Origin of the sequence: Atopobacter phocae ATCC BAA-285 (genome assembly GCF_000526675.1) — a bacterium.
GTDB classification, from domain to species: domain Bacteria; phylum Bacillota; class Bacilli; order Lactobacillales; family Aerococcaceae; genus Atopobacter; species Atopobacter phocae.
The window spans coordinates 57672-98608 of sequence record NZ_JAGN01000001.1 but is presented as its reverse complement, the minus strand read 5'-3'; the positions used below and the strand labels follow the sequence as shown (position 1 = coordinate 98608).

Below are 40937 nucleotides of genomic sequence, written 5' to 3'. Positions count from 1 at the left end.
CCGATTGAAGGATTAAACAACAAAATCAAGGTACTTAAGCGAACTGCTTATGGCTACCGTAATTATTCACACTTTAAAAATAGAATTTTATTAATGATGCGTTTATATGCGCCAAATCACTCGTCCAAAATCGCTACTTCTTAACACTGATTTTGAATACAATCGATCCAATCATTTGCTTATTTTATCTTTTGATCTAAAAAAGAGGCGAAGTAACCGAACAGTTACCTCACCTCGTCATCAACCCTATTTGACAAAGAGCCTTTAAAATATGTAATGAATCGAGTTGGCCACATTGATGCGAATACTACTATTCGTATTTATACACATGTGACTGAAAAAACTCGGAGAAAAGAAAAAGAGCGGATAAACGATTTATTTTAATCGTACCCGCTCTCTTTTATATATATTTCTTTGCTACCATTCCAAAAATTCGGAATAATCTTGCTACCATTTCAGGTAGGTTTTATAAAATTGCTACCATTTGATAGGTTGCACTCTCTACAAACCTTGATATTATCCTAAACGTTGTTTACTGTCAGCCACACGTTGCATAGCTTGACCGATATAGTTAATACACAACATCATAACTAATATAAGTAATGAAGCTGGTAGCCAAACCCATTGTTTATTTTCAATAATATCAGCAGATGAAGCCATACCAACAAGTGTACCTAAACTTGGTGTACTTGGTGGAAGACCAAATCCTAAATAACTCAAACCTGTTTCAATACCTAAGTTACCTGCAAAACTTAAAGTTAAATTAACAATAATAATTGATGAGATATTAGGTAAAACTTCACGGAACATAATCATAAAGTGACTTGAACCTAATGTTTGTGATGCACTTACATAATCTAATGAAGCTTCTGATAAAACACGTGAACGAATCAAACGAGCTTTTCCCGTCCAGTAAAAAGCACTCATAATCATAATGAAGCTTGATACTGTATAGTGTGGAACAATTGTTACTAACACGATAATAATCATCAGTGTTGGTAAAATCATAATAAAATCAACAATACGCATCATTATGACATCAACTATACCACCAAAGTAACCAGAAATTAATCCATAAACAATTCCAATAAATGAAGTTAAAATAGTAATACCAAAACCAATCAAAATGGAGTTACGTGCTCCAATAATTAATTGACCGAAGATATCACGACCACCCTCATCTGTACCAAGAATGTAACCATCTTGTCCCCATGGAATGTAACGATTTAAAACATCAACACGCATTAATGATTTTTCATCAATAATTAGTGATCCGATAAATACTGTTAGCAAAATCGTAATTAAAATTACTAATGCGGCTAATGCAACTTTGTCTTTTAGAAATTCTCTAATAACTACTTGAAAACCAAGTGTTGCTGACTTAGGCTGATCCGCATCATTTTTAGGAGTTATATCCGGATTAGGTACTAAGTTTTCATTTGGCATTTCTTTTTTATTATCTATCATTCTAATCCTCCTCCCTATTGAATACGTATACGTGGGTCAACAATACTCATGATAATATCTGATAAAAGCGTACCAAAGAGTGTTGCTAAACCAAATAATAAAATCAGTGCTGTTGCAACCGAATAGTCACGTGATGTAATTGAACTCATAAACAAATTACCCATACCACTATATGAGAAAATTTGTTCAATAAAGATAGAACCAGAAATTAATCCTGTAATTTCATAACCTAAGAATGCTGCGATTGGTAATAATGAATTACGGAAAATATGTCGATTATATACTACACGCTCTGGTACACCTTTTGAACGAGCCGTACGGACATAATCTTGACTTTTCGCATCAATAATACCAGTTCTTAAATATTGAACAGTTCCTGTAGTAGATAAAATAGCCATTGTAATGGCAGGTAAAATCATATGCTTAATTCTACTTAAGAAGTACGTAATTGTACCTGGTGCTATACCTGATTGAACAGAACCACGTGTTGGGAACCACTCTAAAGTATAACCAAACGCCCATAATAATAATAAGGCAAATACAAAGACAGGAATTGAGAAAGTAATAAATGTATAAGCAACTACTACTTTATCCATCCATGAGTTTTGGAAACGACCAGCAATTAAACCTAATGGTAAGGCAATTAAATACGTTAATATTAATGTTAATAATGATAACCATAAAGTATTTATCATGCGGTTACCAATTAATTTAGTTACTGGTAAATGATAAGTATAACTTGTACCAAAATCTCCTTTTACAGCATTTCCTACCCAACGGAAGTATTGAACAGGTAACGGATCGTTTAAACCTGCTTTTTCACGTAAGGCAGCAATTGTTTCAGGAGGTGTTTCTGGTGTAATTAATCCCGTAAATGGATCTCCAGGCATATTTTTTGCAAGTATGAAGACAATAACACTTAAAATAATAATTTGCGGGATCATCAACATGACACGACGTAAAATTGTTTTCCACATATTATGCTTGACCTCCCTCTTTTACAGCGACAAAGTGTGTATCTGAAACTGGTTGTAAGTCAAAGACACGTCCTTTTTCTCCATAATATAATTCTTGTTTGTCTTGATAGAGTTTTTCCGTTCTAATCCGTTCTGCTTTATGCTTATCACGGTTAATTGGATCTATCACAGGGATAGCCGACAATAGTCGTTTCGTGTAAATGTGTTGTGGATTATTATAAATATCATTACGTGTCCCCGTTTCAACAAAACGGCCACGATACATAATTGATAAATGATCACACATATGTTTAACCACACCTAAGTCATGTGATATAAACAAATAGCTTAAATTAAATTCATTTTGAATTCGTTTCATATAGTTTAATACTTGCGCTTGAACTGATAAGTCAAGAGCTGAAACAGGTTCATCTGCAATAATTAATTTTGGACTACTTGCTATCGAACGAGCAACACCAATACGCTGACGTTGTCCTCCAGAGAATTCATGTGGATATTTATAAAGTGCTTCTTCATTTAATCCAATGATTTCAAGTAATTCAATTACTTTACGTTTTTCTTCTTGTGGGCTTAATTTATCAAAGTTTCTGATTGGTTCAGCCACGATATCTAAAATACGTTTTTTAGGGTTAAAACTTGATAATGAATCTTGGAAAATCATTTGAACATTACGTTTAAATTCTGAGTTACTTCCCATATGTTTATTAGTAACATCTTGGCCTTCATAAATTAATTGACCAGACGTAATTTTTTCAAGTCCGATCATCGCTTTACCAATAGTTGATTTACCAGAACCTGATTCACCAACTAAACCGTATGTTTTTCCTTGTTCAATTTCCATGCTAACACCATCAACGGCTCGTACATTATCAGTAATACGATTCCAAAATCCACTTCGAATCGGGTAATGTACTTTTAAATCTTTTAATTGAATAAATCCCATTACTCTTCCTCCCCTTCAAAGTGAAAATGTTTATAACAGCTACAACGTACAAAATGTCCTGGTGTCACTTCGTGTAATTCTGGATGTTCTTCATGTTCTTCTTCTGAAATCCATGGTATACGATGTGCAAAACGACAACCTGTACGAGGCAAGTTAACTAAACTTGGAACCGTTCCTTGAATCACGTGTAATTCATCAATTTCCGCTTCACTAGACATTTCAGTGTCACCTTGAGGAATTGATTTTAATAACGAACGTGTATAAGGGTGTAATGGATTGGTAAATAATTCTTCGGATGTAGCTACTTCAACAAATTGTCCTGCATACATTACGGCTACTCGATCGGCAGTTTCTGCAACAACTCCCAAATCGTGTGTAATCATAATAATACCAGAACCTGTTTCTTCTTGAATTTCTTTTAGTAAATCTAAAATTTGAGCTTGAATCGTTACATCTAACGCTGTAGTTGGTTCATCCGCGATGATAATTGGGGGTTTACATGCTAACGCAATTGCGATACACACACGTTGACGCATTCCTCCAGATAATTCATGTGGATATTGTTTAGCTACACGTTTTGGATTTGGTAGTCCAACTTGTTCTAATAATTCAACCACACGCTCATTACGTTGACTTTCGTTTAAATCCGTATGATATAGTAACGATTCTTCAATTTGCTTATGAATAGTCATTAATGGGTTTAGCGACGCCAACGGATCTTGGAAGATCATTCCAATATCGTTTCCACGAATTCGATTATATAGTGATTCGCTAAGTGTAATAATATTGGTGTCTTTATAAATTACCTCACCAGTTGATCGTGTATTATTTTTATTATGTAATCCCATGATTGTTGTTGCCAATGTTGACTTGCCTGATCCAGACTCCCCAACGATTGCTAATATCTCATTTTTATGTAAATCAAATGATACCCCATCAACTGCATCATAGTATTTGTCACGCACTCTGAATCCAGTGTGTAAATCATTGACTTCTAATAGAGGTTTATTGATCCCCATTAAACTTCCTCCTCATTTAACATTAGGTTATTTCCTAAAGGTACAGGCATAATTATACCGTATTTAATCGATACTTTCAATTATGTTTCTAATTAATATAATTAATTTCTAATGATTATCTCATGTTTCTAGACGAATGTAAAGTGAAATATCGATACAAAAAGAAAGAGCACTTAAGGCTCTTTCTAACTTATTTCGTTTCTTCTATAAATTTAACTGCATCTTCGATTGAGACAATTTTCACTGCTTCTTCATCAGAAATTTGAATATCAAAAGTATCTTCTAAAGTCATAATCATTTCCACTAAATCTAAAGAGTCTGCACCTAAATCTTTTTGAAAAGTCGTTTCAGGTTTTATTGCATCAACTGGTTGATCGAAGTGGTCAGCAATCAATTCTTGTATTTGTTTAAAAATTGAATCGTTCATTCTAATCGCTCCTTCTTGATTCATACAGTAATATTTTACTTAATTTTAGGACAAATGTCTATCTTTCTAATTATACTTAAATGCTATACATTTATTCTGATTGCTCAGACGCTTCTTGCATACGTTGAATTCCTGATTCGATTTCTTCGATAAATGGTGTGTTAAGAAATTCAATCAGCTGTTCAAAGGTAGCAACTAATGTATTAGATTTCGCATTGCCGTGAGCTTTAATTACTGGGGCTTTTACGCCTAACAAAATAGCACCACCAACATTTTCGTAATTTAATTGCTTAGCAAATTTTTTTAATGGCGTCCTAAGTAACAAACCACCGATTTTCGCTATTAGACCACCATTCATTATAACAGATTTCATTTGTTGCATCATCACCATAGCTGTTCCTTCAATTGATTTTAATACAGCATTCCCTGTAAATCCATCACTAACTGCTACGTCAGCCACACCTTCTAAGATGTGACGAGATTCAATATTTCCAACAAAATTAATTTCAGCCGTATTTTTCAATAATTGGTATGCTGATTTGGTTAATTCATTTCCTTTTGTTTCTTCGGAACCGTTGTTAATCAATCCGACAGTTGGTTGCTCAATATGAAGAAAATATTTAGCGTATAAACTACCTAAAAAAGCAAACTGTTGCATATTTTTTAATTTTGTGTCTGCATTTGCGCCAACATCTAATAAAACAAAAGACGAGCGCGTATCACCAAACGCTGGAAGAACTGCCGCTAGAGCTGGGCGATCAATACCTTTGATACGACCTACAATTAATAATCCAGCCGTTAGTAAAGCTCCTGTATTTCCTGCAGAAACTAGTGCATCACTTTGTCCTTCTTTTACACTTTGGGCAGCTAGTACTAATGATGAGGTTTTCTGACGTCTAACCGCTCTAACGGGTTCTGCATCACCACTAATTTTGTCCGGCGCATGAAAAATTTTAATATTATCACGTTCCTTTATTAATTCACTTAATTGATCTTGTGGACCAAATAATTGAAAAGTCACCTGAGGATATTTGGGGGCTATATGATTAACTGCTTCTACGACTGATTGAGGTGCAAAGTCACCACCCATTGCATCAATTGCTATTCTCATCGCGTTTCATTCCTTTCTGTAATTGCGTTACAACTTCTTGAGTTGCATGATTCATAATATCCTTATCGATTACCAAATCACCTAATTTAAATGTCGGAATACCACTTTGTCTAACACCAAATATTTGTCCAGGACCGCGCATTTCTAAATCTTTCTCACTTAAATAAAAACCATCTTGACTAGCTGTCATAATTTTCATTCGTTCACGTTGAGTCTCTGTTTTACCAGGTGCAACTAGTACACAATACGACTGAAATTCTCCTCGACCAACTCGTCCTCTTAACTGATGTAACTGTGATAAACCAAATCGATCAGCGTCTAAAATAAGCATCACTGTTGCATTTGGAACATCAACTCCAACCTCAATAACCGTTGTTGACACTAACACATCTGTTTCATGCGCTTTAAATTGTTGCATAATTTGCTCTTTATCTTCACTTTTTAATCTACCATGTAATAAGTCTAAGCGAACAGTATCTTTAGGAAATACCGTTTGTAAATGCTTAAATACCTCTGTTGCATTTTCTAAATCTAAAGATTCTGATTCCTCAATTAGTGGCGATATAATATAGCCTTGTCTTCCTTTTTTTACTTCTTTCATTAAAAAGTTATAAAAATCCGGTACTTGCTCTGGTTTTATCCAATATGTTTTTATCGGCTGACGATTTTTAGGACGTTCTGTTAATGAACTAATTTCTAAGTCACCATACATTGTAATAGCAAGCGTTCTAGGTATCGGTGTCGCCGTCATTGATAATACATTGACACTTTGTCCTTTTTCAATCAATGTGGCTTTTTGATTTACACCAAAACGATGTTCTTCATCTATAATAGCTAATTTCAAATCATTAAAAATGACATCAGATTGAAACACCGCATGAGTTCCTATTAGTATATCAATTTGTCCTTCTTTTAGAGCAGTTAATAGTTGTTTGCGATGTTTAGTTTTTGTTGAACCAGTTAATAACTCTACTGTGATGCCGGAATTTTGAAATATCTTGTTAAATGATTGAACATGTTGCTCAGCTAAAATTTCAGTTGGTACCATTAATACACTTTGCCGTTTAGCAGTTGCTGTAGCAATCATTGCTAAAAAAGCAACGATTGTTTTTCCACTTCCAACATCGCCTTGTAATAACCGATTCATCGGAAAAGGCATAAGCAAATCTTTGCTTATTTGATTCACTACTTCCTTTTGACCGTCTGTTAAATCAAAAGGAATGGATTGGATGATTTTTTTTAATTCAGTCACATTATATGCTACGATTGCTTCTTTTTCATTCGTTTGTCTTCGCTTAAAACGTAATCTTTGTAGTTTTAATTGATAAGTTAAAAACTCTTCACAAACCAATTGTTCACGGGCTTTTTGGTTCATTTCATTTGAAGAAGGAAAATGCATTTGATACAATGCTTCGCTTCTAGGCATCGCGTAATAAGGTCCTAACCATTCTGGTGGATAGAAATCTTCAATTAGTTCTTTATATGATTGAAATGCTTGATCAATTAAATTACGAATAATTGTTCCTTTAATTGCTTGATTAGCAGGATAAATTGGTTCAAATTCTTCTACTTCACCTGATTGAGTACCACCCAAAAGTTTCATACCGAGTAATTGCGCTCGACCAGCATCCCATTTCCCATAAATAGCTAAATGATCAAGTTGATTAATTCGTTCTTTTAAATAAGGTTGGTTGAAAAAAACAACCGTCACAATGTCATGATCCACAGACATTTTAAACTGTAATCGATTCTTCTTTCGCCCAAAATAACTAACTACTACATCCGTTACTCGTTCACCTTTTAATGCGACACGATCTCCATCGACTATTTCTGATAAATCTCTTTCGCGTATATCGTTATATCGAAAAGGAAAATGGTGAATGAGTTGATCAATTATTTCAATGCCTAAATCAGCTAATCCTTCTATTCTTTTCTGACCTACCGAACGCAGAACCGCAACTGAATCTTTTAATGATTTCCCCACATATTCACCTCTCTAAACAAAAAAAGGGATGGCCACCCAACCCTTTTCATCTTGCTATGTTGAAACTCACTAAACGAATAACATTTTTATTCAACAGAAATAAGATAATGATATACGGGTTGGTCTCCCTGATGTATTTCAAATTCATAATCATCATATTGTTCTTCTAATACTTGAACAACCTCATTAGCTATTTCTTCAGACCCATCTTCACCAATGATTAATGTAACGATTTCATGATCTTCTGTTAACATTGATTCAATTGTTTGATGTAGAACATTTTTTAATTCTGGTTCACTAACTTTAATTTTACCTTCAATAATACCCATAAAATCATTTTCGTTGATGTCAACGCCATCAATTTGAGTGGAACGAATTGATGTTGTGATTTGAGCGCTAAGAACATGCTCTTTCGCTTCATTCATCGCTTCCATATTTTCTGTTAATGATTGATCTGGACTAAATGATAGCATAACAGCTAATCCTTCAGTTAAGCTCTTCGTTTCAATAACTCCTACATGATCACCCATTAATTCTTGAGCTTGTTTTGCTGCCATAAAAATATTTTTATTATTAGGTAAAATGATTACTTGTTCAGCATTTGCTCGCTCAATTTCTTTAACAATTACCTCAGTCGATGGGTTCATCGTTTGACCACCGCTAATAATATTTGTAACACCCATTGATTTAAATAATTCATTTAAACCTTCACCAGATGAAATAGCAATAATTGCATAAGGTTTTTTCTCAGCAAATTTTTCAATCACTTCATCGGTACGATCACGTTTTATAAAGTCGTCGTTTTGTAAACGCATGTTATCAACTTTTACTTTCATTAACGATCCAAAACGTTGGCCGTAATTCATTACTTTACCTGGATATTCTGTATGAACATGAACTTTAACTACTTCATCGTCGTTCACCACTAACAATGAGTCACCTAACTCATTTAAGTAATTACGAAATTCTTCATGATCAAATTCATCTGTAACTGTCTCACCCTCACCTAAGTGAACCATAATTTCAGTACAGTATCCAAATTTAATTTCACCCGTTGAAGCGTGTTCCATGTCATGATGAGCCACACTAGCTAAGTCTACTTTCATAGAAATCGGTTGACTTTTCGGTTTTTTACCTGTTAATGCTTCATAGAAGCCTTCATAAATATAAACTAAACCTTGTCCACCACTGTCAACAACTCCCACTTCTTTTAAAACCGGTAATAAATCTGGTGTTTTTTCTAATGCTTTTTGTGCACCATTCAAAACACTTTCTAAAACAGCGACACAGTCATTAGTCTGTTCTGCTTTTCTCATACCACGTTTTGCTGACTCACGTGCAACGGTTAAAATTGTTCCTTCTACAGGTTTCATAACTGCCTTATAAGCAGTATCTACTCCACCTTGAAATGCGCGAGCTAATTCTGAAGCATTCAATACTTCTGCATGTTCTAGAGATTGAGAAAAACCTCTAAAAATTTGCGATAAGATAACACCTGAATTGCCTCGTGCTCCCATTAATAAACCTTTTGCAAGGTCTTTGACTACTTCACTAATTGTTTCACTATTCGAGCTGAATACTCGTTCTGTTCCAGATGAAAACGACAAGCTCATGTTTGTTCCTGTATCACCATCTGGCACAGGAAACACATTTAATGAATTAACATATTCAGCTTGTTCATTTAGGCGTTCTGCCCCAAGTTGAATCATGTCCTTTAATTCAGTGACTGAAATAGTTGCTTTCTCTACCATAGTTTCCTCCTGAAGTTCCTTGTTAACTTTCAATATTTCGAACACCTTCAACATAGATGTTCACTTTATTTGCTCGAATACCTAAAATTCGTTCTAAATCATATTTCACACGTTGTTGTGTATTTCGGCAAATCTCAGATATTTTTGTTCCATATAAAACAATGATGGAAACATCTACGATAATATTATCTCCATCTTGTTTAATTGAAACACCTCGACTAAAGTTGTCGCGTTTTAATACTTCAATGATACTATCTTTAAATTGATTACGGCTTGCCATACCAACTACTCCATAATTGTCTGTAGCGGCCAATCCCACAACGATAGCAATTACGTCACTATCTAAATCAATTATTCCATATTTTGTTTCTATTTGAACAGCCATGATAGACCTCCTAGCGATGTTTCAATCGTATTATTTTAGACTATTCGTCATTATTTTTATTATAGCATACCATCAAATTATATCATACATCCCACAAATTTTTCATCAATCCTTTTATTTTTATTCATTTTGAGAGATTTTTTCAATAAAATAATTACTTTTAAGTTGCTATTCGGTTAGTACCATGGTAAATTATAAAGGTATATGAGTAAACGTTCGACCTCAAGTATAAGGGAGGCTTAACTATGGCAAAAGTATGCTATATTACAGGACGTAAAACACGCACTGGTAACAAACGTTCGCACGCTTTAAACTCTTCACGTCGTACATTCAAAGCGAACTTACAAAAAGTTCGTATTTTAGTGGATGGTAAACCTAAACGTGTTTGGGTTTCAACTCGCGCATTAAAGAGCGGTAAAGTAACTCGTGTGTAGTTAAAGAGTAAATCTCTTGAAAAGAAGCTGACTTCAGCTTCTTTTTTTTGCCTGTAATCAAAAAAAGAATGCACAAAGTGCATTCTTTTTTTATATTAGAATAATGAAACTAAACCAACAATTAATGCAGATAATAAACTTACTGAGAAACCACCAATCATTCCTTTAGTAGCTAGTCGTGCTAACGTTCCTCTTTTTTCAGGACATAAAATCGAAATACCTGAGATTGAAATGCCAATACTACTTACGTTAGCAAAACCTGCTAATGAGATAGTCAACATTAGTCCTGTACGTGGGTTTAAACCACTTAAAATTTGGCCGAGTTTTCCAAAAGCAACAAATTCATTTAAAATTAATTTTGAACCTAATAATTCACCAGCAACAAAAACGTCTTTGCCCGTTAATCCCATTAGGTAACCAATTGGAGCAAATACATAAGACAAAATTCCTTCTAATGATAAGCCAACTAATCCTAACATACCATTAACTAAAGCAACAATTGAAATCATTGCAATTAACGCTGCACCAATTGCCATTGCCATTGCCATTCCATCCATTGCACCGGCCGATAGAGCATCAAACACATTATGTTTGTTTTCTTTTGCGTCAATTTTAATTGAATCAATTTCTTTCACTTGATCAACTTGTGGTAATAAAATTTTTGAGATAATAACTGAACTAATAGGAACCATCGTTGAAGCAATTAGAAGCGATTCAATTGGAATACCTAAAGCTGTATATCCTGCGATAATACTTACTGACATACTCCCCATACCTGATACTAAGACTAGCATAATTTCACTATCTGTCATCTCTTTTAAATATTTACTAACTAAAATAGGTGAGTCTGTTTGACCTAAAAACATGTTGGCCACTGCTACAAAGCTTTCTACTTCTGATGTACCAAATGCTTTTCCAATAACCCAACCGATCTTTTCAATAACAAATCCTAAAATACCTAGATAAAATAACACGCCTACTAATGCAGATATAAATACTACGTTACCTAAAGTTTGAAAAGCAAAAATGAATCCGGTTGGTGCTTCTGGCATCCCTAAAGAGCCAAAAACAAATTGAATTCCTTCATTACCATAAGATAATACAGTTGTAACAACATCACTGACATTTGAAACAACTAATCGTCCAGCTGGTACTTTAATAATTAAAATAGCAATAACAAATTGTACAATGAGCGCTTTCAAAATTTGTTTTACATTTACACTCGATCGATTACTTGAAATCAAATACATGACCAACAATACGACTACTATCCCTAGAACATTTAATACTGCATTCATTTTTTAATCTCCTATCATTTTGATTTATTTTAAACAAAAAACTTGTTTATAATTTAACAAAACATTTGTCGACAACCAAATTATAAATAAAAACGCTTTTATAGTCAAGTTTTTATTTCGTTTTCTAACACTTTCGAGCTTTTTATGTTTATTTAGATTAATTTTAGTTGTTTATTTGTTTTTTTATAATCATTTCAGTGATAAAAAAAGACTAGACTTCTCAATGTTTCCTAAAAGAAAGTTTAACTAACTTAAGGTCTCATCGAAAGTCTAGTCTCTTTTTTATTAATCACGTGCGACGATTACCGCTATTAATCCTTCATCGAATTGAACTATCGCGGTTTCACTTATAAATTCATTGCTTATTAACGCTAGTGGGTGCTTAATACAACTATTTAAAAGAGGATATTTTACACCGGATAAGGTTAAATTTTTCACTGATGTATATGTTACAAAAGATAAATATTTAAAACCAAGTTCATCATCTATTGTATGGGTGCCCGGTTTGATAAAATGCATTCGATTATTATTTGAAACAAAATGGAGTCGCTCTATAATATCCAGAAGCATCGGATGATATCCAAACCATAAACAAGACATAAGATGATCTAAACGCCCACCCGTAAAACCGTAAATATATATATCACCTTGCAACTGTTCATCAATTACATACTTCAACGCTGTTTCAGTATCAGTTAAATCTTTTTCAGCAGGTAATTTTATAATAGTTGACTGTTGACTCAATTTTTCATATTCGCTATCAGATATGGAGTCAAAATCACCAATACAAATTGTTGGTTGAATATTCAAATCAAGCCATCTTAAACTGCCACGGTCAACACCAATAACAGTGTCATTCGGTGAAATACTAATCAATTTTGAATCAACAAGATCTCCTCCGATATATATATGAATCATTATTCACCTTTTAAACTCTCTATTGCCGTTTCATAATTTTCTTGATTGAAAATATATGATCCAACAACTAATACATCTACACCTGCATCAAGCATTCTTTGACTCGTTGTTTCGTTAATACCGCCATCAACTTCAATTAAATAATGATATTGATTAGCTTCTCTTTGTTCTTTTAACCAACGTACTTTATTTTCCATTTCCTTAATGTAACTTTGTCCACCAAAACCAGGATTTACAGTCATCACAAGAACTAAATCGACACGATGTAAAATAGGTGCTAACCATTCAACAGGTGTACCTGGATTAATCGCCACTCCAGCTTTTGCACCTACATTTTGAATCGCACTAATCGTTCCATCAATATGAGGACAGACTTCCAAATGAACCGTTATAACATCTGCTCCAGCTCTTTTAAATGATTCAATATAAGGTTCTGGATGGGCAATCATTAAATGACAATCAATCGGGATACGAGTTGCGGGACGTATACCTTCTAAAACAGGTAAACCGAATGATATATTTTGTACAAACTGTCCATCCATCACGTCAAAATGAAGCCAATCTGCTCCAGCTTGCTGAATCGCATTAAGTTCCTCGTTAAGTTTTAAAAAATCTGCACTAAGTAACGAAGGTGCAATAATCGCCATGTCATTTACTTCCTCTCATAATGTGGTTTTTGATTTTTTAATTCTTCTAAAAAATTCAAATAATGATTATATCGTTCTTTTAAAAATTCATTTTCTTCTACAAACTCTTTAACGCCACAATGTGGTTCGTGGGTATGTGAACATGGTTTAAATCGACATTGTGTTCTAACATCTTCCCATTCGATAAATGCATTCGCTAAATCCATTACATCCATAAATGGCAGCTGTATCGCGCTAAAACCAGGCGTGTCGGCAATCAATACTTTTTCATAAGGATAAAGCTTCACTGCTCGAGTAGTATGCTTACCACGATTTAAACTTTTAGATATCTCTTGCGTTTCTAATTCTAATTCAGGAATTAATCGATTTAAAAGTGTTGATTTTCCCGCACCTGTTTGCCCCATTAAAATAAAAATCTTCTGGGTATATCGTTTAAATAAATCGGACAATTCATTTGGTTGATTGGATATGACTTCATATCCAATGGACTGATAATGTTTCTTATACTCTTTCATCCGACTCTGTTCATCTTCTGATAATAAATCTTCTTTTGTAAAAATAATAACTCCTTGAATATTTTGCATTTCTAGATACACAAGAAAACGATCTAATAGAATACTGCTAAAGTCAGGATGTTTAACTGATACGACAATTAAAGCAATATCAACATTAGCTACAAGTGGACGAATCAGTTCGTTTTTACGTGGAGCTATTTTTGTTAGTGTAGCTTCACCCGTTTCTCCAACTTCAACATCAACCCAGTCCCCAACTAATGGCTTATTATTATCTTTTCTAAATAATCCACGAGGTTTCGTTCTAATGATCTCGTCATTATCTACTTGAACATCATAAAATCCACTCAACGATTGAATAATTCTTCCGCGCATAATTCACCTCTCTTATATTACTGATTTCTTCCGCCGTAAACGACATTACTATTAAATTCTACTTCTTTACCATCACGAAGAATTCTGTATTGTCCTGAATTTCCAGGCTTCAATTGAATCCCAATAGTTAACTCTGTATTTTCAGTGATTTCAAGTTCTTGAACTGGTGTATCCATTGTATGTACATCATCTTTTACAAAGACTTGAATCAGATTTGATTGTTTTCCATTATTCGTGATACTTGGAGGTAAATAAGATACTTTACGTAAAACTGTAAAGCTTTGTAATTTAGTTTCTTCCGGACCAGTTGAAATCGTAACCGTTAATACATTACCTTTTTTCATCGTACTTCCACCTTCAGGTAATTGACGAATGACACGGCCTTTATCAACAGTAGATGAACTTTCACGGTTAACTACTAATTGTAATTGATTAGATTTAGCATAGTTTTCTGCATTTGCTTCCGTTTGATTGGTTAAATCTGTGACAGCAAATGATTCAGAGCCAATTGCTACCGTTAAGGAAATTGTCGTCTTACTCGGATCAACCTCATCGCCTGGAGTGATACTTTGTCTTAAAATTTTACCGTCCGACATTTCATCAGATTCTTCTTCATAACGTTCAACATTAAATCCGAGTTTTTTTAGTTCTTTTCTTGCTTCTGCATAATCGATACCTGTGTAATCTTTCATTTTCACTAATTTAGAACCGCGACTCACCAATAAGTTAATCGTGGCCCCTTCTTTAACGATTGCATTCGCTTCCGGATCTGTTTTAATGACATTCCCCGCATCAATAGACTCATCTGATCGTTCAGTAATTTTACCGACATGTAGCCCCACATCTTCTAAACGATCTGTTGCCTCAATTTCTGTAAGATTAGTTACGTCCGGTACAGATACTTCTTTTGGTCGACTCATCATATAAGCTCGTCCTAAGAAAAAGGTGAAACTAATTAGCGAAATAAGAAATATAAACAAAATTAATCGTTTAAATATCGATTTCTTTTTTGGTACGGGAGCTACTGTCTTTTGTTTTTTATTTTCTTGATGCTTTTCTTTTAAAATTTGTTCCTTTAAATCTTGTTGTCGTTTAGTTTCTGCTAATAATTCAGGGACTGGTTTTATGACCATGGTTTTTTCTTTAGAATGATCGTTCGGTTGAAATGGTAATTCATTTCGACGATTAGGAGAAAACACCGTTGTTAAGTCCTCATACATTTCCTCACAACTTTTATAACGTTGCATTGGATCTTTTGTCGTCGCTTTTAACACGACATTTTCTAATGATTGTGGAATCTCCGGATATCTTCTTCTTAACGACGGAATCGCTTCTTGAAAATGTTTTAAAGCGATTGAAACCGGACTATCCCCGTCAAATGGAACTTCTCCCATTAGCATTTCATATAGCACAATTCCTAAGGCATAAATGTCTGAACGAATAGTTGCCATACTTCCACGCGCTTGTTCCGGTGATAAATAGTGAACCGATCCAAGCAAGGTATTCGTTTGAGTCACTGAAGTTTCTGATAAAGCCACTGCAATACCAAAGTCTGTAATTTGAACATGATCATTATGATCAATCAAAATATTTTGAGATTTTATATCTCGATGAATAATTCGATGTTGATGGGCCACACTCATCGCTTCCAATAGTTGCTTCATAATGAAAACCGAACGTTGTGGGTCAATTCGTCCATAGTCACGAATAAATTCTTTTAAATCTTCTCCATCATTATATTCCATGACAATATATTGCTGACCTTCTTCTTCATCGATATCATATACGGCAACAATATTCGGATGACTTAATTGTGCTGCTGATAATGCTTCTCGTTTAAAACGTCGAATAGAGTCTTTGTTATTTAAAAAATCAAAGCGAAGGACTTTAACAGCAACTTCTCGATTTAAAATTAAATCTTCACCAAGATAAACATTACTCATTCCTCCACTGCCGATAAAATCGATAATTTTATATCGTCCACCTAGTTTATCGCCAATTGATATCATTTAAGTTCACCTCCATTCATGTTGATCCACAATTAATACCGTTATATTATCTCTACCTCCTGCTTCGTTGGCACTGTGCACTAATGCTTCAGTCCATTCATCAGATGAAGTATTTGCAAGAATGTGTTCGATTATTTGATCGTTTAACATATTGGTTAGACCATCACTACATAACAACAACCATTTAGCGTCATGTAAATCAATGGTCCATTCATCTACTTCTACATCTTTATCTAAGCCCATGGAGCGAGTAATATAATTTTTTTGTGGATGAACTTCGGCTTCTTCTTTTGTGATTTCACCGGTTCTCATTAGTTCATTAACATATGAATGGTCTTCAGTTAATTGATTCATGTGCTCATCTCGATACAAATATGCACGTGAATCACCTACATTTAAAATCAAGGCTTGTTGTCCAATAATAATCGCAACAACCATTGTCGTTCCCATTCGTTCATTTTCTAATTCTGTTTGTGCACGTTCATAAATAGTGTGATTCACATCTTTTACAATATTAATAATAAAAGATTTTGCTTCTTCAATTGTGTTAAATTGAGTTGGTTCAAATGCTTCTTTAAGGGATTTAACGACCAATTGACTTGCAACTTCTCCGGATTTTTCTCCTCCTACACCGTCACATACAACAGTCAAAAGTTGATTTTTTTGATTATATATATAACCTCCATTATCCTCATTGTTTGGTCGCCTTTTACCTACATCTGATTTGAAGTAAACACTCATACTACACCTCTACTGTTTTATTCTTTTATCATTTTAGCAATAAAGAAACCATCTGTTCCATAATGATGAGGAAGAATTTCTAAAAACCCTTCTTCTGTTAAAGATTTCGTCATATTTGTTTCTTTTATTGGAGCAATTTTAAATTGCGGATGGCGCTTGAGAAATGATGCTACTTGTTCTTGGTTTTCTTCGCGAGTTAAAGTACATGTTGAGTAGATTAACTCACCACCTGGTTGAAGTAAATCAACCATTTCATCTAAAATAGCTTGCTGAATCTTTGTTAATTCTTCAATCTGTTGATTAGATATATGATACCTAATATCTACTTTCCGTCGCATCAATCCTAAGCCACTACAAGGCGCATCAACAAGAATTGCATCAAATAATGAATCACCTTCACTCGCTTGTTGTAGCGCTGAAGATAAATATCGTGCATCACTATTTAATACGGTAACATTTGTTTGTTTTAAGTGATGAATATTTTCTTTAATGATTTCAATCTTGTTTTCATTTACTTCATTACTCCATACTTCACCCTGAGGTAAACGTTGACTAAGATGCGTTGTTTTCCCACCTGGCGCAGCACATGCATCTAAAACTTTTTCTGATCCATTAAAATTAAAGTGTTCAACCACTTGTTGACTCGATTCATCCTGAACAATTAACTTGCCTGCCTTAAAAGCATCACTTTGAAAAATTTTACCATCTAAGCTGATAATTCCTAAAGGTGAGACTTTACTTGCTTCAACCTGAAATCCAGCATTCAATAATTCATTTATTAAAGTCATACGATCTAAAGTTTGATCAGTTAATCTTAGTGATAATTTGGGATCCTTTTGAATACTTTCTAGTAACTGATGTGTTTCGTCTTTTCCCCACTGTTCAATAAATCGATTAATTACGGGCATAGGCATACTGTATTGTCTGACCCAATCTTTGTTACGATTCCGATAACTCATTCGTTGGATATCACTTGTTAACATCTGACGTAAAATTGCATTAATCAGCTTGGCTATACCAGGTGATCCCATTTTTTTAGCTGATTCAACGGCTTCATTGACAATCGCATGGTCAGGAATTTTGTCTAAAAATACACGTTGATATACTGCTAATTCTAACACTAACCATACCCAATTTTTTAATTGTTTACCGGTCGTCCAAGTTTTTAAAAGATCTCGTAATTCATAATGATGTTTCATTACTCCATAAACAAGTTGTTGCAATAAGCGTTCATCTGCATCTATTAATGCATATTTTTTTCTTAATTGCATCAATTCTTCGTTTGCTTTTTCATCGCCATATAAGCTGTTCAATAATAATTGAAGTGCTAAGTAACGAATATTGTATGTCTCGTTAGACACGATAATACACCTCTTTCTAACTGAACTATCTTTATATTACCATGCTTCAGGCATGAAAACATAATGGAATTTTTAAATGAATTGATCATTTACTTTTAAGGTTGTTCCATTTAAATACGTTTCAATTGGTAATTTACTTTTTCCTGACGGTTGAACTGTTTTTAAAAGAAGGATGCCATCACCTGTTTGAACATGCAACTCTTCTTTAGTTAAATAGACAATTTGCCCAGGCACTGATTCGTCAGTAATTCCTTGTTTATTAGGTGTATTTAATACTTCACTATCCCAGATTTTAAAACGTTGTCCTTCTAACGTTGTATATGTTCCAGGGAATGGATTGAAAGCACGAATATGACTCCAAATTTCTTCAGCAGATTGATTCCAATTAATTCTTTCCTGTTCTTTTGAAATATTTGGACTATATGTTGCCTGTTCTTCATTTTGTTCTTGAGGCTGTATTTTACCAGCAATTAAATCGTCAATAAATGGAATAAGTGTATCTTCAGCTAATCGACTCAAACGAGTAAATAAATGTCCGACATTATCACTGCGTTTAATAGGTAATATGTGTTGTCTCAAAATAGCCCCTGCATCCATTTTTCGAGCCATTCGCATATAGGTTAAACCTGTTTCGCTATCGTTGTTCCACAGTGCATAATGAACTGGTGCACCGCCACGATATTTCGGTAATAATGATGCATGTACATTGACTGCACCATGACGTGGTAAGTTTAATACAGTTGTTGTCAGAAATTGTCCGAATGCAGCAGTTACTATCAAATCTGCATCAAATTCTTTTAAATACGCCACACTTTCTTTTGAACCGATTTTTTCTGGCTGAAAAACAGGAAGATTTAATTCTAATGCCATTTCTTTAACTGGTGATGGCTTTAGTTCTTTCTTTCTTCCGACTTGACGATCAGGCTGTGTAACTACTAATACCACTTCATGATGACTTTCATGAATTTTTTTTAATAATGGACTTGAAAAAGCTGGTGTTCCCATAAATATAATTTTTGACATAGTATCATCTCCTTAAACAAATTGTTGGGGATTACGTTCAATATCGATAAACAATTTTTTTCTTGCATGTTTTTGTGATGAAAACGCAATTTCATCTAATATTTGATCTAGTCCACCTAATTCTTTATATTTCACTAAAATTTGATAATAATACACACGATTAATTCGTGCAACCGACTGAGGGGATGGTCCCAATACAATTGTTTGATTACCTTTGGCTTGTTCTATCATTTTTTTGATTCGGTATCCTTCTTTTAAAGCCATCGATTCATCCGGACAAGATATTGTTAATTTAGTCATATAATAGTATGGCGGATAATCTCCTTGATGACGTAAATGCATTTCACGTTTAAAAAATCCTTCATAATCTTGATTCTTAACGGTCTGAATAGTGTAATGGTCTGGATTATATGTTTGTATAATCACTTGTCCCGCTTTTTCACCTCGACCTGCTCGTCCACTAACTTGAGTTAATAGCTGATATGTTTGTTCGTATGCTCTAAAATCAGGTAAATTAAGTGACGTATCCGCATTAATGACACCTACTAAAGTAACGTTAGGATAATCTAATCCTTTAGCAATCATTTGTGTTCCTAACAAAATATCTGCTTCTCCAGCTTCAAACTGTTTTAATAAAGTTTCATGCTGTCCTTTTCGTCTCGTTGTATCTACATCCATTCGAATAGTTCGAGCTGATGGAAAGTATTGTTCAATTTCTTTTTCAATTTGTTGAGTACCTGCACCTACTGTTCTCATTTTTTTACTTTGACAACTAGGACAAGTTCTCTTGATTGGTGTTGTATGTCCACAATAGTGACACTTCATTGATTGGTCAGATGCATGTAATGTCAGAGAAATATCACAATTTGGACACATATCCACATAACCACATGTTCGGCATTGTACATAAGAAGAATACCCACGACGATTTAATAATAAAACAATTTGTTCTTGTTTATTCAATCGTGTTTCGATTGCTGTCTTTAATGCACGACTAAAATGACCAGAACTTGCCATTACTTCATTTCTCATATCAACCAGTTCAATTTTTGGTAATTGATAAGATGTAGGTCTTTTAGTCAGTTCTAAATAGTGATAAACCCCTTTTAAAGCACGCGCACGACTTTCTAAGCTAGGAGTAGCACTACCTAGAATCACAGGGCATTGATGGTACCTACTACGCCACAAAGCGATATCACGCGCATGATAGTGTGGATTGACAGATTGTTGGTAACTTGCTTCATGTTCCTCATCTAAAATGATAATCCCTATATCTTTTAATGGAGCAAAAATTGAAGAACGAGCTCCTACAACTACTTTGGCTTCACCACGGCTAATTTTACGCCATTCATCAAACCGTTCACCATTGCTTAAACCACTATGTAACACGGCCACTTCATTACCAAATCTTCTTTTAAAACGCTGTGTCATTTGTGGCGTTAAAGCTATTTCAGGTACTAACATAAGAGCTGTTTTATTTTGTTTTAGAACAATTTGAATCCATTGTAAATAGAGTTCCGTTTTACCACTACCTGTTACTCCATGTAATAAAAATGGTATTGATTGATTTGTATCTAGTGCTTTTTTTACGGGTAAAAAAGCTTTTTGTTGTTGCTCAGTCAATTGAAAAGGCTGTTCAATCTCACCATTATAGTGTTTGTAAGGATCCCGATATACTTCTTTTTCAAATAATGTAACCCATTCTTTTTCTGCAGCTTTTTTGATAACTGCCGTTGATAAATCATATGTTTTAATCAGATCAACTTGTGCCATCTCTTTTACGTGCTTAGACTGTACTATGTCTATTAATGCTTGAATTAGTCGTTTTTGAGCACGATATCTAGGAGCGAGTTCTTCTAGAATTTTTATATACGTATTAAAAGATTGTGTTGGTCGTATAAATAGTTGTTTTTTAATATGTTTTTGATCTTCTACTTTCGTAAATAATTTAACCCAACCCTCTTTATTTAAATCCAATAGTTGTTTTAAAGTACCATCTTTTTCTGCTTGTTTAAATGTTTTAGGTAAATTAAGTGCTTCGTCTAACGGATTTTGAGTCCAATCAAATATTTTCGTGTAGGTTGATTTTAATGCGTTAGGTAACATGGCCTCATAAACGTATGTTTTAAAAGTGAAGTAATGATTAGCCATCCATTCACCTAATTTTAGGAGTTCTTCACTCAACACGGGTTCATCATCTAATACCGAAGTAATTTCTCTAATTTTCCCAGAATATGCTGTTTCAATATTGATTGAAATCACAATCCCTTGGACTAAACGCGTACCAAAAGGAACAAATACGCGACTCCCCTTTTTTACTTGATTGGATAAATGAGTAGGAATGGCATAATAAAAAGGTCGATTAACTTGTGCATTTGGAATATCTACAATGATTTCAGCAATATTCATTTTCATCATCATTCTCCTCCTCTGCATTTAATCAGTAAAAAAAAAGAGTGAAACAGTGTTCACCTCTTTTGTTAATTATTATGTTTAAATTTCTTCCGGTTTTGTATCCGGACGAATATCGAGTTGACCCGCTGCTATTTCTTCAAGGGCTTTCCCAACATCTTTTACTGATTGATAATCATCTAACATTGGCATATTGTGACGCTGTAAATCATGTGCTCGTTTACTTGCAATTGTTACTAGTGAATATTTTGAGTCAATTTGATCAATTAAAGAATCAATGGATGGATATAACATAACATTTATCTCCTTTTTTATTCGTTGTCATTTATTTCTTTTAGTACACGTTTAATCTTTAAATGTTCACTTAAAATAATTGATTCAATTCGATGAACTGCATTATCAACTGTATCATTAACGACAACATAATCATAATGTTTCATTAATTCTAATTCTTCTTTTGCTTTATTCAAGCGTTCATCAATTAATTCAGGTTTTTCAGTTCCTCTTGATTCAATCCGCAATCTCAATTCATCTTGGTTAGGTGGTGATAAAAAGATAAAAATACCATCAGGCATTTTTTCTTTAACTTGTAACGCACCTTGTACTTCAATTTCTAAAAATACATCCTGGCCTTCATCTAACATTTGGTTGACATAATCTAACGGTGTGCCATAAAAATTACCTACATATTCTGCATACTCAAGTAATTTTCCTTGGTCAATCATTTGAATAAATTCTTCCCGTGATTTAAAGAAATAATCTATACCATCACGCTCTCCAGGACGCATTGGTCGAGTAGTTGCAGAGATTGAATAGCTAAACTGTTGGTTTTTTTTGAATATTGCTCCTCTAACTGTTCCTTTACCAACGCCTGATGGCCCGGATAAAACAATTAATAATCCACGTTTTGACATAAAAATAGCTACTCCTTCTCCCTGTTTTCATACTATTGTATCATAAATTCTAATTAAAAAATATAAAAAAAGCTAGGTAAACCTAGCTTTTTTTATATTATACACTCTTAAGTTGATAATTCAAAGAAATTCACTGACCCATATCTTTAACTTTCATAATGCGAATAATACTTGCTCGTTCATTTTCCTCGAGTTTCATTTCAATATAATGAATTGTTTCTTCTAACTGAGGAATCATACGATATTCAAGTGCATTAACGCGACGGCGTGTTTTTTCAATTTCATCTGCCATTAACTGACATGTTTTCTCAATTTCAGATAATTTAAGAAGTTCTTCCATAATTTCTTTCAAGTACACAACGGAATCATCCAACTCACTATTAGAGTTTAAATAACCGTATTGGAATTCATCTTGCACATTATCATCAATTTTAAAACGCATATCCGGAACGTTTACACTCATAATATTTTTTTGATTCAACGTTAGTTCAACACTTCTCGGTGGAATAGCAACTAATTCTTCAATAAATGCTTCATTCAAACTTGCTTTAGCTAAAACGAAGGATTGCATCCCTTTTAATAGCTTTTGTTCAACCGTTTGACGTAATTCATTATTTTGTCGAATTAAATCTATGAACTGACGCATTAATTCATCTTGCTTGTCTTTTAAAAGCTTATGGCCTCTAGTGGATACCTTTAAACGCGCTTTCAACTTTTGGAGTTCCATCCGGGTTGGTTTCACATTTAAACGTGCCAATTAAGCCTCACTCCGTTTCTGTTTGACCAAGATACTCGTCAATCATTTCGTCTTTAATACGTTTCAATTCTGTACGCGGAAGAATTCGTAATAATTCCCATCCTAAATCAAGTGATTCAAAAATTGTACGGTTCGTATAGAATCCTTGATTAATATATTCTTTTTCAAAACGATCAGTAAATTCTACATATTTTTTATCTGTTTCTGTTAACGCAGATTCACCTAAAACGACTGCAAGTTCTTTTGCTTGTTTACCAGTTGCATACGCTGCAAATAATTGGTTCATTGTTGCTGCGTGATCTTTACGTGTTTTTCCTTCACCTGAACCTTTATCTTTCAAACGTGATAAACTTGGCAATACATTAATTGGAGGTTTAATTCCTTGATTGTTTAAGTTTTGATCAAGGATAATTTGTCCTTCAGTAATATATCCCGTTAAGTCAGGAATTGGGTGAGTAATATCATCTTCAGGCATTGATAAGATTGGAATTTGTGTAACTGATCCCTCACGACCTACTAAACGTCCTGCACGTTCATAAATAGTTGATAAGTTTGTGTATAAGTATCCTGGATAACCACGACGTCCTGGAACCTCACGACGAGCTGCTGAAATTTCACGTAAAGCTTCACAATAGTTTGTCATGTCTGTCATAATAACCAATACGTGCATGCCTTTTTCAAACGCTAAATACTCAGCTGTAGTTAAAGCAATTTTAGGAGTTGCAATACGTTCAATAGCCGGATCGTTCGCTAAGTTAATGAACATTACTGAACGATCAATCGCACCTGTTTTTTTGAAATCTTGCATAAAGTATTCTGCTTCATCAAATGTAATACCCATAGCAGCAAAAACTACGGCAAATTTTTCATCAGAATTTAAAACAGTCGCTTGACGAGCAATTTGAGATGCTAACTCTTTATGAGGTAAACCACTTCCTGAAAACACTGGTAATTTTTGTCCACGAACTAAAGTATTTAAATGGTCAATCGCTGAAATACCTGTTTGAATAAACTCATCTGGATAGTCACGAGAAACTGGGTTAATCGCTTGTCCATTAACATCTAAGTTATCTTCTGGAATAATTGCTGGACCATCATCAATAATATTACCCATACCATCAAAAATACGTCCAACCATGTCTTCAGAAACATCAAGTGATAACGGTTTTCCACGGAAACGAACTTTTGTATCGCGTAAGTTAATTCCACTTGGTCCCTCGAAAATTTGCACCATTGCTTTGTCATTTTCAACTTCTAAAACTTGACCATGACGCATTGTGCCATCTTGTAATTCAATTTCAACCAATTCATCAAACTTAACGCCTTCAACTTGTTCAACCATCATCAAAGGGCCGACAACTTCAGTAACTGTACGATACTCTTTAAGCATGATGTGTCATTCCCCCTTTTTGAATTGTTTGTTTAATATCTGCTGTTACTTGTTCAAATAATTTATCGATTTCTTCCATCTTGTCTTCACTTATAAATTTTGAACGAGCAATACGGTCACGAACAACTGTTGTACCTTCCATAATTTCATCATAGTAAGTACCCACTTTCATCGCTTCACGCGCTTCCGTTTCAAAATGTAAGATAAGATTAAGCATTTTCGCTTGTTTTTCACGACTTGAGAATGTATCTACATCGTCAAAAGCATTTTGTTGCAAGAAGTCTTCACGTAACATACGTGCAATAACCATTGTTAAGCGGTCACGTTCTGATAAACTTTCAAGACCAACTAAACGTACAATCTCTTCTAAACTTGATTCTTCTTGTAATATAGCCATTGCGTGACGTACTGATTCAGCTAATCCATCTTCAACTTCATTGTTAATCCATTCGCCTACTTCGTCATTATATAGAGAATAACTTGTCAACCAGTTCATTGATGGGAAGTGACGTTTTTGACTAAGTGTTGAATCTAGAGCCCAGAATACTTTTACAACACGTAATGTATTTTGAGTAACAGGTTCTGAAATATCCCCACCTGGAGGAGAAACGGCTCCAATAGCTGTAACACTTCCTTCACGACCATCTTGACCATTAGTAATTACTCGACCTGCACGTTCATAGTATTGAGCAATACGGCTACCCAAGTAAGCAGGATATCCTTCATCCCCAGGCATTTCTTCTAGACGACCAGACATTTCACGAAGCGCTTCTGCCCAACGACTAGTAGAATCCGCCATAATCGCAACACTATAACCCATATCACGGAAATATTCAGCAATTGTAATACCTGTATAGATTGATGCTTCACGAGCAGCAACAGGCATATTAGAAGTATTAGCAATTAATACTGTACGTTCCATAATTGATTCACCAGTATTAGGATCAATTAACTCAGGGAATTCGTTCAGTACGTCTGTCATTTCATTACCACGTTCGCCACAACCAACGTATACAACGATATCCACATCTGCCCATTTAGCAATTTGATGCTGAACAACTGTTTTACCAGCACCAAAAGGACCAGGAACAGCTGCAGCTCCACCTTTTGTAACCGGGAAGAATGTATCAATAACACGTTGCCCTGTTAACATTGGCACATTAGCATTTAACTTACGTTGGAAAGGACGACCTTGACGAACTGGCCATTTTTGTAATAATGTTCCTTTAAATTCACGGTCAAGCTCTTTATCGTAAACAACATAAACAACATCATCTACAATATAGTCACCCGCTTCAATTGATGTAATTTCACCCTTAATACCATTAGGTACCATAATTCGATGTTCTACTACTTTTGTTTCTGGAACTACCCCAACGATATCTCCAGCTTCAACATAGTCACCAACTGATTTACGTGGTTCAAATGTCCATTTTTTATCACGTGGAAGTGGATCAACGTGTACCCCACGTTGTAAGAAATCTGATTCTGTTTCATTTTTAAACGTATCTAATGGACGTTGAATTCCATCAAACATTTGTGACATGATTCCAGGACCTAATTCGACTGATAAAGCCTCACCTGTTGTATAAACAGGTTCGTTTGGTCCTACACCACTTGTTTCTTCATAAACCTGAATAGAAGCTACATCACCACGCATTTCGATGATTTCTCCAATCAAGCCTAGATCCCCTACGCGACAAATATCTTGGATATTAGCATCCGCCATACCTTCGGCAGTCACAAGTGGTCCTGAAACTTTAATTATTCTACCTTTTTTCAAAAAACTTCCTCCTAACCGGCTAGCTATAAGATATTTTGACCAACAGCTTTTTCAACATTTGCTTGTATACGATCTAAACCAATATTTAGACTACCTGAATGATTCGGTATTAAAATGATGGCTGGACTTACAACTGCATCATAACGATCAATTGTTTCAGGAATTTCTTTAGCTAGTTGTTCTGTCAAATAAATAATTCCAACGTTTTCAAGAGCTAGTGAATCAATTAAGCGTCTTGCTTCGCTCGATGCATTCGTTGGATACACATCGAAGCCTAAAATTTTAAATGGCAACACGGAATCCTTATCGCCAATTACTGCAATTTTATGCGACATAAATCGGATGCATCCTTTCTCTAATTTGATCAACACTAAACCCATTATTTTTACCTACTAAAATTAAGCGTAAGTTTTTTACTTCCATTTCTAAAGCAAAAAGATAAGCTAAGACAGGCATTGGACCAAATCCTTCAAAAACTGCCGTTTCTAAAAAGCTATGTAGTACGCGATCATTTAGTAGCTCTAATTTAACGGGATCATACTCACTTGTATCCCCAGAAAAAATAGACGCTAAGTGGTCTTTATATTCTTTATGTTCAAATAATTTAATCGCATCAGCAACATCCCCAGTATCTGATTCATTCACTAAATCTGTTTTAGTAATCGTTCCTGAACTAGATAATACCGTCATCATAAAACTACGAGACTGTTCTTGGCGACGACTGCGCAATAGTGTATTCATATTTTCCAAATCAATTAATGTATCGATTAAGAATGTAAAGCGTTCATCATTCAATTCTTCTGATAATTTGCGAAGATGTTTGAAGTAATAAGTATCCATAAATACATCAGCAGTTTGAACACGATGATACGTTTCATAATCTTCAATCGCTCCAACAACCCCTTCAACCATTACAGCTGGCAAATGTTCAGATTGACCAGTCTGTACTAAGTTTTGAAGAGATTTTTTCTTAAAGCTTCCGATTGGAATAATTAAATGCGATAAATTTTGTTTTGTAAAGCGAGCCTTCAATAACACTTTTAAGTTATGGTATGTATAACGTAAAGCAAAAATATTAATTACCCGTTGATCTGATACTTCATCAAATAAACGTTGATAACCAGCCGCTAATTCATTGGTTAATACGGCTTCAAAATTTTTACTTTCTTCTAGTTCATCAACATCGAAGGCGTAACGAGTTTTTTTCAATTGAACTAATGCTTCACGCAAACCATCTGCTTGAAGTAATGATTCAAAATCTGCTCGATCTAAAAGTTCGTTTTCTAAAACACGAACAGTTGTATTTACACTGTTATAAGCTTGATCAGTCACTCATGAGCCTCCTTACTTTTGAAATACCTCACGTGCAAGTGTTGTACCGAAATCCTTTTGCATATCTTTAATAAGATCACGGTATAGATAATTGTAGTTAACAATTTCATCTCGAATAATGAAACCTGCTTCATTAGGAAGCGTCTCTTCACTCAATTGAAGGTTAGGCAATTGTGCAACCAATTGTTCTTTTTCTTCATGATTTAATCGTTCACTTGTTAAACGTCCTAATACTAGTTGGTAGTTTTTTTCTGGTAAAGATTCAACAACATCTTTTAAAAATTGCTTAACTGTTTCAAAAGACCAGTTTGTCATTGCTTCATAAGCACCATCAAATACCCCATCTAAAAGTGATTGTTTATGTCTAAGTAAATCTTTTGAACGATCATTGTCTAGACGTTGTTTCATTCGTTCAATATAAACTTGTTGGTTTTGACGAATTGTTTGTTGTTCGTCCATTGCATTTTTAGCAATTTTTTCTTTTTCATGTGTTAAGTGTTGCATGATTTCTTTTTGTTTTAGTTCAAAATGACTTTTCGCTTCAGCAGTAGCTGAGGATAAGACAGATTCTTTTAGCGTACTTAACTCTTTCATAATAGTTCTATCCTCCTTTTTAGTTTGAACTTCTTAATGGTCCAATTATTTTTGAAGAAGAAGGATAAAGCTTGTAACGAATCCTAAGATTGCGTAAGTTTCTACCATGGCTGAAAGAATAACACCTTTCATTGTGTGTTCTGGTTTTTTAGCTAAAACTTGAATACCTGTAGCAGCAACGCGACCTTGAGCTGGTCCTGAAGTGAAACCTGAGAATGCTACTGGTAATCCTGCCATTAAAATATACATACCATCTGCTAAAGACATATCAGCTGACATTGAGAAGAAGATCATAAAGAATCCAATAACGAATCCGTATAAACCTTGAGTAGCTGGAAGTAATTGTAGAATTAAAGCTTGACCAAATTTTTCTGGTTGTTCTTTCATAAGAGCAGCAGCTGCCTCACCAGTCATACCTACACCTTTTGAAGATCCAATACCTGAGAAAATAACTGCAATAGCTACTCCCATAACTGCCATGAAAGGTCCACCGTTTTCAATAAAAAATCCTGTTAATGTTTGCATAAATTTTTCCTCCAAATTTTAAATTATTTATTTTTATTTATTTTGTTTTAGTCGAATATCTTTTTCGTACATTTTTAATGGTTTAAATGCACGACCGCCACCTTCGTAAAATTTACTAAAGAACTCTACAAATTGTAGACGGATATCATGTACATAAGCTGATAGATAAGTTAAGAAAATATTTAAACTATGCAGCATAATAAATAATAAAATACCAAATGTAAGTCTGAATGGTAATGGTAACAGCATAATAATTGAGTTAAAAGCTGTTGCTATACTTGCACCTGATACAGATAACGCCATTAAACGCGTGTAACTAACCAAGTCACTTACATATCCACTAATGCCGTAAAGGTTATATAATCCTGAAGCAAAACCAATTGCTCGATTTTTATTTCCCATTACACTAGCTAGAACAATTAATATGGCAGAAATTAGAGCTGTATATTTACCCACACTTGAAATTAAATCTGAGTTTAATAGTGCAGCACCAACTCCCCAAACTCCAAGACCAGATAATAACCCAATCCAACCTAAAGCATCACTCACTAAACCTGTGTAATCTTTTGCTTTAACTTTTAGATGAGTGGCAATCAATAATCCAAAGAATATTTGAATGACACCTAATCCAACAGAAATCATCAAGATTGTATTAACATCAGTATCTGTAGCAAGTAAACGGCCTGGCATTACAAATCCAAAGAACGAACCAAATATTACGCCCCATATCATAGTAGGATAACTTAAAATATGGAATAATTTTATATTTTTACGTAAGCTTGGTTTTAAATGGAACACCTTTAAAGCAAATAGTGTTGCTAGGAATAATAATAAACCGTACCCAAAATCGGCAGCCATCATTCCAAAGAACACACAATAGAATGGTGCTAATAATGGAGTTGGATCTAATTCATTATACTTAGGAAGTGCATACATTTCTGTAAATACTTCGAAAGGTTCAAAGAATGAATTATTTTTAAGTACTATTGGCACATCGTTTACTTCTTCTTCCTGTACATTTCTACTTACAATAACGTATTCATTTGAATTGAAATGACGTTCAAGTTGTTCCTTAACACGATTGAATTCATCTGCTTCTAACCATCCTTCAGTAGCAAATAAATGTTTCGTATCTTTCATCAAGGATTTTACACCTTCACGTTGAAGGATATTATAATAATAAGATTCAGCTAAAATTAATGAATGCTTAATCCCTTCAGAATTTTTCAACTCATTTTCAATTGTTTCACGCTCTTTATTAATCGTTTCACGTTCTTTTAGAACTTCTTCTAACCGATGTTTAGGTGAAACTTTAAATGGGTATTGGAATGATGAAAAATGTGCTTCACGCATCACTTTTTGAACTTCACCTTCTTGTTCTGTTTCAAATAGTAGAACTAATCCAATGTCATCTTTGTCTTGGAACACTTCATAGGCGTAAACAAATGGCGATTCATCAAACATTTGAATAAAACGATTATCTGCACTTTGAGGTATTGTTCCTAAAAAATAACTCATATGAGACATTTGTTTTAAATCATTAGGATGGAAATTTAAATTTTGCCAGCGTCGAGCAGTTTCTTCGTATTGATTTAACTCAGAATTTCTTCCTTCGATTTCTTGTAATCTTTGTCGTTTTTGAGCTATCAATTGTAGATTTTTTTCGACTAGCTGTTCATCAACATTTTGTTCTAACTCATCTAAAGTCATTTCAAGTGGCTTTTTGCGCATATTTTTTATCATGCTTAGCTGAGGTAGATATTGATTGATAAATTGAAGTTGATCTTGTACTCGTTCGAATTGCGTTTCTAAATCGCGATAACGTTTATTGTCGTAATTAACCGAAAAAATCGATGAATCACTTTCTAGATCCTCTTGATTAAGGTTATAAACTTCAAAATTTTCAAGCGACTGAATTAATCGCAACATTTCATCTTTATGATGATTATTGGCAACGAGCGTCAACTTTTTCATTTTAGCTATTGCCATAGCGTTTCATAACCTCCTTTATGGTTAATTCAATCAAATGGTCTCGTTCAGAATCAAATTCTGCAGTAAATCGTTCTTTATCTAGCTGCAAAGAATCATCTAAGACTTTTTTATATTGATTGAGCTTTTCTTCAGCTTCTTTATTACTTTCGTCTTTAAAAAGCTGAATGGAGTTTTTAGTTTCTTCAACTAATCGATTGATCTCTTCTTCTGTTTCTGTTTTTAACTGAGCAATTTTAGATTGATAATTAGATTCAATTTTTTTTGCTTCTTGTTCAATTAACATTACAGAATCCAATATAGAATTTGTCACACGTACACCTCCATCGTTTCAAATTAAAAATCACAATTACAATAATTGTGACTAACATACTCATTATATAGCCAAAAGCGTTTTCTTTCAAACGAAAGTGCGTTCACATTACTCAAATCATTCAGTTTTACAAAAGAATATATATAGGAAGAAACACATCTTTTTTTTGATAATTTTTTTGAATTTTGGGAATATTTTATTAATAATTTCACATTGTAATCATCTTTTTTTTAAATTTTTAGATTAAAATGTTTTTTTCGCTTGCAAAAGAGAACGAACGTTCGTATAATGTGTATACAAACACTTGTTCGGAGGAGATAGAAATGGAACAATTACAATTATCCCATGTACATTATAATGAGTCACTTGAAGAACTAATTTTGCCGATTGAACAAGTGATTAAAGATTTAAAACAAGCTTTTCAATTTCAACTACCTACACACCTTATTTGTGATTTCAAAGATCAGGATGGCTTCGTTTATCAAGCTAAAATACGCGCTAGAATCCTACATTTAGATATGAGTAAAGAAACAGTCATCGTTGAGGATTTAGATACGAGAGTTCAATATTTCTTTAATATTGAAGAAATACTATCGACAGATTTATACATAAAACCTACTTTTGTATAAATCGTTTGATGTTTTATTAAAAGACGAAAAACTAGCACATTTGATTTCTTTTTATCGAAAATCAAATGTGCTAGTTTTTTATAATATAGGTGAAAACAATCTAGCAAAAGATTGTTTAAACTTTTTATAATACGACTGTTGTTCAAAATAATATTGATCAGCAATTTCTGAATAACGACAATCATTTATAAACATATCTGATAATTGTTTAACAAACGATTTATTATAAATAAATGCATTAATTTCAAAATTCAATTTAAAACTTCTTACATCAAAATTCGCCGTACCAATCGTACCCACTTCACCATCGACAATTAACATTTTCGAATGGATAAAGCCATTCTCATAAGTATATATTGTTGCACCTTCAGCTTCTAAACGTTTCGCGTAATATTCAGTAGCTCGATAAACAATCGGATGATCGGGTTTACAAGGAATCATAATGCGTACATCCACACCTGAATTTATCGCAATTTTTAATGCCTCAAAAATACTTTCATCTGGAATGAAATATGGTGTTTGAATATAAATATATTTTCTTGCAATACCAATCATTTTTAAAAAGCCCATTTTGATTTGTTGCTCAGAATCTGGCCCACTAGTCACTATTTGCATTGTAATATTTCCTCTATCATCTTGTAATGGGAAATATCTTTTGTCATAATCTCTTTGCCACTCTTTTGTAACCACAGCATTCCAATCAACAAAAAAACGACTTTGCAAACTAATAACTGCATTACCTGTAATACGCATATGGGTATCTCGCCAATATCCTAACTTACCTTTTCCTAAATACTCATCTCCAATATTGAAACCACCTAAATAACCAATTTTACCATCAATAATTGCAATTTTCCGGTGATTTCGATGGTTAACACGAAAATTAATATATCGAATTGGAGAACCAAAAAACGGCTTAGTTGCTCCACCTGCTTCTTCTAATTTACGGAATGATTTTCTTTTTGTTTTGTTTGATCCCCAAGCGTCATAAAGTACTAATACTTCTACACCCTCTTGCGCTTTCTCTACTAGTAAATCTAATATTTTTTGACCTAAATGATCATCTCTAAAAATATAGTAAAGTAAATGAATATGGTCTGTCGCTTCTTCAATATCTTTTATTAAGGATTCAAATTTTTCTTTTCCATCTGTATAGATAGAAATATCATTATTTAAAGTAACAACCGATTCATCATTATATAAAAAGAGTGTCGCTAAATCTTGTAAATATGAATTGTTATGAAAATAAGATTTCATCAAGTCGTCAGACATCAATTGACGTTGAGCATCTATTAATTCTTGCAATCCCATTTTTTTTTGAGAACGTAATTTTTGAAGTCGCGACTGTCTTAACTTTCTTCCAAAGAAAAAGTACAGTATTAGCCCAACACCTGGTATAAAAGTTAAAACTAATAACCACGCCCAGGTTGCTGCTATATCCCTTTCTTCACTAAAGACAGTCACAACCGAAATTAAAATATTAATTACCATAAGAATGGAAAAAATATTTTGAAGGGTTATCCACATAATCTCACCTAATCACCTTTATTTGATTTCATTCATTTTAATCATTTAGTAAATGTGATTTTTCACGACGAGTTAAATGAATTGTATATTTTGGAATAAATACATTAGTTGCCGTTTTTAACATGACAACAAAAATTAAAGAAGCAATTAACCATGTTGCTAATCCCAATACCGCTAATTCATTCCAGTTTAATGGGACTAATCCATATAATTCACGAATAATAGGTGTACTACTTTCTACATATAAACTAATGCCTAGTAGAACTGTAAACGCTAATGTTCCTATAAACGATCCCGTTACAATATTTAACATAGTCGATGTTAGCTTACGATTAAACGCTGTACGAATCGTAAATTTAGAGAAAAATCCAGCGAATCCTACTGTTGCAAATGGAAAGACACTTGTTAAAAGCGCTAATACGACATGATCCATCGCCACACCTTTAATTAATGCAGTAGTAAATCCAATAATTGCACCTGTCAATATGCTGATTGCTAACCCTCTCCGGAATGCATACCATAAAAGAGGAATAATCATCCAAAAAACACCAAATATTGGTGACAATGGCGGGATAAAACTTAAAACTAAACATAAAATAAATGTAATAACCCATTCCATTACTAACTCTGTTGCTTTCGACATTTTGTCACTCCTTTATTTTTTGTCACGATTTTGTCTTCGATAATTACTTGCTTCCATAATTACAGGAAGAACTACTGGACGACGACGAGTTTGTTCAAATAAATAACGCGATAAAGTTTCTCTAATTTTTTGTTTAAGCTCGCCCCAGTCAAAATCTGGCCCGGCTAAATAAGTTTCAACAACTTCTTTTACTAAGTTTTGACTTTCTTTCAGCATATCGCCACTAGCTTTCATGAAAACAAAACCTCGTGACATTACACGCGGTCCAGTTAAAATAACTTTGTCTCTTCGAGAAATTGTCAAGACCGCTACAAATATGCCATCCTCGGATAAAATACGACGATCTTTTAAGACAATATTGCCAATATCACCTACACCTGAACCATCAACTAATACATTACCTGCTGTCACTTCTCCGGATATTCTCATTTTGCCATCAACAAAAGATATAATATCCCCATTTGTGGCAACATAAGTATTACGTACAGGGATACCAACTTCCTTAGATAAGTTGGTTTGAGCTAATAATTTATTGAAATCACCTAGTACTGGAATAATGTAAGTAGGCTTCAACAAGTTCATTAATAATTTCAAATCATTTGGAGTAGCATGTCCACTCTGTTTAATGTGACTAGGTAGAGCGGCAACTTCTGCTTCAGCCTGATAAATTAAATCTTTTGTTTGTGCTAGTACTGTTTCCATTGCTATATTTGGAGTAGTTGCAAAATATACATAATCACCTTGTTTTAAAGTAACATCTTTATGTCGACCTTTAGCCATTTGTTGAAGTGCATGCGTAGGTTCTCCCATTGCACCCGTTTCTAAAATTAACACTTCATTATCTGGTAATTTTTCTATTTCTTTTTTATCTACAATTAAATCTTTATCAGGAAGAGTTAATCGATCCATTTTTAATGCTGTATCAATAATACGTTCTAATTTGCGACCAGTTAAGTATACTTTACGTCGTGTTTCGTGCGCTGCTTCTAATATTTGTTGTAGTCGATGAATATTGCTTGCTATGCTAGCAACAATTACACGTCCCGGTGCATTTAAAAAGATATTTACAATTTCATCTCTTATCAAATATTCAGTTGAATTTTCAACAGGTGATTCAGCTTCTCTTGAATCAGCAAGTAGCGCCAAGACACCTTGTTCACCTACATCTGTTAAACGTCCAAAATCTGTTTGGTACATTGGTTTTGCAGATTGATCAAATTTAAAGTCTCCAGTATATACAATTGAACCAGCCTGAGTAGTAAGAACAATTGCAACTGCATCCGGAATGGAATGAGTCATTCGAATAAAACTAATTTGGACACCATTGTCAAAAGCAATTTCTGTTTCTGAATCAACCACATGGTAATTGTTAAATTTAACATCGACACTTGCTTCTTCTGCGTAAATTTTAGCAAGTTCAATTGTTAAATCTGTTCCAAATACAGGTACTTGAATTTTTTCTAATAAGTAAGGTAAAGCTCCAACCGCATCTGCATGACCATGCGTTAAGAAGATTCCCTCAATTCGATCTTTATTTTCTTCTAAATAAGTGAAATCTGGAATAACAACGTCGATTCCTAATAAATCATTGTCTGGATACATTAGACCGCAATCAAGCACAAAAATAGCGTCATCTACTTCTACGATAAAACAACTTTTTCCAGCTTCACGTACCCCACCTAAGGGAATAATTTTTATATCTGGCATTTTTTTCGCTCCTTTTTTATTTTTAACCAATGATAAACTAACCATTCAAAACGTATTTCTTGTATTTAACATTTTAAATTTTTCATTTTAACTTACACACTTTAATAATAATTAAAATATATCAAATGGCCTCTTTCTAGATTTGTAGAATCTCTTACCAATTATAACATATGCACACAAAAAAAGAACGAACAAGTATACCTTGCCGTTCTTTTTTATGAATTAACCTATTATTTACTCTGTTATTAAAACTTTATGTGATAAATTAATACGTCCACGGTCATCGATTTCAACCACTTTAACTTTTAATTTATCACCTAATTTTAAAACGTCTTCTACTTTTTCAATACGATCTTTTGAAATTTGAGAAATATGAACAAGACCTTCTTTTCCAGAAGCAATTTCAACAAAAGCACCAAATCGTTCAATGCGTTTAATCGTTCCTTCGTAAACGTCGCCAACTTCAATGACACGGGTCAAGTCTTCAATAATGTCACGTGCACGTTTAATCATATCTTGATCATTTGAAGCAATAGAAACATTACCATCTTGATCAATATCGATTTTTACGCCTGTTTCTTCAATAATTTTGTTAATTGTTTCTCCACCTCTACCGATTACTACTTTTATCATGTCTGGGTGAATACTAATCAATTCAATTTTTGGAGCGTAAGGACTAAGTTCTGGACGTGGTTCACTAATTGTAGCGACTAAGTTTTCTAAGATTTCTAAACGTGCTTTTTTAGCTTGAGTTAAAGCTTCTTCTAAAATTTGTGGTGTGATTCCTTGAATTTTAATATCCATTTGGAGTGCAGTAATTCCTGCATTAGTTCCCGCAACTTTAAAGTCCATGTCTCCCAAATGATCTTCTAATCCTTGGATATCAGTTAAAATGGTATAATCTTTTCCACTCATCACTAATCCCATGGCAATACCTGCGACAGGCGCTTTAATAGGTACTCCTGCATCCATTAAAGCTAATGTACTAGCACAAATACTTGCTTGACTTGATGAACCGTTTGACTCTAGTACTTCAGAAACAAGTCGAATCGTATAAGGGAATTCTTCTGGCGTTGGAATCACTTCTTTAAGTGCTCGCTCGCCTAAAGCTCCGTGACCAATTTCACGACGACCTGGCCCAAATGAACGGCCTGTTGAGCCAACTGAGAATTGTGGGAAATTATAATGATGAATGAATCGTTTACCTTCTTCGTGCCCTAACCCATCAATTACTTGGTATTCTCCTAAAGGCGCTAATGTAGCTGCTGTTAATGCTTGAGTTTGGCCACGTGTAAATAGTCCTGAACCATGCGCACGTGGTAAAAGCGCTACTTCTGACTCTAGTGGACGAATTTCATCAATTTGTCGGCCATCTGGTCTAATTTTATCAATTGTAATTAATCGACGAACTAATTCTTTTTCTAATTCTTCAATTAATTGTCCCACTTCTTTTAGATAAGTCGCTTTTTCTTCTGAAGAAAATTCATCGTTTTCATTTAATTTTTCTTCGTATTCTTTTAAAGCTAGTTCTTTTACAGCGGACATATTCTCTTCACGTTCTAATTTTTCATGCGTTTGTATAGCAGTCAACATGGCTTGCTCGTACTGATTAAAAATTTCTGCTTTTAACGTTTCATCAAAAGTAACTAATTCAACATCCATTTTTTCTTGACCAATTTCTGCAATGATTTTTTCTTGGAAATCACACAATTTTTGAATTTCCGCATGTCCAAATAATAAAGCAGCTAACATATCTTCTTCACTAGCTTCACTCGCTGAGCTTTCAACCATATTAATCGCTTGTTTTGAACCTGCAACTGTTAATTCAATGTCACTCGCTTCAGATTGTTCGACAGTTGGATTTAATACCCATTCACCATTAACACGGCCGACATTAACTCCTGCGATTGGCCCATGGAAAGGAATATCAGAAATACCTAATGCTAAACTTGAACCAAGCATTGCAGCCATCTCTGGTGTACAATCAGGATCTACAGACATTACCGTATTTGTAATTTGAACTTCATTGACAAATCCTTCATCAAACATTGGACGAATTGGTCGGTCGATTAAACGAGAAGTCAAAGTCGCATGCTCACTTGGACGTCCTTCTCTTTTAATAAAACCGCCTGGAATTTTACCTGCAGCATACATTTTTTCATTATAGTTTACTGTTAACGGAAAAAATCCTGCGTTTGACGGTTCTTTCCCACCAACTACCGCTGTTAAAACAACTGTATCACCATAACGCACTAATACTGCTCCTGATGCTTGTTTTGCTAGTTGACCCATTTCTACTTGTAGTAAACGGCCACCCCATTCATATGTATAAACGTGTTTCTCACTCATTCTATTTTAACCCCTTTCGGTCACTCGGCTACTAAACAAAAGCCAATTTTTATTCATCGATCACGACTCCTAATTCAATCATTTATAATTAAAAATTCGCTTTTATTTAGTAAGCCAACTTGTGACTCTTCGATTGATACTAAAAAAATAAAGCGAGGCCATTCACTGGTCTCGCTTTTTACTACTTGATTAACGACGTAATCCAAGACGTTTCACGAGCTCGCGATAACGTTGCACATCGTTGTTACGTAAATAAGCTAATAAATTACGACGATGTCCGATTTTTTTCATTAAACCACGGTAAGAATGGAAATCTTTCTTGTGTGTTTTAATGTGATCGTTCAATGCGTTGATATCAGCAGTAAGAACAGCAACTTGAACTTCTGGAGAACCTGTATCTCCTTCATGAATTGCGTATTCCTTGATGATTTCATTTTTACGTTCTTGTGTAATTGCCATAGTTGGCCACCTCTCTTTCATTTTATCGCCAAATACACAGTCTGTCGTTGGTGAATCGAACAGCCACGTATTGGTTCTTGTATGTGTAACATACTCCTATATTATACAGGAGACATTTTTAAACTTCAAGATAGGAATGCATGTTTCTTTAAACATTCCTCTATAAAAAGCTTACAATCGATAAGTCGCTCGAAGCTCTAGAATAATATCTCTTAAATCTGCAGCTTTCTCGAAGTCAAGAGCCTTAGCAGCTTGCCGCATATCTAATTCTAAAAATTCAAAAGCTTCTCGACGCTGAGATGGACTCATGCGATCATATTGTTCTTTCAATGAAATTGGTTCGTCCGTTTCAATATCGGTTGCAACTTTTGAAATTGAAATTAAGTCTCTTATCTCTTTTTGTATTGTTTTTGGCGTAATTCCATGGTCTTCATTATAAGCGATTTGAATTCCGCGACGTCGATTTGTCTCATCAATTGCTCGCTGCATTGAATCAGTTATTCGATCAGCATACATAATCACACGACCACCACTATTCCGCGCGGCACGTCCAATCGTCTGAACAAGTGATCGTTCACTTCTTAAAAACCCTTCTTTATCAGCATCTAAAATAGCAACCAGTGACACCTCTGGCACATCTATTCCCTCACGTAACAAGTTGATACCGACTAATACGTCAAATTCTCCTAAACGCAAATTACGAATAATTTCTGTCCGTTCCAGTGTTTTAATATCACTATGTAAATATTTGACTTTTATTCCAGCCTCAGTTAAATAGTCTGTTAAATCTTCAGACATTTTTTTCGTTAAAGTAGTAATAAATACACGTTCATTCTTTTCAACACGTTTATTTATCTCGCTAATTAAATCATCTATTTGTCCTTCAATTGGACGAACTTCAACGATCGGATCGAGTAACCCTGTTGGTCGAATAATTTGTTCAACATATCCGTCTGTTCGCTCTAGTTCATAAGGCCCTGGTGTTGCAGAAATATAGAGAATTTGTGGAACACGTTCTTCAAATTCTTTTAAAGTTAGTGGGCGATTATCTAAAGCACTCGGTAACCGAAATCCATAGTTGACAAGTTGTTCTTTCCGCGCTTTGTCGCCATTATACATTCCACGTACTTGTGACATTGTAATATGTGATTCATCGATAACAAATAAAGCATCATCTGGAAAGAAATCTAATAATGTATAAGGTGCTTCTCCTGGTTTACGTCCATCCATGTGTCGTGAATAATTTTCGATTCCATTTGCATAACCCATCTCTAATAGCATCTCAATGTCATAATTTGTTCGTTGTTCTAAACGTTGAGCCTCTAACAATTTATTTTCACTTCGTAACTCTGCTAATCGATCAACTAATTCAGCTTGAATTGATTTTACAGCTCGTTGAATTTGGTCATCATTAGCCACAAAGTGAGTAGCTGGAAATAGCGCAACAAATTCAACATCTTTAAGAATCTCACCTGTTAACACATCAATTTCTCGAATGCGTTCAATTTCATCGCCAAAAAATTCAATACGAACAGCCGAAGCATCCCTTGACGCTTGAAACACTTCTATCATATCTCCTCTTACTCGAAAAGTTCCCCGTTTAAAATCAATATCATTTCGTTCAAATTGCATATCGATTAATCGCATCAATACATCATCTCGTCCAATTTCTTGTCCTTCTCTTAAAGATAATACGTGATCTTGATAGTCTTTAGGATTAACGAGGCCGTATATACATGAAACTGAAGACACAACAATAACATCTCGACGTTCCAACAAAGCACTAGTTGCACTATGTCTTAATTTATCAATTTCATCATTGACTGAGGCATCTTTCTCAATATATGTATCAGAACTCGGTACATATGCCTCCGGTTGATAGTAATCATAGTAAGACACAAAATATTCTACCGCATTGTTCGGAAAGAATTCTTTTAATTCTCCATATAATTGACCTGCTAATGTTTTATTATGTGCTAAAACTAAAGTTGGTTTATCCACTTGTTTAATTACGTTAGCTACAGTAAATGTTTTTCCAGTTCCAGTAGCTCCTAATAATGTTTGCTCTCGAATTCCTTTTTCTATATTATGCGTCAACTGTTTAATCGCATTAGGTTGATCGCCTTGTGGTTGGTACTGACTGACTAATTGAAATGGCATGTACGTACCTCCTTAAATAATGTTCTCTTTTATTTTACTAAAACATCATGTGATTTCATACTACTTTACTTA

38 protein-coding genes are annotated in these 40937 nt (G+C 34.2%); 3 read left to right on the top strand and 35 right to left on the bottom strand.

Annotation, left to right across the window (positions count from 1 at the left end; genetic code table 11):
- Positions 1–144 (top strand): transposase (locus L866_RS09185; protein ID WP_211236671.1); only part of this gene is annotated, 144 nt, incomplete at its 5' end.
- A 372-nt stretch (positions 145–516) separates the two neighbouring features.
- Here the strand turns inward: L866_RS09185 and L866_RS0100465 are convergent.
- The 9 genes from L866_RS0100465 to L866_RS0100425 all read right to left on the bottom strand — a co-directional run bounded on the left by L866_RS0100465 (position 517) and on the right by L866_RS0100425 (position 10064).
- On the bottom strand, positions 517–1467 hold the full coding sequence (locus tag L866_RS0100465) for an ABC transporter permease (RefSeq protein ID WP_025728078.1): 951 nt from the start codon (positions 1465–1467) through the stop codon (positions 517–519).
- A 14-nt stretch (positions 1468–1481) separates the two neighbouring features.
- Positions 1482–2444: an oligopeptide ABC transporter permease gene (gene opp4B, locus L866_RS0100460; protein WP_025728076.1), complete on the bottom strand. Its 963-nt coding sequence runs from the start codon at positions 2442–2444 to the stop codon at positions 1482–1484.
- A gap of 1 nt (position 2445) precedes the next feature.
- Positions 2446–3387: an ATP-binding cassette domain-containing protein gene (locus L866_RS0100455; RefSeq protein ID WP_025728074.1), complete on the bottom strand. Its 942-nt coding sequence runs from the start codon at positions 3385–3387 to the stop codon at positions 2446–2448.
- Positions 3387–4406: an ABC transporter ATP-binding protein gene (locus L866_RS0100450; RefSeq protein ID WP_025728072.1), complete on the bottom strand. Its 1020-nt coding sequence runs from the start codon at positions 4404–4406 to the stop codon at positions 3387–3389. The genes L866_RS0100455 and L866_RS0100450 overlap by 1 nt, the downstream gene beginning before the upstream one ends.
- Before the next feature lie 190 nt (positions 4407–4596).
- A complete protein-coding gene (gene acpP, locus L866_RS0100445) occupies positions 4597–4833 on the bottom strand; it encodes an acyl carrier protein (protein ID WP_025728070.1) in 237 nt (78 codons plus the stop codon).
- A 91-nt stretch (positions 4834–4924) separates the two neighbouring features.
- The gene (gene plsX, locus L866_RS0100440) at positions 4925–5944 is read right to left on the bottom strand and encodes a phosphate acyltransferase PlsX (protein WP_025728068.1); all 1020 of its coding nucleotides are present in this window, start codon (positions 5942–5944) and stop codon (positions 4925–4927) included.
- The gene (recG, locus tag L866_RS0100435; protein WP_025728066.1) at positions 5928–7928 is read right to left on the bottom strand and encodes an ATP-dependent DNA helicase RecG; all 2001 of its coding nucleotides are present in this window, start codon (positions 7926–7928) and stop codon (positions 5928–5930) included. Before recG ends, plsX begins: the two co-directional genes overlap by 17 nt.
- A gap of 86 nt (positions 7929–8014) precedes the next feature.
- Positions 8015–9679: a DAK2 domain-containing protein gene (locus L866_RS0100430; RefSeq protein ID WP_025728064.1), complete on the bottom strand. Its 1665-nt coding sequence runs from the start codon at positions 9677–9679 to the stop codon at positions 8015–8017.
- A gap of 22 nt (positions 9680–9701) precedes the next feature.
- Positions 9702–10064, bottom strand: a complete 363-nt coding sequence (locus L866_RS0100425) for an Asp23/Gls24 family envelope stress response protein (RefSeq protein WP_025728062.1) — start codon at positions 10062–10064, stop codon at positions 9702–9704.
- 245 nt (positions 10065–10309) lie between these two features.
- Here L866_RS0100425 and rpmB point away from each other — a divergent pair, with 245 nt between their 5' ends.
- On the top strand, positions 10310–10498 hold the full coding sequence (rpmB, locus tag L866_RS0100420) for a 50S ribosomal protein L28 (protein ID WP_025728060.1): 189 nt from the start codon (positions 10310–10312) through the stop codon (positions 10496–10498).
- 95 nt (positions 10499–10593) lie between these two features.
- On the opposite strand, the gene L866_RS0100415 is transcribed toward rpmB, so the two are convergent.
- From L866_RS0100415 to L866_RS0100320, 20 genes are all read right to left on the bottom strand, one after another.
- Positions 10594–11796 carry a NupC/NupG family nucleoside CNT transporter gene (locus tag L866_RS0100415; protein WP_025728058.1) on the bottom strand — a complete coding sequence of 401 codons (1203 nt, stop codon included), beginning with the start codon at positions 11794–11796 and terminating at the stop codon, positions 10594–10596.
- Positions 11797–12081: 285 nt separating this feature from the next.
- Positions 12082–12714 carry a thiamine diphosphokinase gene (locus L866_RS0100410; protein ID WP_025728057.1) on the bottom strand — a complete coding sequence of 211 codons (633 nt, stop codon included), beginning with the start codon at positions 12712–12714 and terminating at the stop codon, positions 12082–12084.
- Complete coding sequence (gene rpe, locus L866_RS0100405) at positions 12714–13361, bottom strand: ribulose-phosphate 3-epimerase (RefSeq protein WP_025728055.1); 648 nt, start codon at positions 13359–13361, stop codon at positions 12714–12716. Before rpe ends, L866_RS0100410 begins: the two co-directional genes overlap by 1 nt.
- A gap of 5 nt (positions 13362–13366) precedes the next feature.
- Positions 13367–14248: a ribosome small subunit-dependent GTPase A gene (gene rsgA, locus L866_RS0100400; protein WP_025728054.1), complete on the bottom strand. Its 882-nt coding sequence runs from the start codon at positions 14246–14248 to the stop codon at positions 13367–13369.
- A gap of 17 nt (positions 14249–14265) precedes the next feature.
- The gene (pknB, locus tag L866_RS0100395; protein WP_051452826.1) at positions 14266–16257 is read right to left on the bottom strand and encodes a Stk1 family PASTA domain-containing Ser/Thr kinase; all 1992 of its coding nucleotides are present in this window, start codon (positions 16255–16257) and stop codon (positions 14266–14268) included.
- A gap of 6 nt (positions 16258–16263) precedes the next feature.
- A complete protein-coding gene (locus tag L866_RS0100390; protein WP_025728050.1) occupies positions 16264–16998 on the bottom strand; it encodes a Stp1/IreP family PP2C-type Ser/Thr phosphatase in 735 nt (244 codons plus the stop codon).
- Between the two features lie 17 nt (positions 16999–17015).
- Positions 17016–18359, bottom strand: coding sequence for a 16S rRNA (cytosine(967)-C(5))-methyltransferase RsmB (gene rsmB / locus L866_RS0100385; RefSeq protein WP_025728048.1), 1344 nt, complete (start codon positions 18357–18359; stop codon positions 17016–17018).
- A 72-nt stretch (positions 18360–18431) separates the two neighbouring features.
- On the bottom strand, positions 18432–19382 hold the full coding sequence (gene fmt / locus L866_RS0100380) for a methionyl-tRNA formyltransferase (RefSeq protein ID WP_025728046.1): 951 nt from the start codon (positions 19380–19382) through the stop codon (positions 18432–18434).
- 12 nt (positions 19383–19394) lie between these two features.
- A complete protein-coding gene (gene priA / locus L866_RS0100375; protein WP_245578414.1) occupies positions 19395–21800 on the bottom strand; it encodes a primosomal protein N' in 2406 nt (801 codons plus the stop codon).
- A 75-nt stretch (positions 21801–21875) separates the two neighbouring features.
- The gene (gene rpoZ, locus L866_RS0100370) at positions 21876–22088 is read right to left on the bottom strand and encodes a DNA-directed RNA polymerase subunit omega (protein ID WP_025728042.1); all 213 of its coding nucleotides are present in this window, start codon (positions 22086–22088) and stop codon (positions 21876–21878) included.
- Between the two features lie 17 nt (positions 22089–22105).
- On the bottom strand, positions 22106–22708 hold the full coding sequence (gene gmk / locus L866_RS0100365; protein WP_025728040.1) for a guanylate kinase: 603 nt from the start codon (positions 22706–22708) through the stop codon (positions 22106–22108).
- 130 nt (positions 22709–22838) lie between these two features.
- A complete protein-coding gene (locus tag L866_RS0100360) occupies positions 22839–23465 on the bottom strand; it encodes a V-type ATP synthase subunit D (RefSeq protein WP_025728038.1) in 627 nt (208 codons plus the stop codon).
- 7 nt (positions 23466–23472) lie between these two features.
- On the bottom strand, positions 23473–24855 hold the full coding sequence (locus tag L866_RS0100355) for a V-type ATP synthase subunit B (RefSeq protein ID WP_025728036.1): 1383 nt from the start codon (positions 24853–24855) through the stop codon (positions 23473–23475).
- Entirely contained in the window at positions 24848–26638 is a 1791-nt protein-coding gene (locus tag L866_RS0100350; RefSeq protein WP_025728034.1) for a V-type ATP synthase subunit A, read from the bottom strand. Before L866_RS0100350 ends, L866_RS0100355 begins: the two co-directional genes overlap by 8 nt.
- 23 nt (positions 26639–26661) lie before the next feature.
- A complete protein-coding gene (locus L866_RS0100345) occupies positions 26662–26973 on the bottom strand; it encodes a V-type ATP synthase subunit F (protein ID WP_025728032.1) in 312 nt (103 codons plus the stop codon).
- Positions 26963–27970 carry a V-type ATPase subunit gene (locus tag L866_RS0100340; RefSeq protein ID WP_025728030.1) on the bottom strand — a complete coding sequence of 336 codons (1008 nt, stop codon included), beginning with the start codon at positions 27968–27970 and terminating at the stop codon, positions 26963–26965. Before L866_RS0100340 ends, L866_RS0100345 begins: the two co-directional genes overlap by 11 nt.
- 12 nt (positions 27971–27982) lie before the next feature.
- Positions 27983–28564 carry a hypothetical protein gene (locus L866_RS0100335; protein WP_025728028.1) on the bottom strand — a complete coding sequence of 194 codons (582 nt, stop codon included), beginning with the start codon at positions 28562–28564 and terminating at the stop codon, positions 27983–27985.
- 45 nt (positions 28565–28609) lie between these two features.
- Positions 28610–29089 (bottom strand): V-type ATP synthase subunit K, encoded by a 480-nt coding sequence (locus tag L866_RS0100330; protein ID WP_025728026.1) that lies wholly within the window; start codon positions 29087–29089, stop codon positions 28610–28612.
- A 33-nt stretch (positions 29090–29122) separates the two neighbouring features.
- A complete protein-coding gene (locus L866_RS0100325) occupies positions 29123–31078 on the bottom strand; it encodes a V-type ATP synthase subunit I (RefSeq protein ID WP_025728024.1) in 1956 nt (651 codons plus the stop codon).
- Entirely contained in the window at positions 31065–31391 is a 327-nt protein-coding gene (locus L866_RS0100320; protein ID WP_025728023.1) for a hypothetical protein, read from the bottom strand. Before L866_RS0100320 ends, L866_RS0100325 begins: the two co-directional genes overlap by 14 nt.
- A gap of 323 nt (positions 31392–31714) precedes the next feature.
- Between L866_RS0100320 and L866_RS0100315 the strand changes: the two genes are divergently transcribed.
- Complete coding sequence (locus tag L866_RS0100315; protein ID WP_025728021.1) at positions 31715–32020, top strand: hypothetical protein; 306 nt, start codon at positions 31715–31717, stop codon at positions 32018–32020.
- A gap of 78 nt (positions 32021–32098) precedes the next feature.
- Here the strand turns inward: L866_RS0100315 and cls are convergent, their stop codons facing one another.
- From cls to uvrB, 6 genes are all read right to left on the bottom strand, one after another.
- Positions 32099–33547 (bottom strand): cardiolipin synthase, encoded by a 1449-nt coding sequence (gene cls / locus L866_RS0100310; RefSeq protein ID WP_025728019.1) that lies wholly within the window; start codon positions 33545–33547, stop codon positions 32099–32101.
- Positions 33548–33584: 37 nt separating this feature from the next.
- Positions 33585–34190: an energy-coupled thiamine transporter ThiT gene (locus L866_RS0100305; RefSeq protein ID WP_025728017.1), complete on the bottom strand. Its 606-nt coding sequence runs from the start codon at positions 34188–34190 to the stop codon at positions 33585–33587.
- Positions 34191–34202: 12 nt separating this feature from the next.
- Positions 34203–35897 (bottom strand): ribonuclease J, encoded by a 1695-nt coding sequence (locus tag L866_RS0100300; protein WP_025728015.1) that lies wholly within the window; start codon positions 35895–35897, stop codon positions 34203–34205.
- A gap of 234 nt (positions 35898–36131) precedes the next feature.
- On the bottom strand, positions 36132–38246 hold the full coding sequence (gene pnp, locus L866_RS0100295; protein ID WP_025728013.1) for a polyribonucleotide nucleotidyltransferase: 2115 nt from the start codon (positions 38244–38246) through the stop codon (positions 36132–36134).
- A 189-nt stretch (positions 38247–38435) separates the two neighbouring features.
- A complete protein-coding gene (gene rpsO / locus L866_RS0100290) occupies positions 38436–38705 on the bottom strand; it encodes a 30S ribosomal protein S15 (protein ID WP_025728011.1) in 270 nt (89 codons plus the stop codon).
- Between the two features lie 171 nt (positions 38706–38876).
- On the bottom strand, positions 38877–40865 hold the full coding sequence (uvrB, locus tag L866_RS0100285) for an excinuclease ABC subunit UvrB (RefSeq protein WP_025728009.1): 1989 nt from the start codon (positions 40863–40865) through the stop codon (positions 38877–38879).
- Positions 40866–40937 lie beyond the last annotated feature (72 nt).

Bases quoted from the DNA above. Each gene is read 5' to 3' on its own strand.
- L866_RS0100465 (WP_025728078.1), bottom strand. From the start codon at position 1,467: ATGATAGATAATAAAAAAGAAATGCCAAATGAAAACTTAGTACCTAAT.
- opp4B (WP_025728076.1), bottom strand. From the start codon at position 2,444: ATGTGGAAAACAATTTTACGTCGTGTCATGTTGATGATCCCGCAAATT.
- L866_RS0100455 (WP_025728074.1), bottom strand. From the start codon at position 3,387: ATGGGATTTATTCAATTAAAAGATTTAAAAGTACATTACCCGATTCGA.
- L866_RS0100450 (WP_025728072.1), bottom strand. From the start codon at position 4,406: ATGGGGATCAATAAACCTCTATTAGAAGTCAATGATTTACACACTGGA.
- acpP (WP_025728070.1), bottom strand. From the start codon at position 4,833: ATGAACGATTCAATTTTTAAACAAATACAAGAATTGATTGCTGACCAC.
- plsX (WP_025728068.1), bottom strand. From the start codon at position 5,944: ATGAGAATAGCAATTGATGCAATGGGTGGTGACTTTGCACCTCAATCA.
- L866_RS0100430 (WP_025728064.1), bottom strand. From the start codon at position 9,679: ATGGTAGAGAAAGCAACTATTTCAGTCACTGAATTAAAGGACATGATT.
- L866_RS0100425 (WP_025728062.1), bottom strand. From the start codon at position 10,064: ATGGCTGTTCAAATAGAAACAAAATATGGAATAATTGATTTAGATAGT.
- rpmB (WP_025728060.1), top strand. From the start codon at position 10,310: ATGGCAAAAGTATGCTATATTACAGGACGTAAAACACGCACTGGTAAC.
- L866_RS0100415 (WP_025728058.1), bottom strand. From the start codon at position 11,796: ATGAATGCAGTATTAAATGTTCTAGGGATAGTAGTCGTATTGTTGGTC.
- L866_RS0100410 (WP_025728057.1), bottom strand. From the start codon at position 12,714: ATGATTCATATATATATCGGAGGAGATCTTGTTGATTCAAAATTGATT.
- rpe (WP_025728055.1), bottom strand. From the start codon at position 13,361: ATGGCGATTATTGCACCTTCGTTACTTAGTGCAGATTTTTTAAAACTT.
- rsgA (WP_025728054.1), bottom strand. From the start codon at position 14,248: ATGCGCGGAAGAATTATTCAATCGTTGAGTGGATTTTATGATGTTCAA.
- pknB (WP_051452826.1), bottom strand. From the start codon at position 16,257: ATGATATCAATTGGCGATAAACTAGGTGGACGATATAAAATTATCGAT.
- L866_RS0100390 (WP_025728050.1), bottom strand. From the start codon at position 16,998: ATGAGTGTTTACTTCAAATCAGATGTAGGTAAAAGGCGACCAAACAAT.
- fmt (WP_025728046.1), bottom strand. From the start codon at position 19,382: ATGTCAAAAATTATATTTATGGGAACACCAGCTTTTTCAAGTCCATTA.
- priA (WP_245578414.1), bottom strand. From the start codon at position 21,800: ATGATGAAAATGAATATTGCTGAAATCATTGTAGATATTCCAAATGCA.
- rpoZ (WP_025728042.1), bottom strand. From the start codon at position 22,088: ATGTTATATCCATCCATTGATTCTTTAATTGATCAAATTGACTCAAAA.
- gmk (WP_025728040.1), bottom strand. From the start codon at position 22,708: ATGTCAAAACGTGGATTATTAATTGTTTTATCCGGGCCATCAGGCGTT.
- L866_RS0100355 (WP_025728036.1), bottom strand. From the start codon at position 24,855: ATGCTTAAAGAGTATCGTACAGTTACTGAAGTTGTCGGCCCTTTGATG.
- L866_RS0100345 (WP_025728032.1), bottom strand. From the start codon at position 26,973: ATGTCGCATAAAATTGCAGTAATTGGCGATAAGGATTCCGTGTTGCCA.
- L866_RS0100335 (WP_025728028.1), bottom strand. From the start codon at position 28,564: ATGAAAGAGTTAAGTACGCTAAAAGAATCTGTCTTATCCTCAGCTACT.
- L866_RS0100330 (WP_025728026.1), bottom strand. From the start codon at position 29,089: ATGCAAACATTAACAGGATTTTTTATTGAAAACGGTGGACCTTTCATG.
- L866_RS0100325 (WP_025728024.1), bottom strand. From the start codon at position 31,078: ATGGCAATAGCTAAAATGAAAAAGTTGACGCTCGTTGCCAATAATCAT.
- L866_RS0100315 (WP_025728021.1), top strand. From the start codon at position 31,715: ATGGAACAATTACAATTATCCCATGTACATTATAATGAGTCACTTGAA.
- cls (WP_025728019.1), bottom strand. From the start codon at position 33,547: ATGTGGATAACCCTTCAAAATATTTTTTCCATTCTTATGGTAATTAAT.
- L866_RS0100305 (WP_025728017.1), bottom strand. From the start codon at position 34,190: ATGTCGAAAGCAACAGAGTTAGTAATGGAATGGGTTATTACATTTATT.
- L866_RS0100300 (WP_025728015.1), bottom strand. From the start codon at position 35,897: ATGCCAGATATAAAAATTATTCCCTTAGGTGGGGTACGTGAAGCTGGA.
- pnp (WP_025728013.1), bottom strand. From the start codon at position 38,246: ATGAGTGAGAAACACGTTTATACATATGAATGGGGTGGCCGTTTACTA.
- rpsO (WP_025728011.1), bottom strand. From the start codon at position 38,705: ATGGCAATTACACAAGAACGTAAAAATGAAATCATCAAGGAATACGCA.
- uvrB (WP_025728009.1), bottom strand. From the start codon at position 40,865: ATGCCATTTCAATTAGTCAGTCAGTACCAACCACAAGGCGATCAACCT.